Origin of the sequence: Caldimonas brevitalea, assembly GCF_001017435.1 — a bacterium.
GTDB classification, from domain to species: Bacteria; Pseudomonadota; Gammaproteobacteria; order Burkholderiales; family Burkholderiaceae_C; genus Caldimonas; species Caldimonas brevitalea.
In genome coordinates, this window is the sequence record NZ_CP011371.1 from 1,025,573 (window position 1) to 1,080,513 (window position 54,941).

The 54,941-nt window shown below is 67.6% G+C and carries 56 protein-coding genes and 1 riboswitch (1 of these 57 cut by a window edge); of the genes, 22 read left to right on the forward strand and 34 right to left on the reverse strand.

The annotated features are described in order from the left end of the window. Positions 1–65: 65 nt before the first annotated feature. The 5 genes from AAW51_RS04510 to lipB form a co-directional block, all read right to left on the reverse strand. Positions 66–740: a response regulator gene (locus AAW51_RS04510; protein ID WP_047193638.1), complete on the reverse strand. Its 675-nt coding sequence runs from the start codon at positions 738–740 to the stop codon at positions 66–68. Further along, positions 737–1,474 (reverse strand): sensor histidine kinase, encoded by a 738-nt coding sequence (locus AAW51_RS04515; RefSeq protein ID WP_053013344.1) that lies wholly within the window; start codon positions 1,472–1,474, stop codon positions 737–739. Before AAW51_RS04515 ends, AAW51_RS04510 begins: the two co-directional genes overlap by 4 nt. A 3-nt stretch (positions 1,475–1,477) precedes the next feature. Next, on the reverse strand, positions 1,478–1,807 hold the full coding sequence (locus tag AAW51_RS04520; protein WP_047193639.1) for a hypothetical protein: 330 nt from the start codon (positions 1,805–1,807) through the stop codon (positions 1,478–1,480). 127 nt (positions 1,808–1,934) lie between these two features. Further along, a complete protein-coding gene (gene lipA, locus AAW51_RS04525) occupies positions 1,935–2,924 on the reverse strand; it encodes a lipoyl synthase (protein WP_047193640.1) in 990 nt (329 codons plus the stop codon). A gap of 27 nt (positions 2,925–2,951) precedes the next feature. Then, complete coding sequence (gene lipB / locus AAW51_RS04530; protein WP_169787982.1) at positions 2,952–3,614, reverse strand: lipoyl(octanoyl) transferase LipB; 663 nt, start codon at positions 3,612–3,614, stop codon at positions 2,952–2,954. An 80-nt stretch (positions 3,615–3,694) separates the two neighbouring features. On the opposite strand from lipB, the gene AAW51_RS04535 reads away from it, so the two are divergent. Beyond that, the gene (locus tag AAW51_RS04535) at positions 3,695–4,420 is read left to right on the forward strand and encodes a tetratricopeptide repeat protein (RefSeq protein ID WP_157359618.1); all 726 of its coding nucleotides are present in this window, start codon (positions 3,695–3,697) and stop codon (positions 4,418–4,420) included. Between the two features lie 13 nt (positions 4,421–4,433). Here AAW51_RS04535 and AAW51_RS04540 read toward each other — a convergent pair whose 3' ends face one another. The 7 genes from AAW51_RS04540 to AAW51_RS04570 are packed head-to-tail and all read right to left on the reverse strand — an operon-like array spanning position 4,434 to position 9,377. Beyond that, a complete protein-coding gene (locus tag AAW51_RS04540) occupies positions 4,434–4,709 on the reverse strand; it encodes a DUF493 family protein (protein WP_047193641.1) in 276 nt (91 codons plus the stop codon). Beyond that, positions 4,706–5,593, reverse strand: a complete 888-nt coding sequence (locus AAW51_RS04545) for a D-amino acid aminotransferase (protein WP_047193642.1) — start codon at positions 5,591–5,593, stop codon at positions 4,706–4,708. The genes AAW51_RS04540 and AAW51_RS04545 overlap by 4 nt, the downstream gene beginning before the upstream one ends. A gap of 43 nt (positions 5,594–5,636) precedes the next feature. Further along, positions 5,637–6,791: a D-alanyl-D-alanine carboxypeptidase family protein gene (locus tag AAW51_RS04550; RefSeq protein ID WP_047193643.1), complete on the reverse strand. Its 1,155-nt coding sequence runs from the start codon at positions 6,789–6,791 to the stop codon at positions 5,637–5,639. A 36-nt stretch (positions 6,792–6,827) separates the two neighbouring features. After that, the gene (locus AAW51_RS04555) at positions 6,828–7,436 is read right to left on the reverse strand and encodes an alpha/beta hydrolase (protein ID WP_047193644.1); all 609 of its coding nucleotides are present in this window, start codon (positions 7,434–7,436) and stop codon (positions 6,828–6,830) included. Between the two features lie 5 nt (positions 7,437–7,441). Beyond that, positions 7,442–7,768, reverse strand: coding sequence for a (2Fe-2S) ferredoxin domain-containing protein (locus tag AAW51_RS04560; RefSeq protein WP_047193645.1), 327 nt, complete (start codon positions 7,766–7,768; stop codon positions 7,442–7,444). Further along, positions 7,765–8,940, reverse strand: coding sequence for a VanZ family protein (locus AAW51_RS04565; RefSeq protein ID WP_047193646.1), 1,176 nt, complete (start codon positions 8,938–8,940; stop codon positions 7,765–7,767). Before AAW51_RS04565 ends, AAW51_RS04560 begins: the two co-directional genes overlap by 4 nt. A gap of 8 nt (positions 8,941–8,948) precedes the next feature. After that, the gene (locus AAW51_RS04570) at positions 8,949–9,377 is read right to left on the reverse strand and encodes a CopD family protein (RefSeq protein WP_047193647.1); all 429 of its coding nucleotides are present in this window, start codon (positions 9,375–9,377) and stop codon (positions 8,949–8,951) included. A 386-nt stretch (positions 9,378–9,763) separates the two neighbouring features. Between AAW51_RS04570 and hemB the strand changes: the two genes are divergently transcribed. Next, complete coding sequence (gene hemB, locus AAW51_RS04575) at positions 9,764–10,765, forward strand: porphobilinogen synthase (RefSeq protein ID WP_047193648.1); 1,002 nt, start codon at positions 9,764–9,766, stop codon at positions 10,763–10,765. A gap of 6 nt (positions 10,766–10,771) precedes the next feature. Beyond that, on the forward strand, positions 10,772–11,896 hold the full coding sequence (locus AAW51_RS04580; RefSeq protein WP_047193649.1) for a magnesium transporter CorA family protein: 1,125 nt from the start codon (positions 10,772–10,774) through the stop codon (positions 11,894–11,896). An 88-nt stretch (positions 11,897–11,984) separates the two neighbouring features. Here AAW51_RS04580 and AAW51_RS04585 read toward each other — a convergent pair whose 3' ends face one another. From AAW51_RS04585 to tsaB, 4 genes are read right to left on the reverse strand one after another with little or no spacing between them, the layout of a single operon-like run. Further along, on the reverse strand, positions 11,985–12,947 hold the full coding sequence (locus AAW51_RS04585) for a DUF1853 family protein (RefSeq protein WP_053013346.1): 963 nt from the start codon (positions 12,945–12,947) through the stop codon (positions 11,985–11,987). A 15-nt stretch (positions 12,948–12,962) separates the two neighbouring features. Next, a complete protein-coding gene (locus AAW51_RS04590) occupies positions 12,963–13,886 on the reverse strand; it encodes a uracil-DNA glycosylase (protein ID WP_047193650.1) in 924 nt (307 codons plus the stop codon). Next, on the reverse strand, positions 13,883–14,314 hold the full coding sequence (rimI, locus tag AAW51_RS04595) for a ribosomal protein S18-alanine N-acetyltransferase (protein ID WP_083438082.1): 432 nt from the start codon (positions 14,312–14,314) through the stop codon (positions 13,883–13,885). The genes AAW51_RS04590 and rimI overlap by 4 nt, the downstream gene beginning before the upstream one ends. A 41-nt stretch (positions 14,315–14,355) precedes the next feature. Beyond that, the gene (gene tsaB, locus AAW51_RS04600) at positions 14,356–15,084 is read right to left on the reverse strand and encodes a tRNA (adenosine(37)-N6)-threonylcarbamoyltransferase complex dimerization subunit type 1 TsaB (RefSeq protein ID WP_238947760.1); all 729 of its coding nucleotides are present in this window, start codon (positions 15,082–15,084) and stop codon (positions 14,356–14,358) included. A 93-nt stretch (positions 15,085–15,177) separates the two neighbouring features. Between tsaB and dacB the strand changes: the two genes are divergently transcribed. Next, a complete protein-coding gene (gene dacB / locus AAW51_RS04605; RefSeq protein WP_047193653.1) occupies positions 15,178–16,617 on the forward strand; it encodes a D-alanyl-D-alanine carboxypeptidase/D-alanyl-D-alanine endopeptidase in 1,440 nt (479 codons plus the stop codon). Beyond that, positions 16,614–16,910 carry a SemiSWEET transporter gene (locus AAW51_RS04610; protein ID WP_047193654.1) on the forward strand — a complete coding sequence of 99 codons (297 nt, stop codon included), beginning with the start codon at positions 16,614–16,616 and terminating at the stop codon, positions 16,908–16,910. The genes dacB and AAW51_RS04610 overlap by 4 nt, the downstream gene beginning before the upstream one ends. 25 nt (positions 16,911–16,935) lie before the next feature. Here the strand turns inward: AAW51_RS04610 and AAW51_RS04615 are convergent, their stop codons facing one another. The 4 genes from AAW51_RS04615 to purE all read right to left on the reverse strand — a co-directional run bounded on the left by AAW51_RS04615 (position 16,936) and on the right by purE (position 20,579). After that, positions 16,936–17,898, reverse strand: a complete 963-nt coding sequence (locus AAW51_RS04615) for an SGNH/GDSL hydrolase family protein (protein ID WP_047193655.1) — start codon at positions 17,896–17,898, stop codon at positions 16,936–16,938. Positions 17,899–17,959: 61 nt separating this feature from the next. Next, the gene (locus AAW51_RS04620) at positions 17,960–18,940 is read right to left on the reverse strand and encodes an L-threonylcarbamoyladenylate synthase (RefSeq protein ID WP_083438083.1); all 981 of its coding nucleotides are present in this window, start codon (positions 18,938–18,940) and stop codon (positions 17,960–17,962) included. Positions 18,941–18,966: 26 nt separating this feature from the next. After that, positions 18,967–20,133 (reverse strand): 5-(carboxyamino)imidazole ribonucleotide synthase, encoded by a 1,167-nt coding sequence (locus tag AAW51_RS04625; protein WP_047193656.1) that lies wholly within the window; start codon positions 20,131–20,133, stop codon positions 18,967–18,969. After that, complete coding sequence (gene purE / locus AAW51_RS04630; protein WP_238947761.1) at positions 20,130–20,579, reverse strand: 5-(carboxyamino)imidazole ribonucleotide mutase; 450 nt, start codon at positions 20,577–20,579, stop codon at positions 20,130–20,132. Before purE ends, AAW51_RS04625 begins: the two co-directional genes overlap by 4 nt. Positions 20,580–20,725: 146 nt before the next feature. On the opposite strand from purE, the gene AAW51_RS04635 reads away from it, so the two are divergent. Further along, positions 20,726–21,670, forward strand: coding sequence for a tetratricopeptide repeat protein (locus tag AAW51_RS04635; RefSeq protein ID WP_047193657.1), 945 nt, complete (start codon positions 20,726–20,728; stop codon positions 21,668–21,670). Positions 21,671–21,731: 61 nt separating this feature from the next. Here the strand turns inward: AAW51_RS04635 and AAW51_RS04640 are convergent, their stop codons facing one another. Together AAW51_RS04640 and fba are read right to left on the reverse strand one after the other, a co-directional pair. Continuing rightward, complete coding sequence (locus AAW51_RS04640; protein WP_047193658.1) at positions 21,732–22,631, reverse strand: phosphoribosylaminoimidazolesuccinocarboxamide synthase; 900 nt, start codon at positions 22,629–22,631, stop codon at positions 21,732–21,734. A gap of 105 nt (positions 22,632–22,736) precedes the next feature. Then, positions 22,737–23,816, reverse strand: a complete 1,080-nt coding sequence (gene fba, locus AAW51_RS04645; RefSeq protein WP_047193659.1) for a class II fructose-bisphosphate aldolase — start codon at positions 23,814–23,816, stop codon at positions 22,737–22,739. A gap of 363 nt (positions 23,817–24,179) precedes the next feature. Between fba and AAW51_RS04650 the strand changes: the two genes are divergently transcribed. After that, positions 24,180–24,947, forward strand: coding sequence for a DUF481 domain-containing protein (locus AAW51_RS04650; protein WP_047193660.1), 768 nt, complete (start codon positions 24,180–24,182; stop codon positions 24,945–24,947). Positions 24,948–24,968: 21 nt separating this feature from the next. Here AAW51_RS04650 and pyk read toward each other — a convergent pair whose 3' ends face one another. The 7 genes from pyk to ahcY all read right to left on the reverse strand — a co-directional run bounded on the left by pyk (position 24,969) and on the right by ahcY (position 32,548). Further along, a complete protein-coding gene (pyk, locus tag AAW51_RS04655; protein ID WP_047193661.1) occupies positions 24,969–26,402 on the reverse strand; it encodes a pyruvate kinase in 1,434 nt (477 codons plus the stop codon). Between the two features lie 224 nt (positions 26,403–26,626). Beyond that, a complete protein-coding gene (locus tag AAW51_RS04660; RefSeq protein ID WP_047193662.1) occupies positions 26,627–27,820 on the reverse strand; it encodes a phosphoglycerate kinase in 1,194 nt (397 codons plus the stop codon). A gap of 142 nt (positions 27,821–27,962) precedes the next feature. Continuing rightward, complete coding sequence (locus tag AAW51_RS04665) at positions 27,963–28,292, reverse strand: AzlD domain-containing protein (RefSeq protein WP_047193663.1); 330 nt, start codon at positions 28,290–28,292, stop codon at positions 27,963–27,965. Continuing rightward, positions 28,289–29,038 (reverse strand): AzlC family ABC transporter permease, encoded by a 750-nt coding sequence (locus AAW51_RS04670; protein WP_047193664.1) that lies wholly within the window; start codon positions 29,036–29,038, stop codon positions 28,289–28,291. Before AAW51_RS04670 ends, AAW51_RS04665 begins: the two co-directional genes overlap by 4 nt. Positions 29,039–29,247: 209 nt before the next feature. Then, positions 29,248–30,096: a methylenetetrahydrofolate reductase [NAD(P)H] gene (metF, locus tag AAW51_RS04675; protein ID WP_047193665.1), complete on the reverse strand. Its 849-nt coding sequence runs from the start codon at positions 30,094–30,096 to the stop codon at positions 29,248–29,250. A gap of 9 nt (positions 30,097–30,105) precedes the next feature. Continuing rightward, positions 30,106–30,858 (reverse strand): TlyA family RNA methyltransferase, encoded by a 753-nt coding sequence (locus AAW51_RS04680; protein WP_335337661.1) that lies wholly within the window; start codon positions 30,856–30,858, stop codon positions 30,106–30,108. 244 nt (positions 30,859–31,102) lie between these two features. Further along, the gene (ahcY, locus tag AAW51_RS04685) at positions 31,103–32,548 is read right to left on the reverse strand and encodes an adenosylhomocysteinase (RefSeq protein WP_047193667.1); all 1,446 of its coding nucleotides are present in this window, start codon (positions 32,546–32,548) and stop codon (positions 31,103–31,105) included. Between the two features lie 99 nt (positions 32,549–32,647). Then, positions 32,648–32,720, reverse strand: a riboswitch (S-adenosyl-L-homocysteine riboswitch). 183 nt (positions 32,721–32,903) lie between these two features. Here ahcY and AAW51_RS04690 point away from each other — a divergent pair. Then, a complete protein-coding gene (locus AAW51_RS04690) occupies positions 32,904–34,505 on the forward strand; it encodes a peptide chain release factor 3 (RefSeq protein ID WP_047193668.1) in 1,602 nt (533 codons plus the stop codon). A 7-nt stretch (positions 34,506–34,512) separates the two neighbouring features. Then, complete coding sequence (locus tag AAW51_RS04695) at positions 34,513–35,292, forward strand: HAD family hydrolase (RefSeq protein ID WP_047197422.1); 780 nt, start codon at positions 34,513–34,515, stop codon at positions 35,290–35,292. Positions 35,293–35,315: 23 nt separating this feature from the next. Here the strand turns inward: AAW51_RS04695 and AAW51_RS27855 are convergent, their stop codons facing one another. Together AAW51_RS27855 and metK are read right to left on the reverse strand one after the other, a co-directional pair. Further along, positions 35,316–36,791, reverse strand: coding sequence for a diguanylate cyclase domain-containing protein (locus AAW51_RS27855; protein WP_053013347.1), 1,476 nt, complete (start codon positions 36,789–36,791; stop codon positions 35,316–35,318). A gap of 365 nt (positions 36,792–37,156) precedes the next feature. Further along, on the reverse strand, positions 37,157–38,335 hold the full coding sequence (gene metK / locus AAW51_RS04705; RefSeq protein WP_047193669.1) for a methionine adenosyltransferase: 1,179 nt from the start codon (positions 38,333–38,335) through the stop codon (positions 37,157–37,159). A 178-nt stretch (positions 38,336–38,513) separates the two neighbouring features. Here metK and AAW51_RS04710 point away from each other — a divergent pair, with 178 nt between their 5' ends. The 6 genes from AAW51_RS04710 (at position 38,514) to AAW51_RS04735 (ending at position 44,156) form a co-directional block, all read left to right on the forward strand. Next, the gene (locus tag AAW51_RS04710) at positions 38,514–39,392 is read left to right on the forward strand and encodes a lysophospholipid acyltransferase family protein (RefSeq protein ID WP_047193670.1); all 879 of its coding nucleotides are present in this window, start codon (positions 38,514–38,516) and stop codon (positions 39,390–39,392) included. Positions 39,393–39,394: 2 nt separating this feature from the next. After that, positions 39,395–40,270 carry an LpxL/LpxP family acyltransferase gene (locus tag AAW51_RS04715; protein WP_047197424.1) on the forward strand — a complete coding sequence of 292 codons (876 nt, stop codon included), beginning with the start codon at positions 39,395–39,397 and terminating at the stop codon, positions 40,268–40,270. Positions 40,271–40,307: 37 nt separating this feature from the next. Continuing rightward, on the forward strand, positions 40,308–41,159 hold the full coding sequence (dapF, locus tag AAW51_RS04720; protein WP_047193671.1) for a diaminopimelate epimerase: 852 nt from the start codon (positions 40,308–40,310) through the stop codon (positions 41,157–41,159). A 50-nt stretch (positions 41,160–41,209) separates the two neighbouring features. Then, positions 41,210–41,890, forward strand: coding sequence for a DUF484 family protein (locus tag AAW51_RS04725; protein WP_047193672.1), 681 nt, complete (start codon positions 41,210–41,212; stop codon positions 41,888–41,890). A gap of 61 nt (positions 41,891–41,951) precedes the next feature. After that, a complete protein-coding gene (locus AAW51_RS04730; RefSeq protein ID WP_238947880.1) occupies positions 41,952–42,824 on the forward strand; it encodes a tyrosine recombinase XerC in 873 nt (290 codons plus the stop codon). Positions 42,825–42,968: 144 nt separating this feature from the next. Then, positions 42,969–44,156: a class I SAM-dependent rRNA methyltransferase gene (locus AAW51_RS04735; RefSeq protein ID WP_047193674.1), complete on the forward strand. Its 1,188-nt coding sequence runs from the start codon at positions 42,969–42,971 to the stop codon at positions 44,154–44,156. Positions 44,157–44,240: 84 nt separating this feature from the next. On the opposite strand, the gene lysA is transcribed toward AAW51_RS04735, so the two are convergent. After that, positions 44,241–45,509, reverse strand: coding sequence for a diaminopimelate decarboxylase (gene lysA / locus AAW51_RS04740; protein ID WP_047193675.1), 1,269 nt, complete (start codon positions 45,507–45,509; stop codon positions 44,241–44,243). Continuing rightward, a complete protein-coding gene (gene lptM / locus AAW51_RS31320; protein ID WP_083438084.1) occupies positions 45,506–45,706 on the reverse strand; it encodes an LPS translocon maturation chaperone LptM in 201 nt (66 codons plus the stop codon). Before lptM ends, lysA begins: the two co-directional genes overlap by 4 nt. Positions 45,707–45,724: 18 nt before the next feature. On the opposite strand from lptM, the gene cyaY reads away from it, so the two are divergent. Further along, positions 45,725–46,081 carry an iron donor protein CyaY gene (gene cyaY, locus AAW51_RS04745; RefSeq protein ID WP_047193676.1) on the forward strand — a complete coding sequence of 119 codons (357 nt, stop codon included), beginning with the start codon at positions 45,725–45,727 and terminating at the stop codon, positions 46,079–46,081. A gap of 85 nt (positions 46,082–46,166) precedes the next feature. On the opposite strand, the gene AAW51_RS04750 is transcribed toward cyaY, so the two are convergent. Beyond that, the gene (locus AAW51_RS04750; RefSeq protein WP_083438085.1) at positions 46,167–48,527 is read right to left on the reverse strand and encodes a penicillin-binding protein 1A; all 2,361 of its coding nucleotides are present in this window, start codon (positions 48,525–48,527) and stop codon (positions 46,167–46,169) included. A gap of 261 nt (positions 48,528–48,788) precedes the next feature. On the opposite strand from AAW51_RS04750, the gene AAW51_RS04755 reads away from it, so the two are divergent. The 6 genes in view from AAW51_RS04755 to AAW51_RS04780 are tightly spaced (at most 36 nt apart) and all read left to right on the forward strand, a layout consistent with a single transcriptional unit that may run on beyond the window. Continuing rightward, positions 48,789–49,868, forward strand: coding sequence for a pilus assembly protein PilM (locus tag AAW51_RS04755; RefSeq protein ID WP_047193677.1), 1,080 nt, complete (start codon positions 48,789–48,791; stop codon positions 49,866–49,868). Beyond that, positions 49,865–50,494, forward strand: coding sequence for a PilN domain-containing protein (locus AAW51_RS04760; protein WP_047193678.1), 630 nt, complete (start codon positions 49,865–49,867; stop codon positions 50,492–50,494). Before AAW51_RS04755 ends, AAW51_RS04760 begins: the two co-directional genes overlap by 4 nt. Positions 50,495–50,507: 13 nt before the next feature. Further along, positions 50,508–51,239 carry a type IV pilus inner membrane component PilO gene (locus AAW51_RS04765; RefSeq protein ID WP_047193679.1) on the forward strand — a complete coding sequence of 244 codons (732 nt, stop codon included), beginning with the start codon at positions 50,508–50,510 and terminating at the stop codon, positions 51,237–51,239. Between the two features lie 32 nt (positions 51,240–51,271). Continuing rightward, on the forward strand, positions 51,272–51,772 hold the full coding sequence (locus AAW51_RS04770; RefSeq protein ID WP_238947762.1) for a pilus assembly protein PilP: 501 nt from the start codon (positions 51,272–51,274) through the stop codon (positions 51,770–51,772). Beyond that, on the forward strand, positions 51,769–53,937 hold the full coding sequence (gene pilQ, locus AAW51_RS04775; protein WP_053013348.1) for a type IV pilus secretin PilQ: 2,169 nt from the start codon (positions 51,769–51,771) through the stop codon (positions 53,935–53,937). Before AAW51_RS04770 ends, pilQ begins: the two co-directional genes overlap by 4 nt. A 36-nt stretch (positions 53,938–53,973) precedes the next feature. Then, a protein-coding gene (locus AAW51_RS04780; RefSeq protein WP_157359619.1) for a hypothetical protein crosses the window boundary here: on the forward strand, positions 53,974–54,941 show its 5' portion. Its footprint extends 148 nt past the window's final position; only the first 968 of its 1,116 coding nucleotides appear in the window; the start codon lies at positions 53,974–53,976; its stop codon lies beyond the right edge, outside the window.

A 54,941-nucleotide genomic window follows, 5' to 3' on the forward strand; every position in this document is an offset into this window, starting at 1 on the left:
GGTGGAGCCTGCAGAGGCGCAGGATCCGGTCGCTTGTGCTGGCGTGGCGCGACGCGAGAGCGGGCTTATTCGGGGCCCAGGTCGTCCGACAGCCAGCGATGCGCGAGCGCGTAGCGGATGATGTCGGTGCGGCCTCGCAGCTGCAGCTTCTCGACCGCGGCCGCCTTGTAGAACTCGACCGTCTTGACGCTGATGCCGAGCCGTTCCGCGATTTCCTTGTTGCTCTGGCCCCACGCGATCATGCGCAGCACCTGCTCTTCGCGTTCGGTCAGATCGGGCTTGGTGCGGCCCGTTGGGCCGGCGCCGGTGCCGCCGCGGCCGAGTGCGTGGGCCACCAGGGCGCCGGCCACCGCGGGGTCGATGTAGGTACCGCCGCCGGCCACGGTGCGGATCGCCCCGAGCAGCGCGCCCGCCGGCGACTTCTTGACGACGTAGCCGGTCGCACCCGCCCGCAGCAACCGCCGCAGATAGCCCTGGTCACCGTGCCGCGTCAGCGCCAGCACCCGCACGGCCGGGCAGGACTGCCGCACCTGCTGGGCAGCGTCGGCTCCGCTCAGGTCGGGCATCGAGACGTCGAGCACCACCACGTCGGGCTGGTGGCGTTGCGCCAGTTGCACCGCTTCGCGGCCATAGCCGGCCTCGGCCACGACCGCCATGTCGGGCTCGGCATTGATGAGCAGCGCCAAGCCCTCGCGCAAGATCGCGTGGTCATCGGCCAGCAGGATGCGCAGCGGGCTCACCGGGCGCCACCGCGGTCGGTGGTGTCGGCGCTGACGGTGGCCGCCGCGAGTGTGAGGTAGACAGTGCAGCCGCACCCGGGCGCCGACTCGATCTCGGCCCGTCCGCCGGCCAGTGCCGCGCGTTCGGACATGTTCAGCAGCCCGAGGCGCCCGCGAGCGCGTGAGCCTTGCCGCACGCTGGCCGGGTCGAAGCCGCGCCCGTTGTCTTCGACGATCGCCCGCAACACGCCGCCGCGGAACTCGACGATGACACTGGCTCGCGTCGCTTGCGCGTGTCTGATCACATTGGTCAGCGCTTCCTGCACGACGCGGAACACGGTGGTCTCGCTGGTGGCGGCAAAGCGGCGCCCGTCCAGCCCGGCGGTGTGCAGTTCGAGTGCCAGGCCGGCACTCGGGGCCAGGTCGTCGACCAGCGTTTGCAGCGCGTCGTGCAGCCCGAGGTCGTCGAGCACCAAGGGGCGCAATCGATGCGAGAGCTGGTCGATCGCGTCGTCGAGGCGGCGCACGTCACGCTGTACGCGCGCCAGGCTGGGACGCAAAGCCGGCGGGCAGGCATCGCTGCGCAGCAGCGCATCCAGGTCGAGTTGCAGCGCGGTGACATGCTGTCCCAGCGTGTCGTGCAGTTCGCGCGCAAAGTGCCGGCGCTCTTGTTCTTGTGTCTCGACGATGCGGTCGAGCCATTGCCGCGGGGCGCCGTCCCCGGGGAGCGCAGTGTCGAGAGAGACGGCCGTCATGCTCTATTCCTCATGGTCGTCCGCGCAGGGCGGCCTGCCGTGGCAGCACGACAGAATCGCCCAAGCACTGGCAGCACTGGTCGCATTTCGCTTGAGGCGCTCGATCCTACGCGCGGCCCCCCGCGCGTCGATCATGACCCTGTCGGCAGCGAAACGCGGGTTCACATCCGCTCGCGCACGGTGCAGATCAGCGGGCGTCGGGCGTTCCTCGGCGTGCTCGAATGCATCGAGGTCGAGGGGTTTGCGCCGCTGCGGTCCGGAGTCATCGTGGAGCAGGGGCAGCTGCTGGCGGCGCGCGGCGGAAAGCACGGTGCGGGTGCAGGCGGTGAGCATCTCGCACGCCGTGGGTAGCGAGGAAGGAAGCAGCAATGGAGTGCGGGACACCCGGGGAAGTCAGACCCGACCTCCGGGAATATCCCGGGTGCCAGCGCCGCCCGGCGCAGGCGCTCCCCGGCCCCGCTCAGCCGATCGCGACCCCTGCCTGATGCGCCTGCTGGTCGGCGTGGTAGCTCGAGCGCACCAGCGCGCCGACGGCCGCATGCGAGAAGCCCATTTCGTAGGCGCGCGCTTCGAACATCTTGAAAGTGTCCGGGTGCACGTAACGCCGCACGGGCAGGTGGTGGCCGCTCGGCGCCAGGTACTGGCCGATGGTCAGCATGTCGATGTCGTGCTCGCGCATGTCGCGCATCACCTGCAGGATCTCGTCGTCGGTCTCGCCCAGGCCTACCATGATGCCGCTCTTGGTCGGGACGTCGGGCGCAAACTCTTTGAAGCGCTTCAGCAGCGTCAACGAGAACTGGTAGTCGGAGCCGGGCCGCGCTTCCTTGTAGAGGCGCGGCACGGTTTCGAGGTTGTGGTTCATCACGTCCGGCGGGGCAGCCTTCAGGATGTCCAGCGCCCGGTCCATGCGACCGCGGAAGTCCGGCGTGAGGATCTCGATGCGGGTCTCGGGCGACAGTTCGCGCGTCTTGCGGATGCACTCGACGAAGTGCGCCGCACCGCCGTCGCGCAGGTCGTCGCGGTCGACGCTGGTGATCACGACGTACTTGAGCTTCAGCGCGGCGATGGTCTTGGCCAGGTTGAGCGGCTCGTCGGCGTCGAGCGGATCGGGCCGACCGTGACCGACGTCACAGAACGGACAGCGCCGGGTGCACTTGTCGCCCATGATCATGAAGGTGGCCGTGCCCTTGCCGAAGCATTCGCCGATGTTGGGGCAGGACGCCTCTTCGCACACCGTGTGCAGCTTGTGCTCGCGCAGGATCTGCTTGATCTCGTAGAAGCGGGTGCTCGGCGAGCCCGCCTTGACGCGGATCCAGTCGGGCTTCTTCAGTTGCTCCGCGGCCACCACCTTGATCGGGATGCGCGCGGTCTTGGCTTGGGCTTTTTGCTTGGCGGTCGCGTCATAAGAGGCCGCGTCTTGGGCCTCGTGGACGACGTTGGGGGTGGACATGCAGGCTCTCCAGGCTCGCCCGGGGCGTCAGGGGCTGAAGTGTGCCGCGAGCCGCTCACCCAGGTGTGCTGCCGCGGTGCCCCAGTCGGTCGAGACGCCAAGTGTAGCCAAGTCCACCGTTTGCAGCCCGGCGTAGCCGCAAGGGTTGATGCCGCCAAAGGGCGTCAGATCCATCGCCACATTCAGCGCCACGCCGTGGTAGGTGCAATGGCGGCTGATCTTGATGCCGAGCGCGGCAATTTTGCCGAGCCCGGCGAAGGGGTCGGGGCGCGGGCCGGTGAGGCTGGCGTGGCCGAAGGGGTCGGCCAGCCGCACATAAATGCCCGGCGCGCCCGCCACCCGGTGGCCGGTGACGCCGTAGCGCTCCAGGGTCTGCAGCACCGCCTGTTCCAGCCGGAAGACGTATTCCTTCACGTAAATACCGAGTCGTCGCAGGTCGACCAGTGGGTAAGCGACCACTTGACCCGGGCCGTGGTACGTCACCTGCCCGCCCCGGTTGGTGGCCACCACCGGGATGTCCCGCGCATCGAGCACGTGAGCGGCCTGGCCGGCCAGGCCCAGCGTGTAGACGGGCGGGTGTTCACCCAGCCACAGTTCGTCGGGCGTGTCCGGCGTGCGCGCCTCGGTGAAGTCGCGCATCGCCTGGTAGGTGGCCGGGTAGTCGACAAGGCCGAGGATACGTGTTTGCATGTTTGGCGCTCGATGAGCAAACAGTCTATCGTCGGGGCGAGCCCCGGCGGGGTACGCGGCAGCGCCGCGAAGGAGCGAGCATGCGAGTGATGCGCAACCTGATCCGTCTGACGGCCGGCTTGGTGCTGTTGGCCTGCAGTGCGACGGCAGCCGCGGGCGTGAACGCGCCGCCGGCCGGCACGGCCGGGGGGAATGCCGCCGGTCAGCAGGCCTCGAGCGAGCGGCGCGATATCGAGGCGGCGCTGGCGGTGTACCAGGCCGGGCGCCTGCCCGAGGCCGAGCAGATGTTCCGGGCGCTGGCCCGCAAAGGCAATGCCGTGGGGCGCTACAACCTCGCGATGATGCATGTGCTCGACGAAGCCGCCCGCCCGGACAAGCACGAGGCGGTGGCCCTGCTGAAACAGTCGGCGGCGCAAGGATTCATCCGCTCGGAGTACGCGCTCGGGCAGGTCTACGAGCTGGGCGTGGCGGGGCCGCCCGACCAGGCGCATGCGGTGGTGTGGTACCAGCGCGCCGCGCAGCATGGGCATGTCGATGCGCAGGTGTCGCTGGGCACCGCCTACTACCTCGGGCGCGGCATCGCGCGCGACCTGGGCCAGGCCGCGCAGTGGTACCGGCAAGCCGCCCAGGCGGGCGACGTCGGCGCGCAATACCTGATCGCCTCCATGTACGAAACCGGCCTCGGCGTCGAGCAAGACCTGAGGATCGCGCGCTACTGGTACGACGCGGCCGCGCGCAACGGCGACGAGGCCGCACCGCACAAGGTGAAGGAACTGGACAACCGCCTGCGCGACAGGTCGCTGTGAGCGCCGGCGCGGGTCAGAGCACCACCTTGACCATCGGGTGCGACGACAGCGCCCGGTACAGTTCGTCGAGCTGCTGCCGGCTGGTGGCGGTGATCGTGATGGTCAGGCCCAGGTAGTTGGCGCCCTTGCTCGGCCGCATCTCGATGGTCGAGGCGTCGAAGCTCGGGTCGAAGCGCTGCGCGACCTCGGCGATCGCCTGGGCGAAGCCGTCCACGTTGGCGCCCATCACCTTGATCGGGAACTGGCTGGGGTATTCGATGAGCGACTGCTCGGGAGGGATCGGTTTCATATCGACTGTTCCGCTTTGGCCCGCTGGTAGGCCTCGTACAAGCGGGCATAGATGGGGCCGGGTTTGCCTTTTCCAGCCCCATGGCCCACGGGCTCGCCGTCGAGGCGGGTGACGGGCAGCACCTCTTTGGCGGCGGACGACAGCAGGATCTCGTCGGCGGCGTTCACTTCGGTCTCGGCGATCGGGCGCAGGTTGAAGCCGATGCCCAGCTCTTCACACAGTTCGGCGATGAGGCTGTAGCGTATGCCTTCCAGCACATGCTCGCTCTTCGGGGCCCCGAGCACCGCCCCTTCGTGCACGATCCAGACGTTGCTGGCGGAAGCCTCGGTGAGGCAGCCGTCGCGGAACAATATCGTCTCGGCGACACCGGCGTCGGCGGCGATCTGGCGCGCCAACACGTTGCCCAGCAATGAGGTCGACTTGATATCGCCCCGCTGCCACCGGAAGTCGCGGGCACTGACGCAGGCCACCCCCTGGCGGCGCTGCTCAGCGCTGACCGGCTTCAGGGTGCTGACCATCATGAACACCGTCGGTTCCACACCTTCGGGCATCACATGGTCGCGCAGCGCGACACCCCGCGTGACCTGCAAATACACCAGCTGGTCGGGTGCGTCGGCCCGCTCGGCATGCTCCTCCACCAGGCGCCGGATGCGCTCCAGCCACTCGGTCTCGGTGTGCGGATTGCGGATGCGCACCTTCGACAAGGACCGCTCCAGCCGCGACAGGTGCTGCTGGAAGCGGAACAGCCGCTTGCCGTAGACCGGTATCACCTCGTAGACGCCGTCACCGAAGATGAAACCGCGATCGAGCACCGAGATTTTCGCGTCGCACAGGCGGGCGTATTCCCCGTTGAGGTAGCACAGGCTGTCGGGCAGGGCTTGCATCGTCGCCTCCTCTGCGGGCGCCAGGTCGCCCACAGCGCGGAGGTTACTTGATCCAGAGCCGAATAGCATCCCAGGCACGGCCGAAAAACCCGCTCTGCTCGACCGGCTCCAGCACCACCAGCGGCGCCTCGGCGATCAGCGTGCTGCCGTTGGTGACCTTCAGCTTGCCGACCGCCTGGCCCTTGGTCAGCGGCGCGATCAGCGGGTCCACCCGCTCGATCTGGGTTTTGATCTTGTCAGCATCGCCCTTGGCGACCGTGACGAACACCGCCCTCGGGCTGCCCAGCTTGACCTCGGCGGCTGCGCCTTTCCACACCTGCGGCGTCGCCACCGGTTTGTTGGCCTCGAACACCTTCAGCGTGTCGAAGGCCTGATAGCCCCAGTTCAGCAGCTTCTGGCTCTCGTTCGCGCGCGCCTCCATCGAGGTGGTGTTGAGCACCACGCTCAGCAGCCGGCGTTTGCCGTTCGGATAGTCGCGCTGCGCCGACGCCACCAGGCAGTAGCCGGCCAGCGCGGTGTGGCCAGTTTTCATGCCGTCGACGGTGGGGTCGCGCCGCAACAGCAAATTGCGGTTGGGCTGCGTGATGTTGTTGAACTTGAACTCGCGGATCGAATAGAGCGAATAGAAGTCCGGGAAGTCCTTGATGATGTTGGCGGCGATGATGGAGAGGTCGCGCGCCGTGCTGGTGTGGCCCGGCTCGGTCATGCCGGTGACGTTCTTGAACGTCGTGCGCTTCAGGCCCATGCGCTGGGCCTCGCGGTTCATCAACTGCACGAAGGTTTCGACGCTGCCGGCCACCCCTTCTGCAAGTGCGACCGACGCATCGTTGCCCGACTGCACGATCATGCCCTTGAGCAGGTCGTCCACCGACACCTGCATGCGCGGCTCGACGAACATCACCGAGGCGCCGCCCTTGCGCTCGTCCCAGGCGCGGGTCGAGATCGGCAGCAGCTGATCGCGCGTGATCTTCTTGTCGCGGATGGCGCCGAAGACCACATAGGCGGTCATCAGCTTGGTCAGCGACGCGGGGTCGGACGGCGTGTCCGGGTCGCGAGCCGCCAGCACCTGCTGGCTGGTCATGTCCAGCAGCAGATACGACTTGGCCGCCACCTCGGGCGGTTGCAGCGGTTGGGCCTGCACCACGGCAGACGAAAGGCTGACGGCAACAGCCAGGCAGACAGCAAATACTCGTTTCATGAAGTCCAGTCGTTGGTCGTCGGGAGGCTGCGCCCCTCAGGCGAGGGCGCGTGTCACCAGATTCTTCAGCAAAGGCAGTTGTCCATGGAAAAAATGGCCTACGCCGGGGATCACCACGACGGGCAGGTGCTGCGGGCGGGCCCAGTCCAGCGTGGCGGACAGCGGCACGACGTCGTCCTGCTCGCCGTGGATCACCAGCGTGTGCTCGGGCACGGCCGCCACCTCGAAGTTGCCGGTGGCCGGGCCGACCAGCACCAGCCGGCGCACCCGCTCGTGGCCGATGCGCGCAGCAGCTTGCGACGCGACATAGGCGCCGAACGAGAAGCCGGCCAGCGCCAGGGCCTCGCCGTCGCGCTGGTGCCGGGCGACCGCGGTCAGCATGTCGTCGATCTCGCCGCGCCCGGCATCCCAAACACCTTGCGATGCGCCGATGCCACGGAAGTTGAATCGCACCGCTCGCCAGCCGCTCGCGACGAAGGCGCGCGCCAGCGTTTGCACGACCTTGTTGTCCATCGTGCCGCCATGCAGCGGATGGGGGTGGGCGATGACCACCAGCCCTTGTTCAGGGCCCACCGGGGCGTCGACAGCACATTCGAGCGTGCCGGCCGGGCCTTCGATGCGCTCGCGCAGTGTCTGCGAATTCATCGGGTTCAGCGGCCCACGTCGGGAGGCAGCAACAGGCGCTCGACGACCTGGCCCTGCTTGAGGTGCGAGTCGACGATTTCGTCGATGTCGTCCTGGTTGACGAAGGTGTACCAGGTGCCTTCCGGGTACACCACCGCCACCGGCCCGCCGGCGCAGCGGTCGAGGCAGCCCGCCTTGTTGACCCGGACCTTGCCCGGCCCGGCCAGGCGCTCGGCCTTGACGCGCGCCTTGCAGTGGTCGAAGGCCTGCTGGGCCTGGTGGTCGGCGCAGCAGGCTTCACCGTTGTCGCGCTTGTTGAGGCAGAAGAAGATGTGGCGCTCGTAATAGCTCATGCGCCGATTCTAGGCCGCCGCACCTTGTCCTTGCGGCGCTGGGGCAGGCGCTTTTGGCGCTGTGTGGGGGCCTGGGGGCCGCGGCTGAACAGACGTGCGGCGAAGTACGCCAGCGTCACATAGGGCCAGAGCCAGCCGATCCATTGGGCCAGCCCGTGGAAACGGATGAAGCGCCCCTGCTCCCAGCCCTGCAGGCTGGAGGCGAAGTAGGGATCGGCGGGTGCCAAGTTGACCAGCGCCATCGAGGTGGCGATCAACCCCAGCCCCAGCGCCGCGGCGACGCGCGGGGGCAAGAAGGCCAGCACCAGCGCCACCGCGACCCCGACCAGCCAACCCACCTCCGACGCCACCGCGACCCACGCGAACGCGTGGTCCGGGCCGAAGCCGAGCGCTGTCGACAGCGTCGTGGCCGCCGCACCGAGCAAGGCGGCACCGAGCACCAGCAGGCTGCGCCGCCAGGTGGGGGGTGTGATGGTGTAGGCGAGCAAGCAGGGGGCGAGCAGGCCCATCGCGATGGTGGCGAGTTCCAGCTCCGGCGTGAGCGGCTGACGGCCCGGCGCGGGCAGGTCGAGGGCCCAGGCCTCGTAGGGCGTGTCGCGCAGCAGGTCCTGCAAGGCTTCGTGCAGACGCTCCCCGACATGGCCCAGCGCCAGGGGTACCGGTGCCGGAAATAGCAGGGCCACCGGCCACAGCAGCAGCAGCGCCAGGCCGCCGCCGCTCTGCGGCACGAACCAGCGGTCGCGCAAGGTCTGCCAGCGTCCGAGCCAGCCGAGGGCGGCGACCAGCACCGCGAGCAGGGCGCCCGCCAGGGTGCCGAGCGTGTTGAGCGCGAAGTCGACGTTGGACGGCACCCGCGACGGCAGGAAGTTCTGCAGCATCTCGAGCCCGGCCGACAGCCCGGCACCCAGCAGCACGGCGACCAGCAGCGCAAGGATGCGGTGCCACCCGGTGCGCATCAAGGCGCCGCACCACAGCCCGCCGAGCGGCATGTAGCCGAGCAGGTTGGACACCAGGTCGAAGCCGGTCCACCAGCGCGGCCACGGTAGCGTCCAGAACGCCCACGGGCTCACGCCGGGCGCCTGCCACTCGGAAAACGGGTAGAGGCTGGCGTAGACGACCAGCGCGGCGTAGGCCAACGCCAGTGGCACCAGCGAGCTGCGATGGCGGCTCATGGGGGCGATCAGAAGGGTTTGACGACCACCAGCAGCACCACCAGCAGCAAGGCCACCACCGGGGCCTCGTTGAACCAGCGGTACCAGGTGTGGCTGCGGCGGTTGTTCAACTGCTCGAATTCGCGCAGCAACCGCCGGCAGACGTGGTGGTAGCCGACCAGCCCGATCACCAGCGCCAGTTTCGCGTGCAGCCAGCCGTTGCCGCTGCCCCGGCCGATGCCGTAGTACAGCCACAGCCACAGCCCGAAGCCGAGCGCGGGTACCATCAGCAGGGTCATGAAGCGGTAGAGCTTGTGGGCCATCAGCAGCAACCGCTCGCGTTCCGCGTGGCTGTCCTGCGGCACCATGGCCAGGTTGACAAAGATGCGCGGCAGGTAGAACAGGCCGGCGAACCAGCTGGTGACGAAGACGATGTGGAGGGCTTTGATCCAGAGCATCGCGCGATGATAGCCAGCGGGTTGGCAGCGGTTGGCAGCAACCCCCCGGGCGGGCGTCGCGCGGTGCAGGGTACGTGCCCGCGGTGCAAGCAAACGTCTGATACGTTAAGCGACGCAACCGGATGCCAACCGCCATCGGGCCGCCCAAAAGAAAGAGCCCCAGTCCGAGGGACTGGGGCCGCAAAGCCTTAACGCTGTCATCACGGTAAGGCACCTGCTCAGGGAGGAAAAGCAGGGAATGAACGCCTTGCGACGTATCATTCACATGTAACTTTACCAGAACACAGCTGTCATTTCACTGACACGTACCCCCGCGTGAGGCATGGAAAACGCTAGTATTTCGCTAGTATTTGGTGTTTCCAGCGCTTGTTACAGGACTTTTTCCCTTGAGTTTTCCTGCCGCCTTCCCTTCGTCGCGGCCGCGCCGTCTGCGCCGCGACGACCACACACGCCGCCTGGTGCGCGAGAGCCGGCTGAGCGCCGACGACCTGATCTACCCGGTGTTCGTCCTCGACGGCCAGGGCCAGGTGCAAGACGTGGCCTCGATGCCGGGCGTGCAACGCCTGAGCCTCGACCGTCTCTACCCGGTCGCCGAAGAATGCCTGACCCTCGGCATCCCGGTGTTGGCGCTGTTCCCGGTGATTGACCCCGCGCTGAAGACCGAAGACGGCCGCGAAGCCTGTAACCCCGAGGGCCTGGTGCCGCGTGTGGTGCAGGGCCTCAAGCAGCGCTTTCCTGAACTGGGCCTGTTGACCGACGTGGCGCTGGACCCCTACACCACTCACGGGCAGGACGGGCTGATCGACGACACCGGCTACATCCTGAACGACGAGACGGTCGAGGTGCTGAAGCGTCAGGCCTTGACCCAGGCCGCGGCGGGCGTCGACATCGTGGCGCCGAGCGACATGATGGACGGCCGTATCGGCGCCATTCGCGGAGCGCTGGAGGCGAGCGGCTCGATCCACACACGCATCATGGCCTATAGCGCCAAGTACGCCAGCGCCTTCTATGGGCCTTTCCGCGACGCGGTGGGCTCCAAGGCCCAACTCGGCAAGAGCAACAAAAAGGTCTACCAGATGGACCCGGGCAACTCGGACGAGGCCTTGCGCGAGGTCGCGATGGACATTGCCGAGGGGGCCGACATGGTCATGGTCAAGCCCGGCATGCCCTACCTGGACATCGTGCGGCGCGTGAAAGACGAGTTCCGGGTCCCCACTTTTGCTTATCAGGTGAGCGGCGAATACGCGATGTTGAAGGCGGCGGCGGCCAACGGCTGGCTCGACCACGACGCGGTGATGATGGAGTCTTTGCTCGCCTTCAAGCGCGCCGGCGCCGATGGCGTGCTGACCTATTTCGCGATCGAGGCCGCCCGGGCGCTGCGTTCCTGAGTCGCGATGCGTGTCTTCCATGTCAACTCGAAGTTCACCGAACTCGAAGCGCTCCCCGAGTCGCTGCCCGCGCAGGGTTATCTCTGGATTGCCATCTCGCGTCGACAGTTCGAAGTCAACCTCGCGCTGCTGCAGCCGCTGCTGATCGCCTGGACTGGCGGGCCGCTGGTCGACCTGCACATTTCCGACCTGCTCAACAACCAGCTGCCTTCGCACTTCGACTACACCTCGTGGTACGACCTGCTGGTGTTTCGGCGCCTCGCCGCGGGGGCGGGCACGAGCGCGCTGTTCCTCGACGAGCAGCAGGGCTCGCTCAGCTCGGCCCAGCAGGCCTTGCAGTCGATCGACACCAGCCCGGTCGGCTTCGCCATCTTCGACCGCGTGCTGATTTCGGTGCACCCGGTGGACTGCCAGGTGCATGAGTTTTTCATCGGCCGCTTGACCCAGATGAGCCAGAGCAGCGGCGAAGGACGCGCCGAGGCGCGCAGCGAGGGCCGCGGGGCCTCCTCGCGCCTGCCCACGTCGCCCGACGACCAGATGCTGCGCATGGTCAACCACATCGTCGACGGTTATCTCGAACTGCGCCGCTTGCTGACCCGGCAGCTCGGCTACCTGCAACATGAACTGCTGAGCCCGCGCGGCACCTTCCGCAGCTGGCAGGTGCTGCTGGACTCTCGCAACACGCTGCACGCGCTGGAAGACATCTGCGAAGACCAGCGCAGTGCGGTGCAGGAGTGGATCGACACCTTCGAAGAGTGGCCGGCCACGACCGACAAGCGGGTCGTACGCGAGCGCGAGTTGCTGCGGGTGCGGTCGCGCGACGTGCTCGAGCACATCGAGCGGGTGTTGCAGCACGTGCGGCGGCTCGAGTCGTCGGCCGAAACGGCGGTGCAGATGCATTTTTCGGCGCAGAGCCACCGCACCAACGCCATCATGCGCACCTTGACCGTGTTGACCGCCGTGTTCCTGCCGCTCAACCTGATCACCGGCATCTTCGGCATGAACTTCGACGCGCTGCCCTTGATCCACTCGACCACCGGCGTGTGGGTCGCCTTCGGCATCATGCTGGCGGTGGGCCTCGGACTGGGCGCGTTCTTCTGGCGCAAGCGCTACCTGGGCTCGACGCACTGATCCGCGGTCCCCTCGGGCGGACGCACTTGCCGCTGCCGTGCGTGCGTGTCGGACCCGCAAGCGGCTGCGACCCGTCCCCGCCTGCGCCTCAAACCTCGGGCCGGTCCCAGCCGTCGGGCACCACGAACCAGCGCTCGCACTCTTGCCACGCCTGCTCGCGCCGCGCCACCCGGGCGTACAGCTGTGCACTCGGCCAGCGGCGGGCGCCGCGAGGTGGCGCCTCGGCCCACCGACGCGCCACTTCTGCGGCCAGTGCTTCACGACGGATCGGGGTGGACGTGCCCGGCACGCGCGCCGGCACCATCCAGCGCGCCCGGGGCAAAGGCAGGTAGTGGCCGTCGGGCAGGTCGTTCAATCGCCTCCATTCGATCCAGCGCCCCTGCAAGTGGTCGGGCGCGAGCAGGTCACAGAGCGGCACCGGGCGGTCGTGGCGGTAGAACATCCAGCCGCGGGTGTAGGCCTGCGGCCGCCAGGCGCGGTCGTCCCAGGGCGGGGGCGGCGTGTGTCTCAGCTGGCGTTCGAACAGCTTGGCCAGCTTGCCGGGCAGGGTTTCGGCGCGGTCGGGGCCGACAAAATCGGCGGCCATTGCGGTTGGGCCGGTCGCGGTGCAGAGGAAGAACTTGACCGCCAACTCCCAGTGCCAGGCTTGCCCGGTGTCGTCCTCGAGCAGAAAGTCGATCTCGCCGATGGTGGTGTCGTCCAGCCCGCATCGTTCCCCAGCGGGGCGGCGCAAGGGCAGGTTGGCGGCCACCAGACGATGGACCGGTCCATGCCGCAAATAGAACTCGAGCAGCCGTTCGGCATGGCGGCCGAGCGGTTGGCGCGTTGCCCCGGCCTGCAGCTCGAACGCGTCTCGCGGCCCGCCCTCGCGAGCGCGCAGGCCTGCCAGCCAGGCCTCGATGGCAGCCCGCTGGTGCGGCTCGAAGCGCTGCACCGGGGCATCGATGCGACCTTCGGCCAGCAACGGGGGCGACAGCAGCAGCCAGCGCAAGTCGTCCAGCACGGCGTCGCCCTCACGGCACACCATGTCGGGCAGCGTCACGACGGGCATGGGCAGGCGGTGCTGTCAGCCTGTCGAAGCCGTCGCAGTGTCCTTGGCCAGGCACAGGTCTTCCCATGCCTTGGCCTTGTCGGGCAGGTTGCGCAGCAGATAGGCCGGGTGGTAGGTGACGATGACCGGCACGCCGTGATAACGGTGCACGCGGCCCCGCAGCCTGCCGATCGGCTCGCTCGTCTGCAGCAGTGACTGCACCGCAAAACGGCCCATCGCGAGGATGATCTTGGGCTGCACCAGTTCCACCTGCCGTTGCAGATAGGGCTCGCACTGGGCCACTTCTTCGGGCTCGGGGTTGCGGTTGTGCGGCGGCCGGCACTTCAGCACGTTGGCGATGAACACCTGCTGCTGGGGCCCGGCCTCCTGGCGCGTCAGGCCCACGGCCCGCAGCATGTTGTCGAGCAGCTTGCCGGCCTGGCCGACGAAGGGCTCGCCCTTGAGGTCTTCCTGCTCCCCCGGCGCTTCGCCGACGACCATCCAGTCGGCCTGCGGGTGGCCGACGCCGAACACCGTGTTGCGCCGGCTGCTGCACAGCTTGCACGCCGTGCAGCCTGCGACGGCGTCGCGCAGCGCGGTCCAGTCCATTTGCTCCACACCGCTCGGGCGGCGCGCCGTCGGCACGAGCGGTGCGGTGGGGCCTGGCCGCCTCGGCCCGCCCCCGCCCAAACCCCGGTCCTGCCGTTCGGCGAGCGCGTCGAGTTGGGGTTCGAGTGCGGCCAGCACGTCGATCGGCTGCGGATCGGGCATGGGCGGCGCGGCTGCCACGTCTTCTTCGGCATGTGGCGAGGCGGGCGGCGGTGCCGCCTTGTGGAGCCTCACCTCGGACGCAAAGCTTGCGGCCTCGGCTGCCTCCGGCGCAACGTCGTCGCGCCGGGGTTCCCACGGCACGATCCCCATCTCCTTGAGCATCGCTCGCTGGCGGTCGTCCCAACTCATAGGCCCAAGCTCATCACGATGGCGTCTTCGCGGCGCCCGGCGGCGGCGGGGTAGTAGCCGCGGCGCAGGCCCACGCTGCGAAAGCCGTAACGGTCATAGACCGCCCTTGCGCGCAGGTTGCTCACGCGCACCTCCAGCCACAGCTGGTGCGCGCCGCGTTCGCTGCGAGCCAGGTCGCACAGCGCGTCGAGCAGGCGCAGCGCATGCCCTTGCCGCTGGAAAGAGGGTGTCACGGTCAGGTTCAGCAGATGCATTTCATCGACCCCCGCCATGGCGACGAAGTAGCCGATCAGGGTCCCGTCGTCGCGCATCAGCAACTGCGCGTCGTAGCCGGCATGCAGCGAGTCGATGAAGTTGCCGCGCGTCCAGGGGAACTCGTAGGCGGCCTGTTCGACCGGCAGGACCTCGCGCAACGAGGCCACGGTCATCGGCACGAATTGCGGCGAAGGCGCTGGGACAGGCAACACGCTCACTGAGCCACCTCCCCCTGCGCCGATTTCTGCGCCTCACGCTCTGCGGTGGTTTGCGCGACCTTGTCGCGGATGTACAGCGGCAGGGCCTCGGCGGCGTCGACCGCTTCGCCCCGTGCCCATGCCGCCTGCGCCAGTGCCAGCAGCGCGCCGGCGTCGGGCACGGCGTCGGGCAGCAATTGCCACGGCCCGGTCGCGAGGCTGGCCCGGTGCACCTCGGCGGCATTGCCGGCCACGGCGGGCGTGCCCTCTCGGGCGAGCTGTTCTGCCAGCGCCGGCGCGCTGTACAAGGCCGGCGGGCGTTGCGTGTGCCAGCGGCTGCCGTCGTGGCGGTAGTGCGCCGCGTAGATTTCATTCATGCGGGCGTCGAGCGTCGCCCACACGTCGGTGCAACCGTGGTGTTGCCGCGCGGCCTCGGCGACCACCAGCAGCGTGTCGATCGGCAGCACCGGCTTGCCGGCGCCGAAGGCCAGGCCCTGCGTGACCGAGCAGGCCGTGCGCAGCCCGGTGAAGGCGCCCGGGCCGCGCCCGAAGGCGATCGCATCGACCTGTTGCAGGCCGACGCCCGCTTCCTCAAGCAGCGCCAGCAGCGCGGGCAGCAGCCGGGCCGACGCCTGCGCGCCGCCGTGGTCGACGCGGCTCAGCACCCGCGTGCCGACCGCGACGCCGAGATACATGGTTTCGGTGGCGGTTTCGAGCGCGAGCAGGACAGGGGCGGGGGACGACACGGGAGGCAGGCCAAACGGGGTCAGGGATACACCCCGGCAGTTTAGCGGGGGTGCCGACCCGGGCCCCGCAGAGGGCCACTCGATAATGCCGGCATGCGTTTGTCTTGCTCTTGGTTCAAGGGCGGCGGCTGGCTGGCCGTCGCCTTGTGGATGTGTCTGCCGGCACGGGCCGATGTGATGCCCCCTGCCGCCCCGTTGCCGGCCGAGGTCGCCGCCGCACTGCAGCGGGCCGGGGTGCCGGCCGACGCGGTGGCGGTGCAGGTGATCGAGGTCGGTGCGACGCAGCCGCGCTTGTCTCACCGTGCCGCCGCCACGATGAGCCCGGCCTCGGTGATGAAGCTCGTCACCACCTATGCCGCGCTCGACCTGCTCGGCCCTGCCTACACGTGGCGCACGCCGGTCTACGTCGAAGGCGACGTGCGAGACGGCGTGCTGCACGGCAACCTCTACCTGAAGGGGCAGGGCGATCCCCAGCTGGTGATGGAACGCCTGTGGCTGCTGCTGCGGCGGGTGCAGCAGCTGGGCATCACCGAGATCGCCGGCGACATCGTGCTCGACCGTGTCGCCTTCGATGTGGCCGAGCGCGACCCCGGCCGTTTCGACGGCGAGCCGCTGCGCCCCTACAACGTGCTGCCGGACGCGCTGCTGGTCAACTACAAGGCGCTCACGCTGACCTTCACGCCCGAGCCGGCACGTGGCATCGCCCGCATTTCGGCCGACCCGCCGCTGGCCGGCGTCGAGGTCGACCGGCGCGTGCCGCTCGACCACACCGCGCCCTGCGCCGACTGGCAGCCTGCGCTGCGCGCCGACCTGGGTGGCTTGCAGCGCCTGACGTTTCGCGGCGCCTACGCCTTGGCCTGTGGCGAGCGACGCTGGTCGATCGCCTATGCCGACCCGAAAAGTTTCAACGCGCGTGCCGTCGAAGCCTTGTGGCGTGGGCTCGGGGGCGGCTTGCGCGGGCTGGTGCGCGACGGCGTGGCGCCGCGTGACACGGCGCCGCTGTTCGAGAGCGAGTCGCCGCCATTGGCCGAGGTGGTCCGCGACGTCAACAAGTTCAGCCACAACACCATGGCGCGGCAGCTGTTCCTGACCTTGGCGCTCGAGCGACGCGGCCTGGGGACCGACGCCGACGCGCGGGCGGTGGTGGCGCAGTGGGTGCAGGCCAAATGGGGTGCCGTGCCGGAGCTGGTGCTGGACAACGGTGCCGGTCTGTCGCGCGACGAGCGCCTGAGCGCCGCGTTTCTCGCGCGTTTGCTGCAGTCGGCCTGGGCCGCGCCGGTGATGCCGGAACTGCTCGGCTCGCTGCCCATCACCGGCGTGGACGGCACCTTGCGCCGCTCCGGCGCCCAGGCAGTGGGCCGGGCCCATCTGAAGACGGGCACCCTGCGCGATGTGGCCAGTCTGGCCGGCTATGTGTTGGCCGACAGCGGCCAACGTTATGTGCTGGTGGCGCTGATCAACCACCCGAATGCAACGGCGGCGCGCCCCGCGCTCGACGCCTTGATCGACTGGACCGCCAAGGACCTTCCATGAACCTCGCATTGGCCGACGGCCTGGGCTATGCCGCCGCCGTCCTCACGACGGCTTCGTTCGTGCCCCAGGCCCTGCTGACCTTCCGCACCCGTGACGTCAGCGGCATTTCGCTGAGCATGTACAGCGCCTTCACGCTCGGCATCGCCTTGTGGCTGGCCTACGGCCTGCTGCTGGGCGCCTGGCCGCTCATCATCGCCAACGTGATCACACTTTCGCTGGCGGGCGCCATCCTCGTGATGAAGATCCGCTACCGCGCGTCGCCCCTGGGGCCGGGCAGGCCCACGGCACGTTGAGCCGTGGCGCCGCCGGGACTCGGCGTCAGAAGGGCTGGCGGTCGGCCTGACTGCGGGCGAGGTCGCCGAGCAAACGGTGCATCACGGGCGTCAGGTAACGGCCCGACGAGAAGATGTAGTTGGCGTTGTCGACATTGGGGTCGACGTCGGGCTTGAGCGTCCCGGTGTTGCAGAGCTTGGGGCTCGCCAGTCCGTCGACGCAGGCGGCGTCGGTGCGGTTGTCGAAGTTGTAGCGCTCGTCGTCCACCGCCTCCTTGACCCGGTTGTTGGCCAGGATCAAGGCGATCTTGCGCTGGTCGCCGCTCAGGCCGGCGCGCAGACCTTCGTTGAAGGCCGTGCTCAGCTGCTCCAGCCCATTGAAGACGTCGGCGCCCGTCGCGCTGCGCGCCTCGGGCGTGTCGCTCTGGTCGGTCACGTCCATCACGATGATGCGCGCACCCTTCTCGGTCCAGGCGAGCAGCTGGGCGGCCAGCGCCTTGCCGCGGCTGTTGGCCTGGGCCTTCACAGCATCGAGCGTCGCGGCGGTGGTGCCGTACTGGTTGTACAGCTCCCAGACGTCGTTGGCGCCCACCTGCACCAGGATCATGTCGTTGGCCTGCACCCCGCCGGCGGCGTCGAGCTGGGTCGCCACGTCGGCCACCTTGCTGCCCTCTTTGGCCAGCGCGCGGGCGCGCGTGTCGGGGGCTGCTCCGGCCTCCGGGCATTCTGCGAAGCGGAAGCCGTATTCGAAAGCGACGTACTGCGTCCACAGCCAGTAGCCGTCGCAGTTCGGCACCGAGGCGCCGGCGGCGTCGGTCCTGAGCGCGTTGATCGTGTACTTGGCGCCGGTGGTCGCGTCGATGTAGCTGTATTCGTCCCCGATCGAGAGAATGCGCTGCGGCTCGAAGGGTTGGTAGACGTCGCCGCCGCAGGCGGTCAGGACGGCCGCGACACAGGTGATCGCGGCGAGCTTGAGACGGGACGGCCAGCTGGAAGAGCGCAGGGACATGAAGACTCCGTTGAAGAAATGAGAGCGGCGCGGCGCGGTGCGGTACGGACCGGGCCCGCGCTCAGGACGCTGCCGCGCGCACCAGGCGGTCGCGCACGCCGTCCCATTCGGGGGCCGGCGGCGGACTCTCGACCCACACCAGTTCCGCGCCTTCGGCGTCGAACTCGCGCAGCGCGGCAAACAGCTGCTGCGCCGCCTGGGCCGCGTCGTCGGGCATACGTCGATGCAGCATGCCTCGCGGTGCGCGCACGGTTCGGGAATATAGCGCCAGCCGCGGTGGGCTCTCGCCCAGCACCTGGAGCGCGGTCTGCAGGATGTCAGCGCTCATCAACCGCACCTTGGCCCGCGGCGCGTAGTGGGCCTCGAGCGTACCCGAGGCGCGCGGCGCGGCGTCGTCGCGGTCGAGCAGGGGCTCGCCGAGGGCCGCCTCAATCTCGGCGCGGGTGATCATGCCGGGCCGCAACAGCACCGCGTGTCCGCGCGAACAGTCGACGATGGTCGATTCGATGCCCACCTCGCACGGGCCGCCGTCGAGCACCAGCACGTCGTCGCCGAACTCTTCGGCGACGTGCTGGGCGGTGGTCGGACTGACCCGGCCGAAGACGTTGGCGCTCGGCCCCGCGAGGCCCAGCACACCTTGCTGGGCGCAGGCTTCGAGCAGGGCCCGGGCGACCGGATGGGCCGGGCAGCGCAGCCCGATGGTGTCCTGGCCGCCCGCCGCCGCAGCAGCCGCCTCGCCGCGCCGCGGCACGATGACGGTGAGCGGCCCCGGCCAGAACGATTGCATCAGCTTCTGGGCCGCCGGCGGCACGGCGCTCGCGAGCGTCAGACAGGCCTCGGCGTTGGGCACGTGCACGATCAAGGGATGGTTCGCCGGCCGCCCTTTGGCCTCGAAGATACGCCGCACGGCCGCGTCGTCGCCGGCATTGGCACCGAGGCCGTAGACGGTTTCGGTGGGGAAGGCGACCAGCCGGCCGGCGCACAGCGCCTGCACCGCCTCCTGGAGTTGTTTGGGGTCTTGACCGTCGAGGATGCGTGCCACGTGAGTCCGCTTGAGGGTGGGAAGGGTCAGAGGCCGGGCAGGCCGAGCAGCTCGGCGCAGCGTTGTGCGACTTCGCGCACTTGCGAGGCCGAGGCGCCAGTGATGTTGAGGTGGCCCATCTTGCGGCCCGGACGTGCCGAGCGCTTGCCGTAGAGGTGCAAATGTGTGCCCGGCAGCGCGAGGACGGCCTCCCACGGCGGCTCGGTCTCGGCCTGGCCGTCGCGGAACCACAAGTCGCCCAGCAGGTTCAGCATGATCGCCGGCGAATGCAAGCGGGGCGCCACCAGGGGCAGGCCCGCCATCGCGCGCACCTGCAGCTCGAACTGCGAGACGTCGCAGGCGTCGAGCGTGTAATGGCCCGAGTTGTGCGGACGCGGCGCCATTTCGTTGGCGACCAGCGAGCCGTCGCGGAGCACGAAAAACTCGACGCACAGCACGCCGACATAGCCGAGGGTGGCGGCGATCGTCTCGGCGGCGCCGATCGCGCGTGCCTGCAGTTCGGCGGTCAGATCGGGGGCCGGCACCGTCGTGACGGCGAGGATGCCGTCGCGGTGCAGGTTCTGCTGCAGTGGAAAGTGCACCAGCTCGCCCTGCACGTTGCGGGCGACGATCACGCTGACCTCGAACGCCAGGTCGAGGCGTTGTTCGAGCACGCAGGGCACGCGGCCGAGTTCGTCCCAAGCTGCTTGCAGGGCGGCCGGGCTCGCCACCCGCACCTGGCCCTTGCCGTCGTAGCCGAGGCGGGCGGTCTTCAGGATGCCGGGCAGCAGGCCGGGGTCGACCGCCTGCAGCTGCGCGTCGGTCTCGATCACCGCGAACGGTGCGCAAGGCACGCCGCAATCGCGAAAGTGTTGCTTCTCGCGCGCACGGTCCTGGCACACCGCGACCGCCTCGGCTGCGGGCGCGACCGGCAGCTGTTCGGCCAGCCGCGCCAGCGCGGGCGCCGGCACGTTCTCGAATTCGGTCGTGACCGCATCGCAGCTGGCGGCCAGCGTCGCCAGGCCCTGGGCGTCGAGGTAGTCGGTCTGCACCTGCTGGTGCGCGATGCTGCCGGCGGGGCTGTCGCTGTCGGGGTCGAGCACGACGGTGCGATAGCCGAGCTGCTGTGCCGCATGCGCGAACATGCGCCCCAGCTGGCCGCCGCCGAGCACGCCCAGCGTGCCGCCGGGGAGGATGGGGCCGGACGGTTTCATGGCTGCCCCGGCAGCGGCGACAGTGTCATCGCGCGTGCCGCCTCGGTCTGCCGTTGGCGGAAGGCCTCGAGCCGTTGGCGCAAGGCAGCGTCTTCGTTGGCCAGCATCGCGACCGCGAACAGCGCGGCATTGGCGGCGCCGGCGACACCGATCGCGAAGGTGGCCACCGGGATGCCCTTGGGCATCTGCACGATCGAGTGCAGCGAGTCGACACCCTGCAGGTGTTTGCTGGGCACCGGCACGCCGAGCACCGGCACCGGCGTTTTGGCGGCCAACATGCCGGGCAGGTGGGCGGCCCCGCCGGCGCCGGCGATGATGGCCTTCAGGCCGCGCGTGCCGGCGGTTTCGGCATAGCGGAACATGTCATCGGGCATGCGGTGCGCGGAGACAACCTGAGCCTCATACGGCACGCCGAAGTCGGCGAGAATCTGTGCAGCGTTTTGCATGACGTCCCAATCACTGTTGGACCCCATGACCACGCCGACGAGGGGCGACTGAGTCAACTGAGCGCTCCGGTGCGGAAAAGCCCGATTTTAGGCGGGGCTTGAGTCGGGCCGACGCGACCTCATTTGAGGACCCAAGGATTTCGTCCATGATCGACATCACACTCCAGAACTTTGAAACCGAGGTCTTGCAGGCCTCGATGACGCGGCCGGTGCTGCTCGACATCTGGGCGCCATGGTGCGGGCCCTGCCGCACCCTCGGTCCGATGCTCGAAAAGCTCGAAACCGAATACGCCGGCCGCTTCGTGCTGGCCAAGCTCAATTCGGACGACCAGCCCGAAATCGCCGGGCAGTTGTCGGCCATGTTCGGCGTGCGCAGCATTCCGTTTTGCGTGATGTTCCGCGAAGGCCAGCCGGTCGACGGTTTTGTCGGCGCCTTGCCGCAGTCGCAGATCCAGCAGTTTCTCGACAAGCATGTGCCGCCGGAAGTGGAAGGGGCGGCCGACGACCTGGCGAGCGATGAAGCGGAACTGTTGGCTGAAGACGGCGACAGCGAGCGGGCCCTCGAGCGTTTGCAGGAGGCCATCGCGATCGACCCGGCCAACGACGCGGCCCGGCTCGACTACGTGAAGCTGCTGCTCGAGGCGGGCCGCGCGAGCGATGCGCGGCTGGCCTATGAGCCGGTGGCGAGCAAGGCACTGGTCGACACGCGGGTCGCCGCCTTCGGGCTGTGGCTGGACGCCTGCGAAAAGGCGACGTCGGCCCGCTCGATCGATGCCCTGGAGGCCGCCATTGCCGCCAACAAGCGCGACTTCGATGCCCGCTTCGAGCTGGCCCAGATCCATTTCGCGGCGCAACGCTGGACCGAAGCGATGGACGCGCTGCTCGAGATCGTGATGCGCGACAAGAAGTGGAACGACGAATTGGCCCGCAAGGCCTACGTCGCGATCCTCGAACTGATGGCCAAGCCGGCCGCGGCGCCGGCCGATGCACCGGCCAAGGGCGCGCTGGAGGTGGCCGGCAAGGCGGTCGTGGCGCCGTCCGACCCGGTGCTCGACCAGTACCGCCGCAAGCTCAGCATGGCGCTGTTCTGAGCCCCCGGCCCCGGCCGACCTGCAGCCCGCAGCGGCAGGCAGGTCGGCGACCGGCGCCTGCTCAGGCGGCCGTCAGTCGCGTCAGCGCTTCCTGGTATTTCGCCGCCGTCTTCTCGATCACCTCGCGCGGCAGGGCTGGCGCCGGCGCCTGCTTGTTCCAGGGGCGGCCTTCCACCACCGCCTGTTCCAGCCAGTCGCGCACGAACTGCTTGTCGTAGCTCGGCGGGTTGATGCCGACCCGGTAGCCCTCCACCGGCCAGAAGCGCGACGAATCGGGCGTCAGCACCTCGTCCATCAGCGTCAGCTCGCCGTTCTGGTCGAGGCCGAACTCGAACTTGGTGTCGGCGATGATGATGCCCTTGGTCAACGCGTCATCGGCGGCGGTTCGATAGAGCTGGATCGACACCTCGCGGATGCGGCCCGCCAGTTCGGCGCCGACGATCTGGCTCATCCGGTCGAACGAGATGTTCTCGTCGTGGTCGCCCATCTCGGCCTTGGTGGCCGGCGTGAAGATCGGCTCCGGCAACTTGCTCGCGTTTTGCAGGCCGGCCGGCAGCCGGACGCCGCAGACCTGGCCATTCTCCTGATATTCCTTCCACCCGCTGCCGGCCAGGTAGCCGCGCACCACGGCCTCCACGGGCAGCGGCTTGAGGCGCTTGACCAGCATCGCGCGGCCCCGCACCTGCTCGACTTCGTCGGCCGCGACCACCGTCTCGGGCGCTTCGCCGGTCAGGTGGTTCGGCACGATGCCGGCCAGCCGCTCGAACCAGAACAGCGCCATGCGGGTCAGCAACTCGCCCTTGCCCGGGATCGGTTCGCCCATCACCACGTCGAAGGCCGACAGCCGGTCGCTCGCGATCATCAGGATGCGGTCCGCGCCGACCGCGTAGTTGTCGCGCACCTTGCCGCGGGCAAGCAGCGGCAGCGAACGGATCGACGAGTTGAGCAGGGCAGCGGTCACGGGCAGGTCTCCAGCAGACGACAACAACAAACAACAACGACAAAAACAAAAAAGCCCGCTGCGAGAGCGGGCTGGGTGTGCCGGCCGCCGCAGCGGTGCCGGGGCTCAGGCCACCTGGCGGTACTGCACCACCTGGGCCAGTTCACCCGAGGCATACCGCTTGGCCACTTCGGGCAGCGGGATGGCCTTGATTTTACCGGCCTGGCCTTCGCAGCCGAATTCGACGTAGCGCTGCTTGCAGATCAGCTTGGCGGCTTCGCGCGCCGGCTTCAGGTATTCGCGCGGGTCGAACTTGCCGGGGTTCTCGACGAAGAACTTGCGGATCGCAGCGGTCATCGCCAGGCGGATGTCGGTGTCGATGTTGACCTTGCGCACGCCGTATTTGATGGCTTCCTGGATCTCTTCGACCGGCACGCCGTAGGTTTCCTTCATGTCGCCGCCGTACTTGCGGATCTCCGCCAGCAGGTCTTGCGGCACGCTCGACGAACCGTGCATCACCAGATGGGTGTTGGGAATGCGGGCGTGGATTTCCTTGATGCGGCTGATCGCGAGGATGTCGCCGGTGGGCTTGCGGGTGAACTTGTAGGCGCCGTGGCTGGTGCCGATCGCGATCGCCAGCGCGTCGAGCTGGGTCTGCTTGACGAAGTCGGCGGCCTGCTCCGGGTCGGTCAGCAGTTGATCCATCGTCATCGTCGCGTCGGTGCCGTGGCCGTCTTCCTTGTCGCCCTTCATGGTCTCGAGCGAGCCCAGGCAGCCCAGTTCACCTTCGACCGTCACGCCCAGCGCGTGGGCCAGGTCGACCACCTTCTTGGTGACCTCGACGTTGTACTCGTAGCTGGCGATGGTCTTGCCGTCGGCCTGCAGCGAGCCGTCCATCATCACCGAGCTGAAGCCGAGGTCGATCGCGCCTTTGCAGATGTCGGGCGACTGGCCGTGGTCCTGGTGCATCACGACCGGGATGTGCGGATAAGACTCGACCGCGGCCTGTATCAGGTGTTTCAAAAACCCTTCACCTGCGTATTTCCGGGCGCCGGCGGACGCCTGCATGATGACCGGGGCGCCGACTTCATCGGCGGCGCTCATGATCGCCTGGACCTGTTCCAGGTTGTTGACGTTGAAGGCTGGGATGCCGTAGCCGTTTTCGGCGGCGTGGTCCAGCAATTGGCGCATCGAGACGAGTGGCATGTTGAGGCCCCTGGGAGTTGACAACCGGTGCTGCGCCTCAGGTCGCCCCTGTTCTTGTGGAGAGGGGGCGGCCGTGAAACCGCGAGGTAATTGGCGGGATTCTAGCGGGGCCGCCAGACAGCTTGGTGACCGTTCGAATCTCAAGGCCCGGGCCGGATGGCAGATTCCCCCAGACCGGGGGGTGTTCGCGCGAGAAAAGAAACCGTGCGTATTCGCGGCACAACGCAACGGTCGGCGTATCGCTTCGATGACAAAACGAAAACGGGATCGAGATGCAAGGTTGAACTTTTGGCTACACGGCGCAGGCCCGGCTTTCCCTAGATTGCGCGCATCTCAGTCTGGACCTTCATCCCATCGTCCCTCATGCCTTGCAATCTCCGTACTCCCGCTCCCGCGCTGGCCGCGCTCGCCCTCCTGCCCGCCCTCGCCTGGGGCCAGGTGACCGTCAAGCCGGACGGCCAGTGGCGCCACTTGTTCGGCCTGGCCGGCAGCCATGCCTCGGGCAACACCGACAGTTCCAGCCTCAACCTGTCGGGCGACAGCGTGCGCGCGACCGAGGTCGACCGGCTCAGCTTGCTGGCTCGCGCCTTGTATGCGCGCAATGAGGGCACCACTTCGGCCAACCGCGGCGTGTTGGCCGGCGATTACAACCGCGACTTCTCGCGCTACTGGTTCGGATTCGGGCGGGGCGAGTTCGTGCGCGACCGGCCGGCCAACCTGGCCCGGCGCTTTGCGGCGTCAGCCGGTGTGGGCCATCACTTGATCCGCGACGACAACGGCTTCTGGGATGTGTCGGTCGGTCTCGGCTACACGCGCGACCGGTTTGTCGACCCGGTCGAGATCAAGGGCCGGGTGCGCGATACCTACAGCCGTCCGGAACTGGTGCTGGCGGAAGAGTCAAACCTGCGATTGACGCAGACCACCTCGTGGCGCCAGAAGCTGGCGGTGTTGCCGAATCTCGAGGAGACCGGGACCTACCGCGCCGAATTCGACTCGGCCATCGCGGTCGCGGTGACGCAGCGCCTCAGCCTCACGGCCGGGTTCGCCTACCGCTACAACAGCGACCCGGGCGAGGGCGTCCGGCGCGGCGACAGCCTGGTCACGACCGGCGTGTCGCTGCGCATGGACTGAAGCGCTGCCGAGGCGCCGGGCTCAGCCGCCGACGCGGCAGACCTTCAACATGTTGGTGCCGCCCGGGTAGCCCATCGGCTCGCCGCAGGTGATGGCGTAGATGTCACCCGGCTTCAGCACGCCGTGCTCGACCAGCAGCGACTCGGCCTTGGCCAGCGCGGTATCGCGATCGGCGTAGGTGGGCATCAGGATGGGCCGCACGTTGCGGTAGAGCGCCATCTTGCGCTGGGACAAGGGCTGCGAGGTGAGCCCGTAGATCGGCACGTGGATCTTGTGCCGGCTCATCCACAGCGCGGTGGAGCCCGACTCGGTCAGCGCGAGGATGGCCTTGCAGCCCAGGTGGTGCGCGGTGAACAGGGCGCCCATGGCGATCGACTGATCGATGCGCCCAAAGTGCTTGTTTTTGAAGTCGGCGTCGAGCGAGATCTCTTCGGCCCGTTCGGCTTCCAGCGCGATCAGCGCCATGTGCTCGATGGTCTCGACCGGGTATTTGCCGGCGGCCGTTTCGGCGCTCAGCATCACGGCGTCGGTGCCGTCGAGCACGGCGTTGGCGACGTCGCTCACCTCGGCGCGGGTGGGCACTGGGTTGACGATCATCGACTCCATCATCTGCGTCGCGGTGATGACCACCTTGTCCATCTCGCGCGCCATCTTGATCATGCGCTTTTGCAGCGCCGGCACCGCGGCGTTGCCGACTTCCACCGCCAGGTCGCCGCGCGCCACCATGATGCCGTCGCTCGCCTTCAGGATGGCTTCGAGCACCGGAATCGCTTCGCTGCGCTCGATCTTGGCGATCAGGTGCGGCTTGTGGCGCCACGGCTCGCCGGCGACGTTGGCCAGCTGGCGCGCCATCTCCATGTCGGTGGCGTTCTTCGGAAAGGACACCGCCAGGTACTCGCACTGGAAGCTCATCGCGGTCTTGATGTCTTCCATGTCCTTGGCGGTCAGCGCCGGCGCCGTCAGGCCGCCGCCCTGCTTGTTGATGCCCTTGTTGTTCGACAGCTCGCCGCCGATCTTCACGAAGGTGTGCACTTCCTCGCCTTGCACACGATCGACCGTCAGCACGATCAGGCCGTCGTTGAGCAGCAGCGTGTCGCCGGGCTTCACGTCGCGCGGCAAGGCCTTGTAATCGAGGCCCACACGTTCGTTGTTGCCGAATTCGGTCAGCCCGGCGTCGAGGATGAACGGCTGGCCCGGCTCCAGAAAGGTCTTGCCGCCTTCGAACTTGCCGACGCGGATCTTCGGGCCCTGCAAGTCGGCCATGATCGCGACCTGTTTGCCCGCGCGCTGTGCCGCTTCACGCACCAGGTTGGCGCGGTCGATGTGGTCCTGCGCCTTGCCGTGCGAGAAGTTGAGCCGCACCACGTCGACACCCGCGTGGATCATGCGTTCGAGGATTTCGGGGGTGGACGAGGCGGGGCCGAGAGTGGCGACGATCTTGGTAGCGCGCGACATGGGGAACTGTCTCCGTTATCGGGTTCGTAACTTTGTTCCAATTATCCGCCTCATTTTGCCCGCTGGAGTTACATCCCCATGGCAGAGGCCGGTTCTTTTCGCTCTCGTCGCGTCGCACTGTGGCCATTCGACGACGTTACAGCCGAGCAAACGACGCACCCTGAAAAGAGCGAGCCCTGCCGGCCGCGCGGGCGGGCAGGGCTCGTGAGGCGCGTGGGCGGAACTCAGCCCGCAGCGCGCTTTTGCAGGATCTCGAAGGCCGGCAGCGTCTTGCCTTCCAGCACTTCCAGGAAGGCGCCGCCACCGGTCGAGATGTAGCCGACCTGCTGTTCGATGCCGTACTTGGCGATCGCCGCCAGCGTGTCACCGCCGCCAGCGATCGAGAAGGCGCTCGATTCGGCGATGGCACGGGCGATCGCCTCGGTGCCGCCGGCAAACGCGTCGAACTCGAACACGCCGACCGGGCCGTTCCAGACCACGGTGCCGGCGGCTTTCAGCTGGTCGGCCAGCAATTTGGCGGTTTGCGGACCGATGTCGAGGATCATCTCGTCAGCCGCCACGGCGTTGGCCGCCTTAACCGTCGCCGGCGCGTCGGCCTTGAATTCCTTGGCCACCACCACGTCGACCGGGATCGGCACGGCGGCGCCGCGCGCCTTCATCGCCTCGATCACGGCCTTGGCCTGGTCGACCAGGTCGGGCTCGGCGAGCGACTTGCCGATCGGCAGGCCGGCGGCCAGCATGAAGGTGTTGGCGATGCCGCCGCCGACGATCAGCTGGTCGACGTTCTTCGACAGCGATTGCAAGATGGTCAGCTTGGTCGACACCTTGGAGCCGGCCACGATCGCCACCAGCGGACGCTTCGGATTGTTCAGCGCCTTGGTGATCGCGTCGATCTCGGCGGCCAGCAGCGGGCCGGCACAGGCGATCTTGGCAAACTGCGCGATGCCGTAGGTCGAGGCCTCGGCGCGGTGCGCGGTGCCGAACGCGTCGTGCACGAAGATGTCGCACAGCGTCGCCATCTTGCGCGCCAGCGCTTCGTCGTTCTTCTTCTCGCCCTTGTTGACGCGGCAGTTCTCCAGCAGCACCACCTGGCCCGGCTGCACCTGCACACCATCGACCCAGCCGGACATCAGCGGCACCTCGCGGCCCAGCAGCTCGCCCAGCCGGCGCGCCACCGGGGCCAGCGAGTCTTCGGGCTTGAACTCGCCTTCGGTCGGGCGGCCCAGGTGCGAGGTCACCATCACCGCCGCGCCGGCGTCGAGCGCGGCTTTGATGCAGGGGACGGAGGCGCGCACCCGGGTGTCTTCGGTGATGTTGCCGGCGTCGTCTTGCGGGACGTTCAGGTCGGCGCGGATGAACACCCGCTGGCCCTGCACCTTGCCTTGGGCGATCAGATCGGTAAAACGCAGTACGTTCATGGTCCTCGTTCTCTAGGGTCTCGGAAGGGGGGACCGGCGCCGGTGGCATGCGGCCTGCGGCGGGTCGACAACTGCGCATTGTGCCGCGGCTGCAGGACGCTCCCTGCGCGGCTTGGTTACGGCTCGCGGCGGCCGCGCCGCCCTACCAGCCGAGCGCGACGCGCAGCGGCAGGAACACCGCCATGCCGACGAGGATGGTGCCGAGCATGCCCCGGCGCCAGAAGTAATAGACCGTCCCCGCAGCGATGGCGGGCAGCCGGGCGTCCTGCCAGGTGGAGATCAGCGCGCCCTGGGTCATCAACACCTCCGGCGCGATGACGGCCGAAAGTGCCGCGAGCGGCGCATACCGCAGGCCTCGCTTGAGCCAGGCCGGCAGGGGCAGTTCGCGCTCGGGCAGCAGGAAAAAGCCGCGCGTGACCACGGTGATCAACGTCAGGCCTAGGATGGCCAACAGCGTTTCCCAGTCGCTCACCGCGGCGTCTCCTCGTGGCGGCGTGCCTGGCGCTGGGCCTGTTCGGCGGCTTCGACGGCCAGGCCGACCGCGATGGCGGCAGCGATCGCGACCAGGATGTTCAGGCGCAGCGGCAAGGCGTAGGCCGCGACCGCGGCCGCCGCGGCGGTGCCGGCCGCCAGCCAGGTGGCCTTGTCCTGCAGCAGCGAGCAGGTGATGCCGAGCAGCGCCAGCACGCCGGCAAAGCCAAGGCCCCATTCCACCGGAATCGCGTGGGCCAGGGCGATGCCGAGCATCGACGCAGCTTGCCAGGCAAACCAGTTCATCGCGACGCCGCCCCAGAAATAGGGCTCGTGTTCCGCGACCGGCTCCGGTGTCGGAAAGCGTTTCATGAACATCACATAGTTCAGGTCACCGCTGAAGTAACCGAACATGCCGCGTTTCCAGCGCGGAAAGCGCGTGAAATAGGGCCGCCACATCGCGCTGAAGATCACGAAGCGCAGGTTGACGCAGGCGGCCGTGGCCCACACCACCCAGATCGGCGCACCGGCGGCGATCAGGGGCACGGCGGTCAGCTGGGCGCTGCCGGCGAACACCAGCAGCGACATCGTCACGGCGAGCGGCACCGACAAGCCGCTCTTGACCATCGCCACGCCGGTCACCAGGCCCCAGGCGGCGATGCCGAACGAGACGTGGAGCATCTCGTGCGCTCCACGGCGGAACTCGGGATGGCGGGCGGTGGTGCGGATGAACGAGTGAAGCGACATGCAGGCGGGCGACGTGAGCCCGCCATTGTCACTGTTGTGGATTACATCCGCCTGAGCGGGCGGAGGGGGGCGCCCGCCCGAACCCGAGCGAGGCTCAGAAGCGGTAACCGACGCCGACGCCGATCAGCGGCGGGTTGACCTTGAAGGTCATGCGCGCGTGTGCACCACCGGGTGGCGAGGGCACCACCCGGCCACACGGTTCCGCGGTGTCAGCCGCCGAGGCCCAGCCGGCGGCAGATCTCGGTGGTCGCCCCAGCCTGGTTCATCGTATAGAAGTGCAGCCCGGGCACACCTTGCGCACGAAGGCGCTCGCACAGCTGCGTCACGACGTCGAGGCCGAAGGCCTGGATCGAGGCCTTGTCGTCGCCGTAGCCTTGCAACCGGGTGCGGATCCAGCGCGGGATCTCGGCGCCGCAGGCGTCGGAAAAGCGCATCAGCTGCGACGAGTTGGTGATCGGCATGATGCCGGCCACGACCGGGATGTCGACGCCCGCCTTGCGCACGTCGTCGACAAACCGGAAGTAGGCGTCGGCATTGAAGAAGTACTGCGTGATGGCGATGTCCGCACCGGCCTGCACTTTGGCGATGAAGGCCTGCAGGTCGGCTTCTGCCGAGCGCGACTGCGGGTGCACCTCGGGGTAGGCCGCCACTTCGATGTGGAAGTGGGTGCCGGTTTCGGCCCGAATGAAGGCGACCAGGTCGCTGGCGTAGCGGAACTCGCCGAAGCCCCCGTAGCCGGACGGCAGGTCGCCGCGCAGGGCCACGATGCGCCGGATGCCCTCGTCCTTGAACTGCTGCAGCTTCTCGCGAATGCTGTCCTTGCTGGCGCCGATGCACGAGAAATGCGGCGCCGCATCGCAGCCTTCGGCGAGGATGGAGCGCACGGTCTGCAAAGTGCCGTCCTGCGTCGAGCCGCCGGCCCCGTAGGTGACCGAGCAGTACTCAGGGCGCAGCGCATACAGCTTCTGCCGCACCGCGCTCAGCTTGTCGACGCCGTCGGGCGTCTTGGGCGGGAAGAACTCGAGGCTGATCGGCAGGCCTGATGAAAGGTTGCTCATGAGGTGTCCTCAGTCGTTCGGCGCTGCATGCAGCGCCCAGACAAAAAATTCGCGGTTGCCGTCGCCGCCTTGGATCGGGCTGTCGAAATAGTCGCGCACCTGCCAGCCGTTGGCAATGCAGGCGGCGCGTACGCGCTGTTCCACCACCGGGTAGAGCGTCGTGTCCTTGACCAGGCCGCCCTTGCCGACATGCTCCGGGCCGACCTCGAACTGCGGCTTCACCAGCAGCAGTGCGCTGGCACCGAGGTCCAGCCACGCCGCCAGCGACGGCAGCACGCGGGTCAGCGGGATGAAGGACAAGTCGGCCACGATCAGGTCGAAGCGCCGGCCCGCATGGTCGAGCGCAAAGCGGGACCCGCCCAGTTCCTTGGCGTTGATGCCTTCGTAGCACACCACCCGCTCGTCGTCGCGCAGTCGCGCGTGCAGCTGGCCGTGACCCACGTCGATGCCGACCACCCGTGCCGCACCGTGCTGCAGCAGCACGTCGGTAAACCCGCCCGTGCTCTGCCCCACGTCGAGGCAGCAACGCCCCCGCACGTCGAGCCCGGTGCGCGCCAACGCGCCTTCGAGCTTGAGCCCGCCCCGCGAGACAAACCGCAGCTCGGCATCGTCGGTCACCTGCAGCACGCTGCCTTCCGGCAGGTCTTCACCCGCCTTGCGGACGACGGCCCATCCCCGCGGCCCCCGCCAAGAGACCGCTGCCCGCTCGATCAGCCGCTGCGCAGCCGAGCGAGTGGGCGCAAGCCCTTGGGTGACAAGCATTTGGTCAGCGCGCATCGATCGATGAACGAAGTGATGATTCCCGCAAGCAGCGCAACACACGCAGCCCTGACTGAAAGTCAGCGGCTGCGTGCCCGCCGTTGCACGACCCCAGTACGTGCAAATCGCGGGGAGCGGCGGTGCAGCAGGTCGCAGGGCTAGGCGCGAAGCACAGCCATACCGGAAGGTATGGCGAGCATTCGCAACGACGCCCTGCGGCCTGAGGCGCCGCCGAGCCCCGTGATTTTTAGTAGCGGTAGGTGTCGGGTTTGTACGGGCCTTGCTTCTGCACGCCGATGTACGCCGCCTGGTCTTCGGTCAGCTGGGTCAGCTGCGCGTTCAGCTTCTTCAGCTGCAAACGGGCGACCTTTTCGTCGAGGTGCTTGGGCAGCACGTAGACCTTGCCTGCCGCGTAGTAGTCGGGCCGCGTGAACAGCTCGATCTGCGCAATCGTCTGGTTGGCGAAGCTCGACGACATCACATAGCTCGGGTGACCCGTGCCGCAGCCCAAATTCACCAGCCGGCCCTTGGCCAGCAGGATGATGCGCTTGCCATCGGGGAAGATCACGTGATCGACCTGCGGCTTGATCTCTTCCCACTGGTACTGCTCGAGCGACGCGACCTCGATCTCGTTGTCGAAGTGGCCGATGTTGCAGACGATGGCCTGGTCCTTCATGCGGACCATGTGGTCGTGCGTGATGACACTCTTGTTGCCGGTCGCGGTGACGAAGATGTCGGCCTTGTCGGCGGCATATTCCATCGTCACGACACGGTAGCCTTCCATCGCGGCCTGCAGCGCGCAGATGGGGTCGATCTCGGTCACCCACACCTGGGCCGACAGCGCGCGCAGCGCCTGGGCCGAGCCCTTGCCCACGTCGCCATAACCGGCGACCACGGCGATCTTGCCGGCCACCATCACGTCGGTGGCGCGCTTGATGCCGTCCACCAGCGACTCGCGGCAGCCATAGAGGTTGTCGAACTTGCTCTTGGTGACGCTGTCGTTGACGTTGATGGCACGGAACATCAGCGTGCCCTTGGCCGACATCTCGTTCAGACGGTGCACGCCGGTGGTCGTCTCTTCGGTCACGCCGATGATTTCGGCGCTCTTGCGGCTGTACCAGGTGGGGTCTTGCGCCAGCTTGGCCTTGATGGCCGCGAACAGCTCACGCTCTTCTTCGCTGGTCGGGTTGGCGATCAGCGACGCGTCTTTCTCGGCGCGCTTGCCGAGGTGCATCAGCAGCGTCGCGTCGCCGCCGTCGTCGAGGATCATGTTGGGGCCTTCGCCCGGCGTGCCCTTGGCGCCGAAGTCGAAGATGCGGTGGGTGTAGTCCCAATAGTCTTTCAGCGACTCGCCCTTGTAGGCGAACACCGGGGTGCCGGCGGCCACCAGGGCGGCGGCGGCGTGGTCTTGCGTCGAGAAGATGTTGCACGACGCCCAACGGACCTGCGCGCCCAGCGCCTGCAGCGTTTCGACCAGCACCGCGGTCTGGATGGTCATGTGCAGCGAACCGGTGATGCGCGCGCCTTTCAGCGGTTGCTGGGCCGCGAATTCTTCGCGGATGGCCATCAGGCCGGGCATCTCGGTTTCGGCGATCTTGATTTCTTTGCGGCCCCAGGCGGCCTGAGAAAAGTCGGCGATCGCGCAATCGACGCCTTGGTGCTCGGTGTGCAGGGGTTTGACGACAGCGTTCATTCGTTTCTCCAGGATGGAAAAACCGCTGTGTGCTGAAGCAAGGTGCGGCGCAACGCCGGTGGTCGCTCGCGATGGTCGCGCCTCACCCGACAGAACACATACGGGTGAGCGCAGTTGCAAAGACGAAGTTCCGAGCCTGGGGCCGGGCGGCCTTGCAACGCTCCTCGGAAGCCTGCAATTGTAGACACGGTTGAACGGCGTTGCCAGGGTTTCGGCCCGCCGGGCGGCTATTGCGCGCCCAAAACCGGTACGATTCCGCTTCGCGCCGCCCGGCGCCCGCGGCGTCTCGCCGCTTAAGAGCTGAAGTGAGTGGATGCTATCGCATCTAAGTCCGGCTCGTCTGGAGTATTCGTTCGTGTCCTTCGCATCCGAAACGCGGCGCCGCCGCACCTTCGCCATCATTTCCCACCCCGACGCGGGCAAGACCACGCTGACGGAAAAGCTGTTGCTGTTCTCAGGCGCGATCCACATCGCCGGTTCGGTCAAGGCCCGCAAGGCCTCGCGCCACGCGACTTCTGACTGGATGGAGATCGAAAAGCAGCGCGGCATCTCGGTGGCCAGCTCGGTGATGCAGATGCTCTACCGCGAGCATGTCGTCAACCTGCTCGACACCCCGGGCCACAAGGACTTCTCGGAAGACACCTACCGGGTGCTGACGGCGGTCGACTCGGCGCTGATGGTGATCGACGCGGCCAACGGTGTCGAGGCGCAGACCAAACGTCTGATCGAGGTGTGCCGCCAGCGTGACACGCCCATCATCACCTTCGTCAACAAGATGGACCGCGAGGGCCGCGACCCGATCTCGCTGCTTGACGAGATCGAAGCCGAGCTGGGCATGCCCTGCGTGCCGATGACCTGGCCGGTGGGGCAGGGCAAGGCTTTTGGCGGCATCGTCAACCTGCGCCAGCGCAACATGCGCTTGTTCAAGGCGGGTGCCGACCGGGTGACCGACGACGAGGTGGTGCCGCTGTCGGAAGCCGACACGCTGCGACAGCGCTTCGGGCACGACTTCGAGCTGGCCGAACAGAACATCGAGCTGCTCACCGAAGCCGCGCCGGCCTTCGACCTGCAAGCCTTTCTGGCGGCCAAGCAGACGCCGGTGTTCTTCGGCTCGGCTGTCAACAACTTCGGCGTGCAGGAGGTGCTGGACGCGCTGGTCGACCTGGCGCCGTCGCCGGCACCGCGGCAAACCACGACACGGGTCGTCGAGCCCGACGAAGAACAGTTCTCGGGCGTGGTCTTCAAGGTGCAGGCCAACATGGACCCGTCGCACCGCGACCGCATCGCCTTCGTGCGGGTCTATTCGGGTCGCTACGCGCAAGGCATGAAGCTCAAGGTGCAGCGCACCGGCAAGGAGCTGCGCCCGACCAGCGTCGTGACCTTTCTGTCGCAGCGACGCGAGGCGGTCGACGAGGCCTATGCGGGCGACATCATCGGTTTCACGACGCATGGTGGCGTGCAGCTGGGCGACACCATCACTGAAGGCGAGTCGCTGCAGTACACCGGTTTGCCCTTCTTCGCGCCTGAGCTGTTCCAGGCGGTGGAGTTGGCCAACCCGATGAAGAGCAAGCAGCTGCAGGCCGGATTGATGCAGCTGGGCGAAGAGGGGGCGATCCAGGTGTTCCGCCCGCAGGAAGGGGGCGCGATGTTGCTCGGCGCGGTTGGCCAGCTGCAGTTCGAAGTGGTGCAGCACCGGCTCAAGGCCGAGTACAGCGTCGACGTGCGGCTGATGGCGTCGCGCTTCGTCGGCGCGCGCTGGATCACCGCCGACTCTGCCGACGAGCTGAAGAAGTTCACCGACGCCAACGCCAGCAAGCTCGCACTCGACGCCGCCGACACGCTGGCCTACCTGATGACGTCTCCCTACGATCTGCGGCTGACCCAGGAGCGGTTCCCGAAGATCCATTTCCATCCGCTGCGCGAGCACGCCGGGCTGGTGTTGCAAAAGGCCGCCTGAGTTGTTCTTGCGTCCCTTGAGCGACTGGCCGCTCGAACGCCGCCGCGCGGTGCGCGGCCTGTTCACCGACATCGACGACACGCTGACCACCGAAGGTGTGTTGACGCGCGAGGCCGAGGCGGCGCTCGGCGCCTTGCGCGACGCCGGCATCACGGTGGTGGCCATCACCGGCCGGCCCATGGGCTGGTCGCAGCCCTTCGTGCGGCAGTGGCCGGTCGCCGCCATCGTGCCCGAGAACGGGGCGATGGCGTTGTTGCCCGACGGCCGGCAGTGGTTTGTGCAAGACGAGGCGGTGCGGCGCGCCAACGCCGAGCGGCTGGCGGTGGTGGCCCGGCGGGTGCTGGCGGACGTGCCGGGCGCCTGCCTGGCCCGCGACAGTGCCGGGCGGGTCACCGATATCGCCGTCGATCACAGCGAGTTCGCGCACCTGCCACCCGAGCGCATCGAGCAGGTGGTGGCGCTGATGCGCGAGGCCGGCATGGTGGCGACCGTCAGCTCCATCCACATCAACGGTTGGTTCGGGGAGCACGACAAATGGCGCGGCGCGGTCTGGATCGCGCGCGAGTTGCTGGGCATCGACCTGGGCGCCGACCTCGACCGTTGGGCCTATGTGGGCGACTCGACCAACGACCAGGTGATGTTCGAGCGGTTCGACAACAGCGTGGGGGTCGCCAACATCGCCCGCTTCCTGCCGCAGCTGACCCACCGGCCGCGGTATGTGACGCGCGGCGAGCGGGGGGCAGGGTTCGCGGAGGTGGCCGAGGCGCTGCTAGCGGCGCGCGACTGAGCTGCGGCAGCGCTCGCTCGTCGTCAGGCCGCCAGGATGGTCGTGCAGCAGCGGCCCTTGCCGGCGCGTTTGGCTTCGTACATCGCCAGGTCGGCCTGATGCAGCAGCGCGCGCGCATCGATCACGCGACCGCAGTCGGCATGCCAGCCGACGATGCCGATGCTGGCCGACACGGCCACTCGACAGCCTTCGACACGCCGGATGGCTTCGATGTCTTGCAGCACCGCCTGCGCCACCCGGGCCGCGCCGCCGGCCTCGGCTTCCTCGAGGATGAGCACGAACTCGTCGCCGCCCAGGCGACCCACCGTGTCGCAATCCCGCACGTTGTGCTTGAAGCGGCGCGCCACCTCGATCAGCAAGCTGTCGCCCACCGCGTGCCCGTGTTCGTCGTTGACGGCCTTGAAGCCGTCGAGATCGGCGAACACGAGGGCGAGGCCCGAATGGGTGCGAACGGCACGCGCGATGGCCTGTTCGAGGCGGTCTTCGACCAGGCGCCGGTTGGCGATGCCGGTCAGCGCGTCGTGCGTGGCGGCATTGCTCAACTCGGCCGCCTCGCGCATCAGCCGGCGTGTTTCGACCAGCTGTTGTGCGAGGTTCCGATGCGCCTCGGCGAGGGCGCGGTAGCTGCGCCACCAGCCGAGCCCGGCGTACACGGCGGCCGAGCAGAGCAGGGTGGCGAGTGCGAACAGCGCGACTCGGTAGCGGTGCAGTTCCTTCAGCCGGTCGCGAAAGACGTCGTTGATCTGCGCTTCGACCGCCTCGACCGTGGCCGCGGTCGGTGCCTGGAGGGCAGCGGCGGCAGCCCGGTGGGTTTGCTGTTCATGCAGCAACACCGAACGCGCATGGAGTTGCAGCAATTCGCTGGACGCCGACATGTCGGGCAGCGAGTCGGCCGATTGCAGCACCGCTTGCAGGTGGGCGAGGGAGGTGTCGAGCCCGTCGTGCGACGAGCTGTCGGCGTGCGAGAGGAAGCGGAGCAATTCCAGTGTCAGGGCACGCGCTGCGTCGAGTGCGGCAAAGGCGTCGCGGCGTGCCGTCGGCACATCGCGTTGCCGCCGCAGTTCCTCGGTCAGCTGTTCGAGTTGCGTCGGGATGAAGCGCAGCGAGTTCAGCAGGATGGCGTGTTCGGACTTGATGCTCTCGGCGGCTTCGGCCTTGTTCGACAGCGCTTCGCGCAACGCCGCGAGTGACGGCGCCTCGCGGGCGACGCCCAGCGAGACGGCGGCCTCGCCGACGACATCGCGCGCCCGGGTGACCGCGTGCCCCGCGTCCGCCAAGGCGTCGTAGTTGGCCGCGGTCCCGGTCTGGACCTTGAGAATCTGCACCGTCCAGCGCGTGTCGGCCTGTCGCAAGGCCGCCACGTCGCTCAAGGCCTGGCGATGCCGCTCGACAAAGGCTGAATAGGACGTCTGCTGCAGGACGGCCAGTGCGGACACCGCGGCGGTGGCCGCCAGCACCGCCAGCCACAAGAGGCCGGCGCGGCGTAAGGCGCCGGTCATGCCGCGACCCCCTGCCGGGTGACACGGACGCGCGAGGCGGCATGGCACAGGGCTGCTGCTGCTGCTGCCCCCCGCGCATGCCGGCGTCTCGACCGTCCGTTCCGTTTTTCCACTGCTGGCTCCTCTGTCCGGCTCCCCACGAGCCGGTGCGCCCGTCGCGCATGGCGCTCGGGCTGGCTTCGGTCTTATCGGCGATGGACGGGGGGACTTGAGCCTGCGTTTAGGGGGGCTGCGGCCAAGAAAAAACCGCCGGGGTTCGCACCCAGGCGGTTTTTCCGTTGTGGCGCCGGCCGGCTGGCCTTCACATGGCTGGCGCCATGTGAGCCTTGCCGCAAGGCGTCAGGGCCGCTGCGCGGCCGCGGGCCTTACAGGCCCGCCGCTGCACGCAGCGCTTCCGCCTTGTCTGTGGCTTCCCAGCTGAACTCGGGTTCTTCGCGGCCGAAGTGGCCGTAGGCCGCCGTCTTGGAGTAGATCGGGCGCAGCAGGTCGAGCATCTGGATGATGCCCTTCGGGCGCAGGTCGAAGTGCTCGCGCACCAGGGCGGCGATCTTGTCGTCGGGCAGCTTGCCGGTGCCTTCGGTGTAGACCGTGATGTTCATCGGCTGGGCGACGCCGATGGCGTAGGCCACCTGGATCTGACACTGGCGCGCCAGGCCGGCTGCGACGATGTTCTTGGCGACGTAACGCGCCGCGTAGGCGGCCGAACGATCGACCTTGGACGGATCCTTGCCCGAGAACGCGCCGCCACCGTGCGGGCAGGCGCCGCCGTAGGTGTCGACGATGATCTTGCGGCCGGTCAGGCCGCAATCGCCTTGCGGCCCGCCGATCACGAAGCGGCCGGTCGGGTTGACCAGGTAGCGGGTTTCCTTGATCCACTCCTTGGGCAGCACCGGCTTGATGATCTCTTCGACCACCGCTTCGATGAACTGCGGCGTCATCTTGGTGCCGTCGCTCATCTCGGGCGCGTGCTGGGTCGACAGCACCACGGTGTCGATGCTGTGCGGGCGGCCGTTGACATAGCGCATCGTCACCTGGCTCTTGGCGTCGGGGCGCAGCCAGGGCAGGCGGCCGTCCTTGCGCAGCTGGGCCTGGCGCTCGACGAGGCGGTGGGCGTAGTAGATCGGTGCCGGCATCAGCTCGGGCGTTTCGTCACAGGCGTAGCCGAACATCAGGCCCTGGTCGCCGGCGCCCATGTTCAGATGGTCGTCGGACGCGTGATCCACGCCTTGCGCGATGTCGTTGCTCTGCTTGTCGTAGGCGACCAGCACCGCACAGCCCTTGTAGTCGATGCCGTACTCGGTGTTGTCGTAGCCGATGCGCTTGATCGTGTCGCGTGCGACCTGGATGTAGTCGACGTGCGCGTTGGTCGTGATTTCGCCGGCCAGCACCACCAGGCCGGTATTGCACAGCGTTTCGGCGGCGACGCGCGAGCGGGGGTCCTGCTCGAAGATGGCGTCGAGGATCGCGTCAGAGATCTGATCGGCGACCTTGTCGGGGTGTCCCTCGGACACGGATTCGGAAGTAAAGAGAAAATCGTTCGCCACTGTATGACTCCATCTGATGATTGAACCCTGGGCGCGTTGCCGGCTCAAGCTACCTGGAGGAGCGGCGAACGCTTTAGCGGTATTTCTGGACCTTGGTCCGGCAGGCGCTCGCTATGCTTCGCTCCTGCGTCGCCCCGCAAGTTGTTCCTTAAACCGGCGACCGAATGATTATAGAAACATGCAGACCTTGTTTCGTTTCCTTTCTCACTGGCCCTTGGGGCTTTTGCACGCAATTGGTTTCTTTCTCGGCTGGGCCACCTGGTGGGCCTCGCCCACCTATCGCCGGCGCTTCCGCGAGAACGTTGCTCAGTCGGGTTTGCCATGGTCGGCGGTGCGTCCCGCCGTGGGCGCGGCTGGCAAGATGGTGATGGAACTGCCCTGGTTGTGGTTCCGGCCGGCAGACCGCCCGCTGGGTGACAAAGTGCGCTGGCTCAACAGCGAGCTGATCGAGGAAGCCAAGCGGCAAGGGCGCGGGGTGATATTTCTGACGCCGCACTTGGGCTGCTTCGAAGTGACCGCGCAGTCGTATGCCGAGTTGTTCACGGAGCCGGGCAAGCCGATCACCGTGCTGTACCGCCCGGCGCGCAAGGCGGCGATCCGTCCGATCGTCGAGACCGCGCGCCGGCGGCCGGGGTTGGCGGCCGCGCCGGCCAGCCTGGCCGGCGTGCGCCAGATGATCCGGGCGTTGCGGCAGGGCCAGGCGGTCGGGCTGCTGCCCGACCAGGTGCCGCCCGAGGGGCTGGGCGTGTGGGCGCCGTTCCTGGGTCGCCCGGCCTACACGATGACGCTGGCGTCGCGGCTCGCCCAGCAGACCGGCGCCGCGGTGCTGCTGGTCTGGGGCGAGCGGCTGCCGCGCGGGCGCGGCTACGTGGTGCGTGTGGACGCCCTGGAGCCGGCGTTGCCGGAAGGCGGCGCCGATCAAGCACAATCGGCCGCCGCTCTCATCAACCGCGCGATGGAAAGACTCATCCTCCAGTGCCCCGAGCAGTACCTCTGGGGCTATCACCGCTACAAGGAACCGCGCCACGACACAGCCCTCTCGGGCGGGGCGACGTGAACATGACCGCGCGTCTGTTGATCGGGCTGTTGTGGTTGCTGCACTGGCTGCCGCTGGCATGGCTGGCCGCGTTCGGCCGCGGCCTGGGCCGGCTGCTGTACCGGCTGGCCGGCTCGCGCCGGCGTATCGCCTTGCGCAACATCGAGCTGTGTTTGCCGGCGTTGTCGCCCGCCGAGCGCGAGGCGTTGGCGCGGGAGCATTTCCAGTGGCTGACGCGCAGTCTGCTCGAGCGTTCGCTGCTCTGGTACGCGAGCGAAGCGCGGTTGCGCCGCTTGATTCACATCGAAGGTGATGTCGGGCTGGCCGACCGGGCGGAGCGGCCGGTGATGTGGCTGGTGCCGCATTTCATGGGGCTGGATGTCGCCGGCACCGCGGTGCAACTCCATGTGGGCAAGACCGCCACGTCGATCTATCAGGCGCAGAGCAACAAGGTGTTCGACGCGGCGATCCGCAAGGGCCGCAGGCGCTTCGGGCAGGCCGACATCTTTTCGCGCCAGGAGTCGTCCAAGCCGCTGATCCGCTGCATCCGGCAGGGTCAGCCCTTCTTCAACCTGCCCGACATGGACTTCGGCCGGCAGGACGCGGCCTTCATCCCTTTCTTCGGCGTGCCGGCCGCCACGCTGCTGGCACCCTCGCGCATGGCGCGCGCGCTCGACATGGTGGTGCAGCCGGTAGTGACCGAGATCCTGCCGGGCGGGCGCGGTTACCGCGTGCGCTTTCTGCCGCCCTGGACCGACTTTCCGACCGACGACCCCCATGCGGATGCACTGGCGATGAACCGCTGGATCGAGTCCGAAATCAGGGCCAACCCGGCGCAATACCTGTGGGTGCACAAGCGCTTCAAGACCCGGCCGGACGGCGAAGCGCCCTTGTACTGACGCACGTCGCCCGCCAGGGCGGCGGATAATCCGCCCCATGAAGCTGCGCTTTACCAAGATGCAGGGGGCCGGCAACGACTTCGTCGTGCTCGATGCCACCCGCCAGCCCCTGACCCTGACGCCCGAGCAATACCGGCGCCTCGCCGACCGCCGTTTCGGCGTCGGCGCCGACCAGATCTTGATCGTCGGACCGGCGCCGGCGCCCGACGTCGATTTCAGCTACCGCATCGTCAACGCCGACGGCGGTGAAGTCGAGCAATGCGGCAACGGCGCACGCTGCTTCGCGAAATTCGTGCGCGACCAGGGGCTGAGCGAGAAAAGCGCGATCCGCGTCAGCACCCACAGCGGTGTCATCGAGCCCCGCTTGCAGCCCGACGGCCGGGTCACCGTGAACATGGGGGCGCCAGTGTTCGAGCCGGCGCGCATCCCGTTCGACGCTGCCGGCCTGGCGGCGCAGCCGCAGGGCGACCACGCACAGTGGCCGGTCGAGGTGGCGGGCCAGACCGTGCCACTGGCCGTGGCGTCGATGGGCAACCCGCATGCGGTGCTGCGGGTCGACGATGTCGACCGTGCGCCGGTGCACGAACTGGGGCCGAAGCTCGAGTCGCATACGCGCTTTCCGCGCCGCGTGAATGTCGGCTTCCTGCAGGTCGTTTCGCGCTCGCAGGTCCGCTTGCGCGTCTATGAGCGCGGTGCCGGCGAGACGCTCGCCTGCGGCACTGGCGCCTGCGCTGCGGTGGTGCTGGGCATCCGGCTCGGCTGGCTCGACCCGTGGGTCGAGGTCGAAACCCGCGGCGGCCGGCTCGGCATCGAGTGGCAAGGTGCGGGTCACCCGGTCTGGATGACCGGGCCCGCCGTCACCGTCTTCGAAGGCGAAATCGAGATCTAGCGCACGCACGGCCGTGCAGGCCGAGCCCCTGACCCATACCCCCCTACACCATGAGCATCCAAGGCATCACCGAAGACGACATCGCCAACTATCTGGCGCACACCCCCGGCTTTTTCGAGCGCCACGCCGAGTTGCTGGCCAGCGTGCAACTCACCAGCCCGCACGGCCAGCGTGCCGTGTCGCTGCAGGAGCGGCAGATGGAAATGCTGCGCGAAAAGATCAAGGGCCTGGAGTTCAAGCTGGTCGAGATGATCCGCCACGGCCAGGAGAACGTGGCGATTGCCGACAAGCTGCACCGCTGGACCCGGGCCTTGATGCTGGCGGCCGACCCGGCCGATGTCCCGGCCTTGATGGTCGAGGAGTTGAAGAACCAGTTCCTGATTCCGCAGGCGGCGGTGCGCGTGTGGCACGTGCGGCCCGAATACGCCGAGCGGCCGTTCGCGCAGGGCGTGAAGGAGGACACCAAGACCTTCGTCACCAGCCTGACGATGCCGTATTGCGGCGTCAACTCCGGCTTCGAGCCGGTGTCGTGGCTCGACGACTCGGCCACCGTGATGTCGCTGGCGCTGATCCCGCTGCGCCACGGCCTGTCGACCCCGGCGTTCGGCCTGCTGGTGCTCGGTTCGCCCGATCCGACGCGCTACACCGCCGACATGGGCACCGAGTTTTTGATGCGGGTGGGAGAGATCGCCAGCGCCGGGGTGGCCCGCTTGTTGCCGCCGCAAGCCTGAGGAGGCCCGGGTGGACGCGCAGATCGAGCGCTATCTGGAGCACCTGCGCGTGGAGCGCCGCATGGCGCCGTTGACGCTCGAAGCCTATGCGCGCGACCTCGTTTGCCTCGACCGCCTGGCGGGCGAGGCAGGGCTGGCGCTGCCGCAGGTACAGCCGCACCACGTGCGGCGCTGGTCGGCGACGTTGCACGGCGAGGGGCGATCGGGCCGCACGCTGGCCCGCGTGCTGAGCGCCTGGCGCGGGTTGTTCCGCTGGCTGGGCCGGCAAGGCGGCCTGACGCACAACCCGGTGGAAGGGGTGCGCGCACCCAAGGCGCCCAAGCCGCTACCGAAGGCTTTGTCGGTCGACCAGTCGATGCAGTTGGCCGACTTGCAGCGCACCGACACCGATCCGGTGCTGGAAGCGCGCGACCGCTGCCTGGTGGAGCTGTTGTACGGCTGCGGCCTGCGCATCAGCGAACTGGTGGGGCTGGACGTGCAGGCCAGTGGCGTCGCACGCGGCTGGATCGACCTGACCGCGGGCGAGGCCCAGGTGCTGGGCAAGGGCGGCAAACGCCGCTCGGTGCCGATCGGCGCGGCGGCGCAACAGGCGCTGGCGGCGTGGCTGGTCATCCGGCCGGGCCTGGTCAAGCAGGACGCGGCGCCGCTGTTCCTGGGCCGACGCGGGACGCGCTTGACCGCCGAGCAGATCCGCTCACGGCTGAAGCAACGGGCGATCGAGGCCGGCGTGCCGACGCATGTCCATCCCCACATGCTGCGCCACTCGTTCGCATCGCACCTGCTGCAGTCCAGCGGTGACCTGCGCGCGGTGCAGGAGTTGCTGGGCCATGCCAACATCTCGACGACACAGGTCTACACCAAGCTCGACTTCCAGCACCTGGCCAAGGTCTACGACGCGGCCCATCCGCGCGCCAAGCGCTCCAACAACCGTTGATCCGAACCGGCCGCCCGAGGCCCGCTTGAGACCTATCGCATCCGCAACCCGACAACACCCCATCGCCACACGCGGGCCGGCTCAGGCCGCGTGTGCAGCGGTGGTCGTTCTTCTGCCCCATCCGATTCCAGCAGGCCCTCATCCATGAAAGTCATCACACTGCGCGAAGGCAAGGAGCGTTCGCTGCTGCGCCGCCATCCCTGGGTGTTCCAGGGCAGCATCGCCAAGGGCAAGGCCGACCCGGGCGAAACCGTACGGGTGGTCGCCAGCGACGGGCGTTTTTTGGCCTGGGCCGCGTACAGCCCCACCTCGATGATCCGCGTGCGGGCCTGGAGCTTCGACGAAGCCGAGCGCATCGACGACGGCTTTTTCGAGCGCCGCATCCGCCGCGCGCTCGCAGTGCGCAGTCGCTTGCCCGTCGCCAGCGACGCGGTGCGCTTGATCCACGGCGAGGCCGATGGCTTGCCAGGCCTGATCGTCGACCGCTACGGCGACACGCTGAGCGCCCAGTTCCTGTCGACCGGCACCGAGCACTGGAAAGCCACCATCGCCGAGCAGTTGCTGCAGGCGACCGGGCTGACCCGGTTGTACGAGCGATCCGACTCGGGCGTGCGCGGCCTCGAAGGGTTGGAGCCGGTCACCGGCTGGCTGCGCGGCGGTGGGGCGACCGAGCTGACGATCCAGGAACACGACTGGCGGCTGACGCTGGACGTGGCCGAAGGCCACAAGACCGGCTTCTATCTGGACCAGCGCGACAACCGCAAGCTGTTCGCCGACACGGTGCGCCACCTGGGTTTGCAGCGGGTGTTGAACTGCTATTGCTACACGGGCGGCTTCAGCGTCGCCGCGCTGGCTGGCGGGGCGCAGCAGGTGGTCAGCGTGGACTCGTCCGGCCCGGCGCTGGCGCGTGCGCAGGCGCACGTGGAACTGAACGGTTTCGAGACCGGTCGCCACGAAGCGCTGGACGCCGACGTCAACGAGACGTTGCGGCGCTGCCTGAAGGAAGGGCGCACGTTCGACGCCATCGTGCTCGACCCGCCCAAGTTCGCGCCGACCGCCGCGCACGCCGAGCGCGCCGCGCGCGCCTACAAGGACATCAACCGGCTGGCGTTCAAGCTGTTGGAGCCCGGCGGCGCGCTGTTCACCTTCTCGTGCTCGGGCGGCATCGGGGCCGAGTTGTTCCACAAGATCGTCGCGGGCGCCGGCCTGGACGCCGGCGTCGACGGATTGATTTATGCGCGTCTCGGCGCCGCGCCGGACCACCCGATGACCATCACCTTCCCGGAAGGGGAATACCTGAAAGGCCTGGTGGTGCTGAAAGGGGCTGCCTGACGCGTCGAGGCGCGGTGGGCCGGCCTGACAGGCAGGCGTGCCGCAACCGCCACGACGGGCCTGAGCGGCGCCTTGGCGCGCCGTTCAGGCGAGCAGGCGCTCGCCCTTGAACAAATCGGCCACCGATTCGCGTTCGCGCACCAGTTGCGCCTCGGTGCCGCGCACCATCACCTCGGCGGCGCGGCCGCGGGTGTTGTAGTTGCTGGCCATGCTCATCGAGTAGGCCCCGGCCGACAGCACCGCCAGGCGGTCGCCCGCCTGCACTGCCAGCGCACGGTCGCGGCCCAGCCAGTCGCCCGATTCGCAGACCGGCCCGACCACGTCGTAGGTGACCGGCGTCTCGTCGCGCTGGCGCAGCGGGTCGATGCGCATGTAGGCCTGGTACATCGCGGGACGCATCAGGTCGTTCATCGCCGCGTCGACGACGCAGAAGTTCTTCGCTTCGCCGGGCTTCAGGTACAGCACCTCGGTCAGCAACACGCCGGCGTTGCCGACCAGCGAACGACCCGGCTCCATCAGCACCTTGCGATGCCCGTGGCCGCGCGCGTCGATGCGCTGCAGCAGGCTGCCGATCAGCACGTCGGCCGCCGGCGGTTGCTCGTCGGTGTAGCGGATGCCGAGGCCGCCGCCGAGGTCGAGGTGTTGCAGCGTGAGGCCGGTGGCCTCGATCGCTTCGACCAGGTCGAGGACACGGTCGAGCGCGTCGAGGTAGGGGCCGGGTGTCGTGATCTGCGAGCCGATATGGCAGTCGATGCCGGCCGCCGCGAGGCCCGGCAACTCGGCCGCGCGGCGGTAGGCGGCGAGGGCGCCGTCGTGCGCGATGCCGAACTTGTTGCCCTTCAGGCCGGTGGAGATGTAGGGATGGGTGTTGGCGTCGACGTCGGGGTTGACGCGCAGGCTGATGTGGGCGGTGCGGCCTTCGGCCACCGCGACCTGCGACAGCACCTCGAGCTCGGCCTCGCTCTCGACGTTGAAGCACAGCACGCCGGCGTCCAGCGCACGGCGCATTTCGGCGCGCGTCTTGCCGACGCCGGAGAACACCACCTTGCCCGGATCGGCGCCGGCGGCCAGCACCCGTTCGAGTTCGCCGCCGGAGACGATGTCGAAACCGCAGCCGGCGCGCGCGAAGGTCTGCAGCACCGCCAGGTTGGCATTGGCCTTCATCGCATAGCAGATCAGGTGATCCCGCCCGGCGAAGCCGCGCTGGTAGGGCGCGAGGGCCGCCAGCATCGCGGCCTGTGAATAGACATACAGCGGCGTGCCATGGCGCCCCGCCAGCTCGTCGAGCGAACAGTCTTCGAGAAACAGCTCCTTGCCGCGATAGGCAAGGAACGGGGAGCCAGGCAGGGTCATCGAGAAGCAGGCGTGGAAGGCGCGGGCGCGGAGGCCGCGGGGGGCGCAGCGGCAGAGGCCGCGCTGGCGCGGCTGGCCGGGCCTTGCGGCGCCGCGGCGCTGGGCAGGTAGAGCGGCCCCTTCTGGCCGCAGGCGGAGAGGCCGGCGATGAAGGCAGTGGCGAGGCCGGCGGCTAGAATCAGGGCCCTATTGGACATCCAGCGATTCTACTGGCGATGACGCTCCAACCCACGCCCCTCAGCGACTCCGAATACCACAGCAAGTCACACGCGGTGCTCGCCGCCGTGGAGGCGCGGGTCGACCAGCTGCTGCAGGACGACGTGGTCGACATCGACACCCAGCGCACCGGCGGCCTGCTCGAGCTGAGCTTTCCGAACGGCAGCAAGATCATCCTGAACACCCAGCCGCCGCTGCACGAGATCTGGATGGCCGCGCGTTCGGGTGGCTTCCACTACAAGTATGTGGACGGCCGCTGGCTCGACACGCGCACCGCCCAGGAGTTTTTCGAAGCCCTGTCGGCCTGCGCGACCGAGCAGGCCGGGCGGCCGCTGAGCTTCACGGCGCCGGCCTGAACGGGCGCCGGGCGGGCGCGGCACGCACCCGCGGGCAGATCGGTGGACGGCGGGGCCGGTCAGGCCGCCGCGCCCCGGGTCGTGCTCAATCGCGGAACAGGTCGAGGATGCTGCGACGCTCGTCCTCGCTGGCCGCCGCGGGCGCCCGCTCTTCCAGGCCCACGCTTGCCACGCCGGCGCCGCGCGTGAACTCGTCGTAGAACCACTCGCCGCCGATGTTCACGACACCCTCGGGCGGCGTCGGCTCCTGCACCGGCACGTTCTTGAGCGCGTGCTGCATGTAGTCGATCCAGATCGGCAGCGCCAGGCCGCCGCCGGTTTCGCGGTTGCCCAGCTTGCGCGGCGTGTCGTAGCCGATCCACACCACACTCACCAAACTGGGTTGGTAGCCGGCGAACCAGGCGTCCATCGAGTCGTTGGTGGTGCCGGTCTTGCCGTAGATGTCGGGGCGCTTCAGGGTGGCCTGCGCGCGCGCGGCCGTGCCCGAGCGCGTCACCTCCTGCATGATGCTGGTCATCACGAAGGCGTTGCGCGGGTCGATGGTGCGCATCGACGGGTCGAGTTGCGGTGGCTTGGTGTCGACCAGCACCCGGCCCTTGGTGTCGGTCACGCGCGTGACCAGGTAGGGGTTGACGCGGTAGCCCCCGTTGGCGAACACGGCATAGCCGGTGGCCATCTGCAGCGGTGTCACCGAGCCGGCGCCGAGCGCCATCGTCAGGTAGGCCGGGTGTTTTGCAGCCTCGAAGCCGAAGTTGGTGATCCACTGCTGCGCGTAGCTCGGGCCGATCGACTGCAGCACCCGGATCGACACCATGTTCTTCGATTTCGCCAGGCCGCGGCGCAGCGACATCGGCCCGTCGAAGGTGCCGTCGTAGTTCTTCGGCTCCCACGGCTGGCTGCCGGTGGTGCCGGCGTTGAAGAACAAGGGCGCGTCGTTGACCACCGTCGCCGGCGTGAAGCCCTTCTCGAGCGCGGCCGAGTAGATGAAGGGCTTGAAGCTGGAGCCGGGTTGCCGCCACGCCTGCGTGACGTGGTTGAACTTGTTCTTGGCGTAATCGAAGCCGCCCACCAGCGTGCGGATCGCGCCGGTGTTCGAATCGAGGGCGACCATCGCGCCTTCGACTTCGGGCAGCTGCGTGATCGACCACTCGCCCTTCGCGTCCTGCACCAGCCGGATGACGGCGCCGGGGCGGATCTGCACCTTGGGGTTGGCCTTGTCCGACAGGCCCGATTGCACCGGCCTCAGGCCGGCGCCGGTGATGGTCACGTCGTCGCCGTTCTGCAGCACCGCGACCACCTTCTTCGGGCTCACCTCGACCGCCACCGCGGCTCGCAGCTCGTCGTTGTCGGGGTGGTCGACCAGCGCCTCGGCGATGCGGGCGTCCATCTCCTTGGGCTCCTTGGGCAGGTTCAGATAGCCCTCGGGGCCGCGGTACACCTGGCGCCGCTCGTAATCGAGGATGCCGCGGCGCAAGGCGCGGTAGGCCACCATCTGGTCGCTCGACTGGATCGTGGTGTAGACGTTCAGGCCGCGGGTGTAGGCCTCGGCGCCGTACTGGTTGTGGATCAGCATCCGCGCCGTTTCGGCCACGTACTCGGCATGCAGCGGCACCGCGGTCGGCTGCCGGTAGCGCAGCACTTCGGCGCGCGCGGCATCGTGCTGCTCCTGCGTGATGAAGCCGTTGGCCAGCATCCGCCCGATGATGTACTGCTGCCGTTGCGTCGCGCGCGGGCGGTTGACGATCGGGTTGTAGGCGGCCGGTGCCTTGGGCAGGCCGGCCAGCATGGCGGCCTCGGCGATCGTCAGGTCCTGCAGGCTCTTGCCGAAGTAGATCTCGCTGGCCGCCGCGAAACCATAGGCCCGCTGCCCCAGGTAGATCTGGTTCATGTAGAGCTCGAGGATCTGGTCCTTGTTCAGCAAGCTCTCGATCTTCAGCGCCAGCAGGATCTCGTAGATCTTGCGCGTGAACGTCTTCTCGGTGGACAGATAGAAGTTGCGCGCCACCTGCATCGTGATGGTCGATGCACCCTGCCGGCCCACCTCCATGAAGTTGGCGATGCCGGCGCGTAGCACGCCGACGTAGTCGACACCGCGGTGCTCGTAGAAGCGGGCATCCTCGATCGCCAGCACGGCCTGCTGCATCACCTTCGGGATCTGCTGGATCGGCACGAACTTGCGGCGCTCCTCGCCGAACTCGCCGATCAGCACGCTGTCGGCGGAGTACACGCGCATCGGCAGCTTGGGACGGTAGTCCATCAAGCCGCTCAGTTCCGGGAGGTTGGGGTAGGCGATCGACAAGGCGATCGCCACCGTCATCAGTGTCCCCAACACGCCGGCCACCAGGAGCCCGAGGATCCAGGCCGCGCCCTTGTAGATCCAACGGGCTGCCGGAGCAATCGAAGTGCCCGCCGCGGGTGCTCGGTCGGTGCGCTCTGAGTCTGTCATGTGTTTCCTAACGAGTCGGGCGCATTATAGAAATGGGCCCCGAACACGGGTCAGTCGTATCGAATGCACCAAGACGCCTTCTGTTTCAATGCTCGCCAGTGACCCCGGGTTTGCCCGAAACCCCCCTGTTTTCGGGGTCGGTTTTGCAGGCAGAAGAAGCAGCCAAACCGTGAAAAAGTCTTTGTTGCTCAAAGGGTTTACTGCTAGCATTGAAGTAACTTATTAACACTCCGGCGCACTCTCTTGCGCGGTGGGGGACTCGTGAGCTTTCTTGACATTTTGTTAGGCCGCAAGCATTCGCCGCTTGTCGGGCTCGATATCAGCTCGTCCAGCGTGAAGCTCGTCGAGTTGAACCAAAACGCCGCGGGCGAGTACGTCGTCGAACGGTTTGCTACAGAAAGTTTCGAGAAGGGCTGGATCGCTGACGGCCAGATCGAGAAGTTCGACGAAGTGGCCGACGCCGTTCGGCGCGTTGTCGTGAAGAGCGGCACGCGCACCAAACACGTCGCGATGGCGATGCCGCAATCGGCCGTCATCACGAAGAAGATCATGCTGCCGGCGGGCCTGCGCGAGGAAGAGCTGGAGGTCCAGGTCGAGTCCGAGGCCAACCAGTACATCCCGTTCTCGCTCGACGAAGTCAGCCTCGATTTTTGCGTGGTCGGGCCGAGCCCGACCTCTGCCGGCGACGTCGAAGTGCTGATCGCCGCGTCACGCAAGGACCGGGTGCAGGATCGCCAGGGCCTGGCCGAAGCTGCCGGACTCAAGCCGGTGGTGCTCGACATCGAATCCTATGCGTCACGCTTGGCAGTGGGCCGCCTGGTCACCACGCTGCCGAACGAGGGCAAGGATTCGCTCGTGGCCTTGTTCGAAATCGGCGCCGAGACCACCAGCCTGAAGGTGTTGCGCGACGACGAGCTGCTGTACGACCGCGACCAGGCCTTCGGCGGCTCGCAGCTCACCCAGCTGATCTCGCGTCAATACGGTTTCTCGTTCGAGGAAGCCGAGCAGAAGAAGCTCGGCGGCGACCTGCCCGAAGACTACGAGCAGTTCATCCTCAATCCGTTTGTCGACAGCCTGTCCCAAGAGATCGGCCGTGCCCTGCAGTACTTCTTCACCAGCACGCCGCACCACAAGGTGCACTACGTGATGCTGGCCGGCGGTAGCGCCGCGCTGCCAGGGCTGAAGGAGCGTGTCACCGAGCAAACGGGCTTTGCCTCGATGGTGGTCAACCCCTTCGAAGGCATGAAGCTGGGCTCCAGCGTGCGCGAAAGCAAGCTGCGCCGTGAGGCGCCTTCGTATCTGACAGCCTGCGGACTCGCGATGCGGAGGTTCCTGCAATGATTTTGATCAACCTGCTCCCTCACCGGGAGGAAAGGCGCCGCCGGCGCAAGCAGGCCTTTTTCGCGGCGCTCGGCGTCTCTGCGTGTGCCGGCTTGCTGGTGGTGGCCGGGTGGTATCTGGTGTTGCAGTCGCTGATGGATCAGCAGCGCGAGCGCAACGGCGAGCTGACCCGCGAGATCGCGGTGCTCGACAACCAGATCAAGGACATCGCCGAGTTGCGCGCCGAGATCGACAGCCTGAAGGCGCGCCAGAAGGCGGTCGAGGACCTGCAGACCGACCGCAACATGCCGGTGCACCTGCTCAACGAACTGGTTCGCCAGACGCCCGAGGGCGTGTACCTGACCAGCATCAGGCAAGACGGCGACAACGTCACCTTGACCGGCGTCGCGCAGACCAACGAGCGCGTCTCGGAGTTGCTGCGCAACACCGCCAACAGCTCGGGGTGGCTGGAGCGGCCCGAGCTGCTGGAGATCAAGGCGAACACCCCCTCGCGGGACAAACTGGATCCGAAACGGCTGTTCGATTTCTCGATGCGGGTCGCATTGAAGCGGCCCCAAGCGCCGGATGCGAAAGACGGTGCGCCGGTTCCGGCGGGCGCGGCTTCGGCCCCGCGGAAGTCGTCGTGAAGGGAGGCGACAGATGGCCAAACAGTCTTTCAATCTAGACCTGAGTGAACTGTCGAGCGGAATCGCATCGCAGTTCCGCGGTCTCGACACCAACGAGCCGGGGCAATGGCCCATCCTGCCGAAGGCGCTGGCATGGTTCGTCGCCGCTGTCGCGATGGTCGTGCTCGGCTGGTTCTTGTTGCTGTCGGATGAATCCGACCTGCTCGAAGCCGAGCGCAACAAAGAGCCGCAGCTGAAGCAGACCTACCGCGACAAGCTGGCCCAGGCGGTCAACCTCGAAGAGCTGCGCAAGCAGCGGCTGCAGGTGCAGGAATACGTGACGCAGCTCGAGAAGCAACTGCCCGGCAAGGCCGAGATGGACGCGCTGCTGTCCGACATCAACCAGGCCGGCCTTGGGCGCGGTCTGCAGTTCGAGCTGTTCAAGCCCGGACAAGTGGTCGTCAAGGACTATTACGCCGAGCTGCCCATTTCGGTGAAGGTGTCGGGCCGCTACCACGACATCGGCGCTTTCACTGCCGACGTCGCGAACCTGTCGCGTATCGTCACGCTGCACAGCCTGAACATCAGTGCGGTTGCCAAGGACGCCAGCGGCGCACTCGGCATGGAAGCTACCGCCCGCACCTACCGCTACCTCGACCAGGCCGAACTGGAGGAGCAGCGTGCGCAGCAGCAGGCCGAAGCCGCCAAGGGCAAGGGCAAGGGCAAAGCGAAGGCGGGCGCCAAGGGTCAGGGAGGCAAGAAGTGAGTCGTTCGCGATCAATCCTAGGCGTCGCACTGGTGGCAGCCTTGCTGCTGACCGGGTGCGAAGGGGATCAGGAAGAGATCAAGGCATGGATGGAGCAGCAAAAGCGCGAAGTCAAGCCGAGCGTCAAGCCCATCGATCCGCCCAAGAAATTCGACCCGCAACCGTATGCGGCGCTGGACGGCGTCGAGCCGTTCAGCAACCAGAAGCTGACTGTGGCGCTGAAGCAGGAAGCCCAGCGCACCAGCGTCTTGCTGGCGGGTGAGCAGAACCGCCGCAAGGAGCCGCTGGAAGCCTACCCGCTCGACAGCATGTCGATGGTGGGCAGCGTGGCGAAGCAGGGCAGGCAGTTCGCATTGCTCAAGGTGGACGCATTGCTGTATCAGGTCAAGGTGGGCGACTACCTGGGTCAGAACTTCGGCAAGGTCACGAAAATTACCGAGACGGAGGTCGCTCTCCGGGAGATCGTTCAGGACGCTGCCGGTGAGTGGACCGAGCGCATCAGCAGCCTCCAGCTTCAGGAGAAGGCCCAATGAACAAGATGATTGAGAATTCGATGGTCACCAGGCCTTTGCGCGTCGCCGCGCTCGGGCTGTCTTTGCTGGTTTCGCCTGTGCTCGCCTGGGCCCAGAACGCGATCCAGTCGATCAACACGACCCAGCAAGCCGGTGCGGAAGTGGTCCGCATCGAACTCTCGCAGCCGCTGAGCAGCGTGCCGGCGGGTTTCACGATTCAGGCGCCGCCGCGCATCGCGATCGACCTGCCCGGGGTCACCAACGCCATCGGCCGTTCTTCGCTCGACATCAACCAGGGCAATCTGCGCTCGGCCAACATCGCGCAGGCCGGTGAGCGGACCCGCCTGGTGCTCAACCTGAAGCAGCCTGCCAACTACACGGCGCAACTGCAAGGCAAGGCGCTGCTGCTCGTGCTCGACACGTCGAACAAGGCGACCAGCACCAGCAGCAACGTGTCGTCGGTCAACCAAAAAGAGCCGGTGCACTTTGCCGAGAGCCTCAACCGCGAACAGATGGCGCTGCGCGACGTCGACTTCCGGCGTGGCCAGGACAACGCCGGCCGCGTGGTCGTCGAACTGCCCAACAATCAGGTTGGCGTCGACATCCGCCAGCAGGGCCAGAGCCTGGTGGTCGAATTCCTGCGCTCGTCGCTGCCCGACAACCTGCGTCGCCGTTTCGACGTGACCGACTTCGGCACCCCGGTGCAGAGCATCACGACGTCGCAAAGCGGCGACCGTGTGCGCATGGTGGTCGAGCCGCGCGGCAATTGGGAGCACAGCGCTTATCAGACCGACACGCAGTTCGTGCTCGAAGTGCGCCACCAGAAACAAGACCCGAACAAGCTGGTGCAAGGCCCGGGCTACCAGGGTGAGAAGCTGTCGCTGAACTTCCAGAACATCGAGGTTCGAGCGCTGCTGCAGGTGATTGCCGACTTCACCAACTTCAACGTGGTGACCAGCGACACCGTCACCGGCAACGTGACGCTGCGCCTGAAAGACGTGCCTTGGGACCAGGCGCTGGACATCATCCTGCAGGCCAAGGGCCTGGGCATGCGCAAGTCCGGCAACGTGCTGTGGATCGCGCCCAAGGACGAGATCGCCGCGAAGGAAAAGCTCGACCTGGAAGCCAAGGCCCAGGTGACGCAGCTGGAGCCCCTGCGGACGCAATCGTTCCAGCTCAACTACACCAAGGCTGAAGAAGTCACCAAGGGGCTCATGGGCCAGGGGGCGGGCACGACGACCAAGCCCATCCTGACCCAGCGCGGCTCGGTGATCTTCGAGACCCGCACCAACCAGATCTTCGTGACCGACATCCCGTCCAAGCTCGAAGAGATCCAGGACCTGATCCGCAAGATCGACATCCCGGTGCGCCAGGTGATGATCGAAGCCCGCATCGTCGAGGCGAGCGACACCTTTGGTCGCCAGCTGGGTGTGAAGCTCGGTGCGTCCGATCTGCGCGGTATCAATGGCGGCACGCCGGGCTGGGGTGTCGGCGGCAGCAACCGTGTGGCCGTGACCGGCAACTACCTGGGTGTGGGTGAACAGACCCGCCAGGCGGAAATCACCGGCGAGAGCTACATCCCCAACACCTACTTTGTGAACCTGCCGGCGACCAGCATCGGTGGTCAAAACCCGGCGAGCTTCGCGCTGTCGTTGTTCAGCTCCACGGCCAACCGCTTCCTGAACCTGGAACTGTCGGCCCTGGAAGCCGACGGCAAGGGCAAGATCGTGTCGAGCCCGCGGGTCATCACGGCCGACCAGGTGAAGGCGCTGATCGAGCAGGGTACCGAGCTGCCGTACCAGGTTGCGACCTCCAGCGGCGCGACCGCGATCGCCTTCCGCAAGGCCAACCTGAAGCTCGAAGTGACGCCGCAAATCACGCCCGAGGGCGGCATCATCCTCGACGTCGACATCAACAAGGACAGCGTCGGCCAGACCACGCCCGCCGGTATCGCGATCGACACCAAGCACGTCAAGACCCAGGTGTTGGTGGAGAATGGCGGCACCGTCGTGATTGGTGGCATCTTCGAGCAGATCGAACGCGAAGAGGAAAGCAAGGTGCCGCTGTTGGGTGACGTGCCGGTGCTCGGTTATTTGTTCAAGACCCGGGGCCGCACTGCCGAGAAGACCGAGTTGTTGGTGTTCCTGACGCCGCGCGTGATTTCCGACCGGTCGGCGGCACGTTGAATCTCTTCAAGATCAAACAGTGTTGAGGGTGGGTAAATGAATCTTTGGAAATTGACAGCGATTGCAGCGGTGACCTGTGCGCTGGCTGCCTGCGGCGGCGGCGGTGGTAGTTCGGGCACCAGTGTGTTCGACAGCGAGGGCAGCGGTAACACGGGCGGCAATACCGGCGGCAATACGGGTGGAAATACCGGTGGCGACACCGGCGGCGGCGACGGCGGCGGCCCTATCTCTGACGTCAGCAATGGCGCGCCGAGCCAGAAGTCCATCTCGATCTCGGTTGAAAAATACGCGCTCAACTGGTCGGTAGACGGTGACGAAACGGACGTGACTATTCGCGTCACCGACACGGCCGGAAACCCTGTGCCGGCGGGGACCGTGGTGCAGTTCTCCACCGAGGGCGGTCAGATTCAGAAGTCGTGCACGTTGTCCGGCGTCTCCGAAGGTGAGTCCGAAATCTCGTCCTGCACCGTCAAATTTGCGACCCAGAACCGGCGTCCCGCAGACAACAGGGTCACGATCCTAGCGTGGCTGCAAGGTGAAGAAGCGTACGTCGACGCCAACTCAAACGGGAAGTACGACAACGGCGAGCCGTTTTGGGACGGCGGGCGTTTGTTCCGGGACGACAACCTGACGTTGGAGTACGAGCCGATTTTGGACGAGTTGAATGTATCCGACACGATTGTGGGAGGCTCGGTAGGCATCGGTACGAAAGCATGTGTGGTGCCAGAAGGGCATGACGACTATCTGAACTTCCTGTCGACCCCGCTCTCTGTCCCGGGGACTTGCGACGGCGTGTGGGGTAAGACGCTGATCCGGACGTGGACCTACCTGCCGCTGTCCGATCCTCGCGTTCTCGGGATCGATGTTCCGACGACTTTGCCCCCCGGTTTGGCCCCCGGTACTTATGTGCGAGTGTTCAGCGGAACCGGAGACGGCGCAGTGGCGGCTCCCAGCGGCACGACCGTGGAGCTCAGGGATGCGTCCAGCGGTTGCACGGTCAGCGT

Coding starts and splice junctions, on each gene's coding strand:
- AAW51_RS04515 (WP_053013344.1), bottom strand. CDS start 1,474: ATGACGGCCGTCTCTCTCGACACTGCGCTCCCCGGGGACGGCGCCCCG.
- AAW51_RS04520 (WP_047193639.1), bottom strand. CDS start 1,807: ATGCTCACCGCCTGCACCCGCACCGTGCTTTCCGCCGCGCGCCGCCAG.
- lipA (WP_047193640.1), bottom strand. CDS start 2,924: ATGTCCACCCCCAACGTCGTCCACGAGGCCCAAGACGCGGCCTCTTAT.
- lipB (WP_169787982.1), bottom strand. CDS start 3,614: ATGCAAACACGTATCCTCGGCCTTGTCGACTACCCGGCCACCTACCAG.
- AAW51_RS04535 (WP_157359618.1), top strand. CDS start 3,695: ATGCGAGTGATGCGCAACCTGATCCGTCTGACGGCCGGCTTGGTGCTG.
- AAW51_RS04540 (WP_047193641.1), bottom strand. CDS start 4,709: ATGAAACCGATCCCTCCCGAGCAGTCGCTCATCGAATACCCCAGCCAG.
- AAW51_RS04545 (WP_047193642.1), bottom strand. CDS start 5,593: ATGCAAGCCCTGCCCGACAGCCTGTGCTACCTCAACGGGGAATACGCC.
- AAW51_RS04550 (WP_047193643.1), bottom strand. CDS start 6,791: ATGAAACGAGTATTTGCTGTCTGCCTGGCTGTTGCCGTCAGCCTTTCG.
- AAW51_RS04555 (WP_047193644.1), bottom strand. CDS start 7,436: ATGAATTCGCAGACACTGCGCGAGCGCATCGAAGGCCCGGCCGGCACG.
- AAW51_RS04560 (WP_047193645.1), bottom strand. CDS start 7,768: ATGAGCTATTACGAGCGCCACATCTTCTTCTGCCTCAACAAGCGCGAC.
- AAW51_RS04565 (WP_047193646.1), bottom strand. CDS start 8,940: ATGAGCCGCCATCGCAGCTCGCTGGTGCCACTGGCGTTGGCCTACGCC.
- AAW51_RS04570 (WP_047193647.1), bottom strand. CDS start 9,377: ATGCTCTGGATCAAAGCCCTCCACATCGTCTTCGTCACCAGCTGGTTC.
- AAW51_RS04580 (WP_047193649.1), top strand. CDS start 10,772: ATGCGTGTCTTCCATGTCAACTCGAAGTTCACCGAACTCGAAGCGCTC.
- AAW51_RS04585 (WP_053013346.1), bottom strand. CDS start 12,947: ATGCCCGTCGTGACGCTGCCCGACATGGTGTGCCGTGAGGGCGACGCC.
- AAW51_RS04590 (WP_047193650.1), bottom strand. CDS start 13,886: ATGAGTTGGGACGACCGCCAGCGAGCGATGCTCAAGGAGATGGGGATC.
- rimI (WP_083438082.1), bottom strand. CDS start 14,314: ATGACCGTGGCCTCGTTGCGCGAGGTCCTGCCGGTCGAACAGGCCGCC.
- dacB (WP_047193653.1), top strand. CDS start 15,178: ATGCGTTTGTCTTGCTCTTGGTTCAAGGGCGGCGGCTGGCTGGCCGTC.
- AAW51_RS04610 (WP_047193654.1), top strand. CDS start 16,614: ATGAACCTCGCATTGGCCGACGGCCTGGGCTATGCCGCCGCCGTCCTC.
- AAW51_RS04615 (WP_047193655.1), bottom strand. CDS start 17,898: ATGTCCCTGCGCTCTTCCAGCTGGCCGTCCCGTCTCAAGCTCGCCGCG.
- AAW51_RS04625 (WP_047193656.1), bottom strand. CDS start 20,133: ATGAAACCGTCCGGCCCCATCCTCCCCGGCGGCACGCTGGGCGTGCTC.
- purE (WP_238947761.1), bottom strand. CDS start 20,579: ATGCAAAACGCTGCACAGATTCTCGCCGACTTCGGCGTGCCGTATGAG.
- AAW51_RS04635 (WP_047193657.1), top strand. CDS start 20,726: ATGATCGACATCACACTCCAGAACTTTGAAACCGAGGTCTTGCAGGCC.
- fba (WP_047193659.1), bottom strand. CDS start 23,816: ATGCCACTCGTCTCGATGCGCCAATTGCTGGACCACGCCGCCGAAAAC.
- AAW51_RS04650 (WP_047193660.1), top strand. CDS start 24,180: ATGCCTTGCAATCTCCGTACTCCCGCTCCCGCGCTGGCCGCGCTCGCC.
- pyk (WP_047193661.1), bottom strand. CDS start 26,402: ATGTCGCGCGCTACCAAGATCGTCGCCACTCTCGGCCCCGCCTCGTCC.
- AAW51_RS04660 (WP_047193662.1), bottom strand. CDS start 27,820: ATGAACGTACTGCGTTTTACCGATCTGATCGCCCAAGGCAAGGTGCAG.
- AAW51_RS04670 (WP_047193664.1), bottom strand. CDS start 29,038: ATGTCGCTTCACTCGTTCATCCGCACCACCGCCCGCCATCCCGAGTTC.
- metF (WP_047193665.1), bottom strand. CDS start 30,096: ATGAGCAACCTTTCATCAGGCCTGCCGATCAGCCTCGAGTTCTTCCCG.
- AAW51_RS04680 (WP_335337661.1), bottom strand. CDS start 30,858: ATGCTTGTCACCCAAGGGCTTGCGCCCACTCGCTCGGCTGCGCAGCGG.
- ahcY (WP_047193667.1), bottom strand. CDS start 32,548: ATGAACGCTGTCGTCAAACCCCTGCACACCGAGCACCAAGGCGTCGAT.
- AAW51_RS27855 (WP_053013347.1), bottom strand. CDS start 36,791: ATGACCGGCGCCTTACGCCGCGCCGGCCTCTTGTGGCTGGCGGTGCTG.
- AAW51_RS04710 (WP_047193670.1), top strand. CDS start 38,514: ATGCAGACCTTGTTTCGTTTCCTTTCTCACTGGCCCTTGGGGCTTTTG.
- AAW51_RS04715 (WP_047197424.1), top strand. CDS start 39,395: ATGACCGCGCGTCTGTTGATCGGGCTGTTGTGGTTGCTGCACTGGCTG.
- dapF (WP_047193671.1), top strand. CDS start 40,308: ATGAAGCTGCGCTTTACCAAGATGCAGGGGGCCGGCAACGACTTCGTC.
- AAW51_RS04725 (WP_047193672.1), top strand. CDS start 41,210: ATGAGCATCCAAGGCATCACCGAAGACGACATCGCCAACTATCTGGCG.
- AAW51_RS04730 (WP_238947880.1), top strand. CDS start 41,952: ATGGCGCCGTTGACGCTCGAAGCCTATGCGCGCGACCTCGTTTGCCTC.
- AAW51_RS04735 (WP_047193674.1), top strand. CDS start 42,969: ATGAAAGTCATCACACTGCGCGAAGGCAAGGAGCGTTCGCTGCTGCGC.
- lysA (WP_047193675.1), bottom strand. CDS start 45,509: ATGACCCTGCCTGGCTCCCCGTTCCTTGCCTATCGCGGCAAGGAGCTG.
- lptM (WP_083438084.1), bottom strand. CDS start 45,706: ATGTCCAATAGGGCCCTGATTCTAGCCGCCGGCCTCGCCACTGCCTTC.
- cyaY (WP_047193676.1), top strand. CDS start 45,725: ATGACGCTCCAACCCACGCCCCTCAGCGACTCCGAATACCACAGCAAG.
- AAW51_RS04750 (WP_083438085.1), bottom strand. CDS start 48,527: ATGACAGACTCAGAGCGCACCGACCGAGCACCCGCGGCGGGCACTTCG.
- AAW51_RS04760 (WP_047193678.1), top strand. CDS start 49,865: ATGATTTTGATCAACCTGCTCCCTCACCGGGAGGAAAGGCGCCGCCGG.
- AAW51_RS04765 (WP_047193679.1), top strand. CDS start 50,508: ATGGCCAAACAGTCTTTCAATCTAGACCTGAGTGAACTGTCGAGCGGA.
- pilQ (WP_053013348.1), top strand. CDS start 51,769: ATGAACAAGATGATTGAGAATTCGATGGTCACCAGGCCTTTGCGCGTC.